The organism is Microcoleus sp. AT8-A3, assembly GCF_036705675.1.
Taxonomy (GTDB): domain Bacteria; phylum Cyanobacteriota; class Cyanobacteriia; order Cyanobacteriales; family Microcoleaceae; genus Microcoleus.
Genome location: NZ_JAUBVD010000010.1, coordinates 121,378 through 169,274 on the forward strand (window position 1 = coordinate 121,378; position 47,897 = coordinate 169,274).

At 44.4% G+C, this 47,897-nt stretch carries 32 protein-coding genes and 2 pseudogenes; 20 read left to right on the plus strand and 14 right to left on the minus strand.

Annotated features, from left to right (window positions below):
- The 4 genes and pseudogenes from QUB51_RS08680 to QUB51_RS08695 form a co-directional block, all read right to left on the minus strand.
- A pseudogene (locus QUB51_RS08680) lies at nt 1-1,232 on the minus strand (glycosyltransferase); the annotation flags it as partial.
- Between the two features lie 53 nt (nt 1,233-1,285).
- Nucleotides 1,286-2,806 carry a methyltransferase gene (locus QUB51_RS08685; protein WP_333260564.1) on the minus strand — a complete coding sequence of 507 codons (1,521 nt, stop codon included), beginning with the start codon at nt 2,804-2,806 and terminating at the stop codon, nt 1,286-1,288.
- A 15-nt stretch (nt 2,807-2,821) separates the two neighbouring features.
- A complete protein-coding gene (locus tag QUB51_RS08690) occupies nt 2,822-4,234 on the minus strand; it encodes an ABC transporter ATP-binding protein (RefSeq protein WP_333053521.1) in 1,413 nt (470 codons plus the stop codon).
- A gap of 288 nt (nt 4,235-4,522) precedes the next feature.
- Nucleotides 4,523-5,371 carry an ABC transporter permease gene (locus QUB51_RS08695; RefSeq protein WP_445243004.1) on the minus strand — a complete coding sequence of 283 codons (849 nt, stop codon included), beginning with the start codon at nt 5,369-5,371 and terminating at the stop codon, nt 4,523-4,525.
- Between the two features lie 1,620 nt (nt 5,372-6,991).
- On the opposite strand from QUB51_RS08695, the gene QUB51_RS08700 reads away from it, so the two are divergent.
- From QUB51_RS08700 to QUB51_RS08735, 8 genes are all read left to right on the plus strand, one after another.
- A complete protein-coding gene (locus QUB51_RS08700; RefSeq protein ID WP_333260561.1) occupies nt 6,992-8,656 on the plus strand; it encodes an ABC transporter ATP-binding protein in 1,665 nt (554 codons plus the stop codon).
- A 31-nt stretch (nt 8,657-8,687) separates the two neighbouring features.
- Nucleotides 8,688-9,875 (plus strand): hypothetical protein, encoded by a 1,188-nt coding sequence (locus QUB51_RS08705; protein ID WP_333260558.1) that lies wholly within the window; start codon nt 8,688-8,690, stop codon nt 9,873-9,875.
- Nucleotides 9,876-10,211: 336 nt separating this feature from the next.
- Entirely contained in the window at nt 10,212-11,375 is a 1,164-nt protein-coding gene (locus QUB51_RS08710) for a NarL family transcriptional regulator (RefSeq protein ID WP_333053518.1), read from the plus strand.
- Between the two features lie 202 nt (nt 11,376-11,577).
- Nucleotides 11,578-12,642: a sigma-70 family RNA polymerase sigma factor gene (locus QUB51_RS08715; protein WP_333053516.1), complete on the plus strand. Its 1,065-nt coding sequence runs from the start codon at nt 11,578-11,580 to the stop codon at nt 12,640-12,642.
- A 1,460-nt stretch (nt 12,643-14,102) separates the two neighbouring features.
- Nucleotides 14,103-15,875 (plus strand): hypothetical protein, encoded by a 1,773-nt coding sequence (locus tag QUB51_RS08720; RefSeq protein ID WP_333053515.1) that lies wholly within the window; start codon nt 14,103-14,105, stop codon nt 15,873-15,875.
- A gap of 298 nt (nt 15,876-16,173) precedes the next feature.
- Nucleotides 16,174-17,379 carry a hypothetical protein gene (locus QUB51_RS08725; RefSeq protein WP_333053513.1) on the plus strand — a complete coding sequence of 402 codons (1,206 nt, stop codon included), beginning with the start codon at nt 16,174-16,176 and terminating at the stop codon, nt 17,377-17,379.
- A 234-nt stretch (nt 17,380-17,613) separates the two neighbouring features.
- Nucleotides 17,614-18,114 carry an aspartate 1-decarboxylase gene (gene panD, locus QUB51_RS08730; protein ID WP_333053512.1) on the plus strand — a complete coding sequence of 167 codons (501 nt, stop codon included), beginning with the start codon at nt 17,614-17,616 and terminating at the stop codon, nt 18,112-18,114.
- Nucleotides 18,115-18,229: 115 nt separating this feature from the next.
- Nucleotides 18,230-20,803, plus strand: coding sequence for an ATP-grasp domain-containing protein (locus tag QUB51_RS08735; RefSeq protein ID WP_333260552.1), 2,574 nt, complete (start codon nt 18,230-18,232; stop codon nt 20,801-20,803).
- A 727-nt stretch (nt 20,804-21,530) separates the two neighbouring features.
- On the opposite strand, the gene QUB51_RS08740 is transcribed toward QUB51_RS08735, so the two are convergent.
- Nucleotides 21,531-22,070 carry a hypothetical protein gene (locus QUB51_RS08740; RefSeq protein ID WP_333053509.1) on the minus strand — a complete coding sequence of 180 codons (540 nt, stop codon included), beginning with the start codon at nt 22,068-22,070 and terminating at the stop codon, nt 21,531-21,533.
- Nucleotides 22,071-22,141: 71 nt separating this feature from the next.
- Here QUB51_RS08740 and ruvB point away from each other — a divergent pair, with 71 nt between their 5' ends.
- The 3 genes from ruvB (at nt 22,142) to recN (ending at nt 25,867) form a co-directional block, all read left to right on the plus strand.
- Nucleotides 22,142-23,230, plus strand: a complete 1,089-nt coding sequence (gene ruvB, locus QUB51_RS08745; protein ID WP_333154818.1) for a Holliday junction branch migration DNA helicase RuvB — start codon at nt 22,142-22,144, stop codon at nt 23,228-23,230.
- A gap of 12 nt (nt 23,231-23,242) precedes the next feature.
- Complete coding sequence (locus tag QUB51_RS08750) at nt 23,243-23,806, plus strand: Uma2 family endonuclease (RefSeq protein ID WP_333053507.1); 564 nt, start codon at nt 23,243-23,245, stop codon at nt 23,804-23,806.
- Nucleotides 23,807-24,112: 306 nt separating this feature from the next.
- Entirely contained in the window at nt 24,113-25,867 is a 1,755-nt protein-coding gene (gene recN / locus QUB51_RS08755; protein ID WP_333053506.1) for a DNA repair protein RecN, read from the plus strand.
- 382 nt (nt 25,868-26,249) lie between these two features.
- On the opposite strand, the gene QUB51_RS08760 is transcribed toward recN, so the two are convergent.
- Nucleotides 26,250-26,441 (minus strand): hypothetical protein, encoded by a 192-nt coding sequence (locus QUB51_RS08760; protein WP_333053505.1) that lies wholly within the window; start codon nt 26,439-26,441, stop codon nt 26,250-26,252.
- Between the two features lie 176 nt (nt 26,442-26,617).
- On the opposite strand from QUB51_RS08760, the gene QUB51_RS08765 reads away from it, so the two are divergent.
- From QUB51_RS08765 to QUB51_RS08805, 9 genes are all read left to right on the plus strand, one after another.
- Nucleotides 26,618-27,868 (plus strand): transposase, encoded by a 1,251-nt coding sequence (locus QUB51_RS08765; protein WP_333053503.1) that lies wholly within the window; start codon nt 26,618-26,620, stop codon nt 27,866-27,868.
- A gap of 135 nt (nt 27,869-28,003) precedes the next feature.
- Nucleotides 28,004-31,186: a GAF domain-containing protein gene (locus tag QUB51_RS08770; protein WP_333053501.1), complete on the plus strand. Its 3,183-nt coding sequence runs from the start codon at nt 28,004-28,006 to the stop codon at nt 31,184-31,186.
- A gap of 453 nt (nt 31,187-31,639) precedes the next feature.
- Entirely contained in the window at nt 31,640-32,188 is a 549-nt protein-coding gene (locus QUB51_RS08775; RefSeq protein WP_333053499.1) for an inorganic pyrophosphatase, read from the plus strand.
- A gap of 160 nt (nt 32,189-32,348) precedes the next feature.
- Entirely contained in the window at nt 32,349-33,668 is a 1,320-nt protein-coding gene (locus QUB51_RS08780; protein ID WP_333208974.1) for a serine/threonine-protein kinase, read from the plus strand.
- Nucleotides 33,669-33,771: 103 nt separating this feature from the next.
- Nucleotides 33,772-35,169 (plus strand): serine/threonine-protein kinase, encoded by a 1,398-nt coding sequence (locus QUB51_RS08785; protein ID WP_333260549.1) that lies wholly within the window; start codon nt 33,772-33,774, stop codon nt 35,167-35,169.
- Nucleotides 35,160-35,384, plus strand: coding sequence for a hypothetical protein (locus tag QUB51_RS08790; protein ID WP_333260547.1), 225 nt, complete (start codon nt 35,160-35,162; stop codon nt 35,382-35,384). Before QUB51_RS08785 ends, QUB51_RS08790 begins: the two co-directional genes overlap by 10 nt.
- Nucleotides 35,385-35,450: 66 nt before the next feature.
- Complete coding sequence (locus QUB51_RS08795; RefSeq protein ID WP_006634582.1) at nt 35,451-35,963, plus strand: inorganic diphosphatase; 513 nt, start codon at nt 35,451-35,453, stop codon at nt 35,961-35,963.
- A gap of 517 nt (nt 35,964-36,480) precedes the next feature.
- Complete coding sequence (locus QUB51_RS08800) at nt 36,481-37,389, plus strand: MBL fold metallo-hydrolase (protein ID WP_333233906.1); 909 nt, start codon at nt 36,481-36,483, stop codon at nt 37,387-37,389.
- A gap of 20 nt (nt 37,390-37,409) precedes the next feature.
- Nucleotides 37,410-37,976: a diheme cytochrome C gene (locus QUB51_RS08805; RefSeq protein WP_333260544.1), complete on the plus strand. Its 567-nt coding sequence runs from the start codon at nt 37,410-37,412 to the stop codon at nt 37,974-37,976.
- A 112-nt stretch (nt 37,977-38,088) separates the two neighbouring features.
- Here QUB51_RS08805 and QUB51_RS08810 read toward each other — a convergent pair whose 3' ends face one another.
- The 8 genes and pseudogenes from QUB51_RS08810 to QUB51_RS08845 form a co-directional block, all read right to left on the minus strand.
- Nucleotides 38,089-39,402, minus strand: a complete 1,314-nt coding sequence (locus QUB51_RS08810) for a hypothetical protein (protein WP_333246185.1) — start codon at nt 39,400-39,402, stop codon at nt 38,089-38,091.
- Nucleotides 39,403-39,478: 76 nt separating this feature from the next.
- Nucleotides 39,479-40,162, minus strand: coding sequence for a phosphodiester glycosidase family protein (locus QUB51_RS08815; protein ID WP_333298265.1), 684 nt, complete (start codon nt 40,160-40,162; stop codon nt 39,479-39,481).
- Between the two features lie 38 nt (nt 40,163-40,200).
- Nucleotides 40,201-41,055, minus strand: coding sequence for a hypothetical protein (locus QUB51_RS08820; RefSeq protein WP_333260542.1), 855 nt, complete (start codon nt 41,053-41,055; stop codon nt 40,201-40,203).
- Between the two features lie 440 nt (nt 41,056-41,495).
- Complete coding sequence (ppc, locus tag QUB51_RS08825; RefSeq protein WP_333053486.1) at nt 41,496-44,621, minus strand: phosphoenolpyruvate carboxylase; 3,126 nt, start codon at nt 44,619-44,621, stop codon at nt 41,496-41,498.
- A gap of 418 nt (nt 44,622-45,039) precedes the next feature.
- Complete coding sequence (locus tag QUB51_RS08830) at nt 45,040-45,264, minus strand: hypothetical protein (protein WP_333053485.1); 225 nt, start codon at nt 45,262-45,264, stop codon at nt 45,040-45,042.
- A gap of 103 nt (nt 45,265-45,367) precedes the next feature.
- On the minus strand, nt 45,368-45,592 hold the full coding sequence (locus QUB51_RS08835; protein WP_333053484.1) for a hypothetical protein: 225 nt from the start codon (nt 45,590-45,592) through the stop codon (nt 45,368-45,370).
- 221 nt (nt 45,593-45,813) lie between these two features.
- Nucleotides 45,814-46,620, minus strand: a complete 807-nt coding sequence (locus QUB51_RS08840) for a hypothetical protein (RefSeq protein ID WP_333260538.1) — start codon at nt 46,618-46,620, stop codon at nt 45,814-45,816.
- Nucleotides 46,613-47,612, minus strand: a pseudogene (locus QUB51_RS08845) (IS630 family transposase). Before QUB51_RS08845 ends, QUB51_RS08840 begins: the two are co-directional and overlap by 8 nt.
- Between the last annotated feature and the right edge of the window lie 285 nt (nt 47,613-47,897).

Consider the following 47,897-nt stretch of genomic DNA (forward strand, 5'->3'; position numbering starts at 1 on the left):
TCTTTGCCGGCAAGCTGTACCTGAGTTTGTCCTAATTCTGTTTCTAATCCGAGGAGTTTTGCTAAAGCTTCTTGAAATTGCGATTCTTTGCCGGCAAGCTGTACCTGAGTTTCCCCTAAGTCTGCTTCTAATTTTAAGACTTTTGCTAAAGCTTCTTGAAATTGCGATTCTTTGCCGGCAAGCTGTACCTGAGTTTGTCCTAATTCTGTTTCTAATCCGAGGAGTTTTGCTAAAGCTTCTTGAAAATTTGATTCTTTGCCTGCAAGCTGTACTTGAGTTGCTCCTAATTCTGTCTCTAATCCCAACACTTTCGCCTGGGCCTGGTGAAATTGTTCTTGCCACTGTTTGAGTTCGGAATAGCTGGTTTTTTGCTGTTTTTCCAGCAAGCGGATTTTTAGCCAATCTTCAAATGGCCAGAATGGAGAGGCTGGGAAATGAATAACTCGATCGATCGCACCTTTCGATTCGCTACTGAGATTGCCAGCTTGGGTTTCCAAAAGTTGATATAGTTCTAAGGCTTCGGGAAAATATTTTTCTATTAAACTCGGTCTGTGACTTTTGACAATATCGTTGACTAATAAAGATTCTTCAAAATTGTCGGCTGGTATCGCACCTAAGTTAACATTAAATTTTTCGTTAACTCGATCGAGGAAAAGTTCAGGAGTGTTGCCGATGGGGTAAACGTTGGCTAGGAGACAGCGATGGGGGAAACGTTCGTAAAGTTCTAAAACTTTTTGATTGTAGTGAATCCACATTTTTACTGCCATTTCGGGATTTTGCAGCAAGCTGACATCGGTTCCCCGGCGGTAAAGGGAATCGACTACTTCCCAGGGCGATCGATAAACACAGATAAAATTAGCTTCGGGGAGCAAATTCAGCCAAAAATCCCAAAAAAGGGCTGTTCGCGGGTCTTTCCAACCCCAATGTTTGTGAGGAAGTTGATTTTGCTCGATCGCGCGTTTGGCGATTTCCACGTATTCTGGTGCTACCGGAATCGTTTTTTCAAACGTACATCCGAGTTCATCAATACCGTGCGATCGCAAAACACTTTTGTGGAACTCCACAAAATCAACATTCTCGAAATGACCTTTCACATTTCCGTCGGCCGGGCCCACTAACTTTTTGCCAATATCAACCCCAACTTTCTGAAACAAAGAAGCTGTTAAAGACGTACCGGAACGGTGCATTCCGGTAACAATAAAAACCGACGGTTTGCTGTCATTTGTACTCACAATTTATCTCCCTTCTCCCTCGCCCTAATTCCCACACCAACCAAATTTACTCACTAATCTCCCGCTAAGCCCAGCTTTCGCCTGACTTGAAACCACGCGCTTCTGAGCTTCCAGAACTTGCTGCTTTCCATTGCCAAAACCCTACACTTCGCTTGCTCTAGTTCTTGCTTAAGATTAATTAGCTGATTTTCGGTTTTTTCCAACTGCGTTTGCACAGATACTAACTGATGTTGAGTTTGCTCCAATTGCATTTGAGCTGCAACTAATTGACTTTGAGTTTCTTGCAAATTTGTTTGAGATTCTTCCAACTTTGTTTCAGTAATCATTAACTTACTTTGATTTTGATCCCATTCAATCCTAGCCGACTCTAACTGAGTCTCAAGTAATTTGAGTTTTGTCTGAGTAGAACCCAATAAAGACTGCGATTGTCTTTGGTTAATCAGCGATTTTACAGTGCAAGTTTCCAGAATCCATTCCCAACCATAGTTGTTGATTGCTTTGACTATTAACACATCCTGCAACCCTACAGTGTTTTTGGGTAAATAACAGCTCCACCCCGACTGCAGAGCCCCATCAGTTTCAAAATATCCAGCCACATCCGGGCGATCGTAAAAAGGCTCGCACCTCTGTACAACCTCCCCGTTTACCAGCACTTGCAGATCCTCAACTCGACCGTTGAGATTCACATCAGCTACCCATCCTTCCAGATACAAATTATCCTTATTCGTAAAAGCAGCAACATCAATATATCCTTCTGGGTGGTGATTGAAATTCAACTCCGAAAAATCTCTAACTAGCTCATTTGTGACAACATACAAATCCTGAAATCTGCATATGCCTTTTTTGATGCGGTGAACAAAAGCTTTGCCTCCGCTAACTCTCTCGACACATTCTCTCACAAACTTTTCAGTTACATAAGTTGTGCCGTATTCCTCCTTATCTAAAGACTGGCTTTCGCTTTGAGCACTAAACAAAATACCATTAGCCGGCATTTCTATATTGGCTAAGCGCAAACACTCATCGTGAACGCTGAACATCAAAATGCCGTTAGGAGTCAACAAATCGTACAAATTTTGCAACCAACTTGTAAAAGTTCTTTCCGGCATATGGCTGAAAAAAGAATTAGCCAGAATGCAGTCAAACTTGCGGTCAATTAAATAATTTTCGGGTTTTCCAGTTGAGACAATACCGTTGACGCCCAAGTATTCAGTTTGAAACTTAACCGCGTTAGCATAAATATCAGAAACCCAAATTCGTTCCGGCGGTATTTCCTGAATCAAAAACCTGGTAAATCGACCGTAACCGCAGGCAAAATCTAGAAAAGAAGGTACATTTTCAAAACTGCCAAAATGCCATTCCACAACTTGTTTAACCGTATCCAAGATGCGACGCCCGATCGAATAATAGCGCACCAAAGCCCGATCGCGATCGTCTTTGACGTTGTTCAAGCTGAACAAATACATTTCATCGTCTTCGCAGATATTCAGTTTAAAATTTTCGGGAAACTTAGTTTGATCTTGAATAAATGCTTTGATTACGGGATTTTCGACTAAATCTAAATTGATATCGCTCATTTTTTTTACAGAATTTTAGATAACCTCTGTTGACTGCTCTTTCACTAGAGTATCAGCATTAACAACAGTTAAACACGGTTCGATCAGCAAGTCAACGATGCCGTTACCGCAGGACTCAGTACAAGACTGAACTCTAAACATCGCCACATCAACACAGCGATCCAGATAAGTTAAATCTCCATCTACCGTTCCCACAACCCCAGCATTCAGAAAATAAACACCGGGATTCAGCAAACATTTAAAATGAAACTTTACTACAATTGTCGTTCCCGCTTCCACATACCTCACTGACTGAGTAGAAGCCTTCAAAGAAGCACCCGCCAACTCAAAACCACTAATTGTTTTAATCAACATTCCAAACCTAACTTTGGAAGTTGACCGCGAAAAAGTGACAGAGTAAGTATAAATATAATCTTGACGACCGAGCAAGTGATTTACCACATTTCCCTTCAGCGTCTCGATGTGGGGGTTGATAATTTCCGCTCCACGAGACGGATACCTTACCGTATTCGACGGTATCATCCCCGGATCGTAAAATTCATCGTAATATTCCTGCGGTTTTGAGAGATGTTGCTCCGGTTTAACTTCCCTCTTTGTGCTTTCTAAATTAGCATCCTGAAGCTGGTTTTGACTTTCCTGTTTTGTCAGTTGGTTCAGAGCTCGAATATCTGACTTCAACCCCAGAACCTGATCCGGATCGGCATAAATCAGCTTTTGATACTTAGAAATTACCACCTTCGGCGTGTGAGCGAGCAGCAATTCACCGCTATCCATTAAAATCGCCGAGGTACAAAGTTGCACCACAGAAGTAGCAGCATGAGAAACAAATAAAATTGTTCCGCCACCTTCCTGAATGCTTTGCAAGCGGGCAAAACACTTGCGTTGAAAAGCTTCGTCCCCCACCGAAAGCGCCTCGTCAACCACCAAAATATCTGGCTCGACGCTAGTCGCAACCGCAAAAGCTAGCCTGACAAACATACCGCTAGAATAAGTTTTGACTGGCTGTTCGATGAAATCGCCAATATCAGCAAAAGCAGCTATATCGTCAAACTTTTCTTCAGTTTCTTTTTGATTGAATCCCAGTAACTGAGCGTTAAAAAACACATTTTGTCGCCCGGTAAATTCCGGGTTAAACCCGCTTCCGAGTTCCAACAAAGCGGAGACTCGGCCTTTAACATCGACGCTTCCTGTAGTAGGTGTGAGCGTCCCCACAATTATTTGCAGGAGAGTGCTTTTCCCCGAACCGTTGCGGCCGACGATTCCCAGAGTTTGTCCTTGAGGAATTTCCAGATTGATGTCGTGTAGGGCCCAAAATTCGTCAGCAAGTTTTTTGGTGGGGTAAATAATTTCCTTTAAGCGGTCTCCTGGACGATCGTACCGCTTAAAGCATTTGGAAACATTTTTTAGTGAAATTACATTTTCTGTCATCCGATTTTAGATTTTAGATTTTAGATTTTAGATTTTAGATTTTAGATTTTAGATTTTAGATTTTAGATTTTAGATTGACTTTACAGCATATTCGGTGGTTCATAAAGTACATTAGCAGCTCTATTGTGTGGTGTTAATCTGTAGGGTGCGGATCTGCGAGATATTGGATAAAACTTGCAGATTGACGGGTGGCGACGCACCTTACACGGGCTAGAAAATTGTGTTTACTACATATACATAGAATATGCTGTATATCTCAAACAAATTTACAGCATATCTCAAACAAATTTACAGCACGTCAGCAAAAGCGGGACGCAAACGCCGGTAAACCGCCAAACCTCCACAAAATATAGCAGCCGAAATTAGCGTGGCGACACCCCATTCGCCCCAATGCTTAACTTCTCCAAGCAGTATGAGGTCTCGATAAACCTCCGAGATGGCGGCCATTGGATTCAGCCAAAATACCCACCCTCGCCACTCTTGCGGGATGATGGATGCTGGGTAGACGATCGGCGTCAAATAAAACCAAAAATTTAGAATAACACCTAATGTCTGAGGAATGTCTCGCAAAAATACAGTCAAGCCGGCTGTCAAATATCCCAAACCAGCAGTTATCAGCAACTGAGGCACCCACACCAACGGCAGTAAGCATAAAGTAGCGTTGAGCTTTTGCGACGACACTGCAACTATCACAATCAAAGCTGCTAAACCCAGAGAACTTTCAATAAAAGCTGTAAAAATCGGCACTAGGGGCAGTAAACCGAGAGGAAATACCACTTTTTTGACTAAATTCGGCTGCCCCACCACGGAGACTCCCGACTTGATCAAACCGCTGGTGAAGGCAGTCCAAGGCAGCAAACCGGCAAACAACCAGACTCCAAATGTAATGTCGCTGTTTTCTGGGAAGCCTGCAAGGCTGAGCTTTACCTTGAGGACGATCGAGAATACATAAGTGTAAATCACCAATTGCGATAGCTGATTCAGCAGCGGCCAAAAATTGCCCAGAATCGAGCCTTTGTATTGAGCTTCCAAGTCCCGGCGCACCAATGTTGCCAGCAGATTCAGCTTCGCCCACCGCTGCCTACTTGCGGGCGGCCTGCCGCCCACCCTTCGGGCTTTTTGGGCAACTTCTTTCACAGTTCTCTGCAATTTTTTCGCCCTCGTTCACTACCTTCACACCTAAATCAACTCAAGCTACAACTGTGCAGCTTTTGCTAAACCGCAATTATTCCACAGCCCCGTCGTTTTGATCAAGGATCTGCCACCCTGGCTTGGGCTTCTTGTTTCGGTGTTGCTGATTTACGGTATGAAAGACTAAATATGCAAATCCTAGAAACCATTATCTACAAAGCTTCTGGATTTTCAACTTATTTTTTTCATGCCCTGATTAAGCAACGCCCTTCGTGTTCATCGGGAAGTGCCACCAGCTTTGGATGCCGTGCAGGATGGCTTCTTTACGGAGCTCGTCCTGGGGCGTGCGTTCGGAGTGGACAATGCCTCGCCCTGCCCTCATCTAGTTCACCGCACCCCTGACGGATTTCTTGAACACTGCCGACACTAACGACTAGCAACAAAGCGAAAAGTTAGGAAATTAAAAAAATCAGGCTACTAAGAGACAAGTTGTGATATAGCGTGCAACTATTTTTTTGCCGATATTCACCTAAGCTGAGCTCGATAGATTATGTAATATCCGACTTTTCCGACTTTAAGATCCGACTTTTCCGACTTTCAAAGGCAGGGGAGGGGAAATATTATAGAGATAAGATGCGTCTCAAAAGCTGTGGAAGCAATTAATAGCCTTTCATAACTTTTGAACGATACAGTTATAGGCAGGGTTTAATGCTACAAAAGGGGGTTCTACTTAATTACTGACCTATTGTTCTGAGTGTGGGCGACGATCGCACATCGAGCGTAAAATTACGGCTATTTTTTAGCTCGTAATTTACAGAATAGTGCGTCCATCTTTTTTATATTAGTAAATCCCTATGGATGGAGGGATATAAGGATGTACTAATTATCTCAAGAACTATTTGCTCTCGAAGTGAATGTAAATTGGGGCCTTTCTTCTCAAGCTTTTTCTACGTTACTTACGTCCAAACCAGGAAATGTTGAATTTTTACCTTCCATTACCTTTTGTTTACACAAACTTTATTGATTTCCCTTGACAAGCATCTATCCAAAGAATTAAGGTAAGTATGTCTAAAGATAGATGACAAATAAACAAGTTGAGGAGTAAAGCGGGCAAAAAGATTAAATTGAATCTACAGAGGGTAAGCTGTGGAGCATTTAAACCAGTAACGAGGCTAGTAGGGTGCGTCAGCTAGAACCCTTACGCTGAAACGGAAAACCTTAGATGCTGACGCACCTTACGCAAGTCCTTTAAATGCCAAACAGCTTAGTAGCTCGAAAAATCCGAGTATTACTGCTGCCAAGGCATTCAAGAGCGGACGTATGGTTGCAATAGCAGCGTCCGGCAAGAAATTTCGTACTGAGCCAACTTTTTGAAAGGTGCCGAAAGATTTGGGAGGACAATGGGTGCAGTTAGCTGTCTTCCAAGTGAAAGTGAGGGTTCGACCCACACAAAAGCAATATAGCGCGTCTAAATAATTGTGTGATTTTTTCTAGGAACAATCCCCCGTTTGGTTGTCCCAATCGCTCCGAGATAGGTACTCTTGGCACTACCCCTATCCTATCTATTTAGATAAATGATTTAGGCTCGCTATACGGACAAATATTACCCATTTATCTCAAAGCCCAATGCGTTTTTTGAATTTTGTGAGGGTAATTTATAAATATATTGCTCCTTATAGATGGCTAGCTATCTTCCTTTGTAGCAGTCAGATTTTTGAGGCCGCATTTGAATCAGCAATGAGGATCAGCTTCAAGTTTATTATTGATGCAGCCATTGTTCCTCAAAATTATAGTCTTCTGGTTTGGATTCTGTTGCTCTTGGGAGGCGGAGCGATTGTATTTATCGTTGTTGGCTTGCTGGGCGACTTTTTATCAGCTAAATTGGGGATTCTGTTACTCAACAACATCCGCTGTTCTCTATTTGAGCGCATCCAAAGCCTTTCAATGGAGTTTTTTGGGCGACGTTCAGCCGGGGATATAATTAACTGTTTCCAGGCGGATGCAGAGAAGGTAGAAAATAGTCTCATACTTGGTCTGCCAGTTGTTATTTTTTGCCTGAGTAACATCCTTTTTTCGGTAGTTTTCCTATTTTCCCTTAACTGGCAGTTGGCTGTTCTAAGTTGCATCGGTTTGACTTTCTGTGCAATTGCACCAGCAAATGTTGCCCGTCGTGCCACCAAAGAAGGCTATCATCTGCGGCAAAAGGAAGGACACATCGCCAGCGTAATCGAAGAGAATCTGCTCTCCCAACCAGTTGTCAAGATATTCGGTCTAGAAAAACGAGTCTCAAAAGATTTTTCTGCCCAGTTGAATGACTTGAAGCGGGTTTATGTCCGGGCGAAATTTCTGTCTAGCTTAGTGCAAAGAATTCCCAGTCTCGCTTTTGTCTTAGTGCAGTTGGTTATTTTGAGTCTTAGCGCGGTGATGACCTACGGAAATTGGATTTCAGTAGGGACACTCGTCTCCTATCAGGTTCTATTGCTCGGTTTACATTCAACTATCCTCAACTTTACCTGGGGGCTGCCTTATTTAATTGATGGAGTAACAGGACTGCAACGTATCAATGATATTTTGGCGGAAATCCCTGAAGTTCAGGAAGCACCGGGTGCGATTGATTTGCCACATTTTCAGAGTGATATTTATTTTGATAATGTTAGCTTTAGCTACTCCAAAGATAGAGGCGGGGTGAAAAATCTATCGCTGAAGATTCGCCAAGGAGACTTTGCGGTATTTGTCGGTCAGAGTGGCGCGGGTAAAAGTACGATTGTCAATTTGCTGACACGATTTTATGACCCGGATAAGGGACGCATTCGATTGGATGGAGTTGATTTGCGCGACTGCACTATACGCTCACTGCGTTCTCAAATCGGACTGGTTTCTCAAGAGGTGATTTTGTTTAATGGCTCAGTGCGGGAAAACATCCGCATGGGCTATCTGGAAGCGAGTGATGAAGAGGTAGAAGCCGCAGCGAAAGCCGCAGAAATTCATAATTTTATTTTGACTTTACCTCAAGGTTATGACACTCCTGTTGGCGACAGGGGGGGACAGCTATCAGGGGGACAAAGGCAAAGAATTGCTCTCGCTAGGGCGTTGGTGAGAAATCCAGCCATTCTGATTCTGGATGAAGCTACATCAGCGCTAGACCCCGCAACAGAAGTGGAAATTATGACAACTTTAGAGCGCATTGCCAAGAAATGCACAGTGATTGTCATTACCCACAAAATGGCTCATGCGTTGCGTGCAGATGTCATGTTCGTGATGGATAAAGGGTGCCTCGTTGTTACTGGTTAACCTACAGATTTGATTCAACAAGGAGGAATTCATGTCACAGTTCGGCAACCAATTAATGGAGAAAATATCGATGTTTCAGAAATTGCCTGTGCCTAGCAGTAAGCTGTTTGTTTGGGCGTTTATTCCTTACCGCATTACAGAAAAAGGATGGGAGAGTAAAGACTATGACACCCCTGCGACTCGTCAAGAACTGGCAGATGTCTTTGCCGAACTCGGCATCAAGTGGAAGTGGCAGCCAATCACTTTTGAAAATATGCACGAAGTTGTTGAGGAGGTGGCTGCTTCCAGCAAAGAGTACATTCCAATGGTACTGAACTTTTGTGCTGGGGATGAAGATCCTAACTATCCTGGCACTTGCGTCATCAAACTACTGGAAGCAAAAGGCATTCTCTTTACGGGTGCAGATTCTACCTTTGATTATCTCTGCTCATCTAAACTCAGAATGAAGCGTGCTTTTGTTGAGGAGGATGTAGCTACGGCTCCCTACGAAGTCATTGCAGACCCTAGCCACGTTCAGGGAGTTTGCGAACGTCTTGGTACTCCTTTGATTGTGAAACCAGCGATTTCTTTTGCAAGCCGAGGGATTTCTTTGCAGTCAGTTGTCGAAAGCGATGAACAGGTGAGTTTACAACTCCAGCGATTGCTCCAAGGACAGCATGATATGCAATTCCCGCCGGACAGTATTTTTGTGGAACGCTTCATCAATGGTCGTGAGTTTACAGTCTTTCTTTTGGGTTCCAGCCAGCAGCCAGAGAGTATCAAAATCTATCCACCTGCGGAACGGGTGTTTCACTCCAATCTCCCTAAAACTCAACGTTTTTTGGCTTACGATTGGTACTGGACAAAATATGAAGAGGGTTCTCTCTTTTCACCAGAAGAACCGTTTTGCCGTTACGGACTGGTTGGTTCTGACTTGCATGACAAGCTTTGTGAGTTAAGTAAGCTGGCTTATTGTGCAGTTGGTGGTAATGGATATGCACGGGTAGATATACGCATGGACACAGCCTCCCAAGAACTGTTTGTTTTGGAGGTGAATCCTAACTGTGGTATTTCTTCTTATCCTCTCTCTACGTTCGATGATAACGATCTTGGCGCTACTTCTGTTGGCACGATCTTGCACCTTGCTGGCATCCCGTTTCCACAACTGATGTCAGAAATGATCGCTGAGGCTTTTGCTAGACAGTCTACCCAGTTACAACTGGCGAACAAATCAGCGTGAAAGTACACCGACATTTATTGTCCTAGTCAAAAACTGAAGCTGGTGACAATTTCCTAGAGATTGGCTGTTTTAAAACAGTAAAACAGCCTTCCTTGATTTTCGATAAGTATTTTTGATTGAAGGCGATATCAACAAAAATGGCTCATTTTATCTTCTAGGGTAATTGATGAGCCAAATATTCGTTATTGACATTTTTAAATCAAAAATAGAAGATAACTTTCTTGATATTATTTGGAAAATAATTGGCAAAAAAATCAGAAAATGTTCTCTGAAATCGTCTTTAGAATGTAGCAAATCAAAAAAACAACCTTTAACTTTATTACAGGAGTAAAAAAAGTGTTGCAGTTGAAACAAATCCCTAACATAGTATCTGAACGGCAACTTCCAGTCGTTAACAGCTACAACGAATGGGACCCTCTCAAAGAAGTCATTGTGGGTTGCGTAGAGGGCGCGGTAGTTCCGAAGTTAGAGCCTGCCCTCCTGACAAATACATCCCCCCAAAACTTGTGGTTTTTCCAAAAGTATGGCGGTCAACCCTTCCCCCAAGAACTTGTGGAAGCTGCCTCTAAAGAACTGAACGAGTTTTGTCAGGTTTTAGAAGCTGAAGGGGTCACTGTTCGACGACCCGATCGCATCGACTTTTCCCAGACCTACAAAACCCCAGATTTTGAAGCTTCCGGTTTCTATGCCACGATGCCCCGCGATGTGCTGATCGTCGTTGGCAATGAAATTATTGAAGCACCGATGGCTTGGCGATCGCGCTTTTTTGAATACCGTGCTTACCGTTCCTTAATGGTCGAGTACCTGCGACGGGGGGCAAAGTGGACACCGGCACCTAAACCTTCCATGTCAGACAAATTTTACGATCTTGAGTACGCCACAAAACCCATCGACCAACGGTATGCTCTCACCGAAAAAGGGCAATTTGTGACGGGAGAACTTGAACCCAGTTTTGATGCTGCTGACATTGTACGCTTTGGGCGAGATTTATTTGTGCAGCGCAGTCACGTCACTAACGAAATAGGAATTACCTGGCTCAAACGGCATCTAGGCGACCAATTCCGGGTTCATGTGGTCAAATTCCCAGACCTCAATCCCATGCACATTGATGCCTCACTCGTACCACTTCGACCGGGATTAGCATTAGTGAACCCCGCAAGACGTTGCATTCAAACCGAGCTTTTTAAGAAAGCTGGCTGGGAATTAGTGGATGCGGCTCCCTCCACCCTTCCCGACAACTGGCCGATGTATATGTGTAGCAGTTGGGTGTGCATGAATATTTTGAGCTTAGATCCCGAAACAATTTTTGTGGAAAAGCAGGAAGAACCTATGCAGAAACTCCTCAAAGATTTGGGATTTAAAGTAATTCCGGTTGATTTCCGTCACGTTTATACCTTCGGCGGGTCATTTCACTGCGTAACTTGCGATGTGCGGCGGGACGGTCAACTGGAAGAATACGGCTTTACTGAACCTTTGGAAGAAGATGAGCTTGAGGGATAAGAAAGCTTCCTAACCATGAGTACGCACTAGAATCTCGATACTAAAGCACGGTAATGGCGTGACACGCTTTAAATGTTGCAGTAGAAAAACCTTGATTAAGTCAGAAGTAAACTGATAATTTATTGCACTATTTTAGCTGTGCCACGCCAGTCGTTTATTGTCTTATTTCGCCTTAATTGTGTTCGCTACCAGTTATTGATTTATGTCAGATTCTCAAACAGTTAGTGCATCATACCTGCAGGGTTGCTCTGAAGATTTAGGGAAAGGGTTTTGGCAGCAATGGCAGCAGTATCAAGATTATCTTCACCGTTGCTGTATTAAGTGGATGGGGGGGAATCCGACTGATGCTGAAGATGCCTTGAGTCGGGCGATGCTCAAGGCTTGGGAAAAGGTGCAAAAGTACGCGCCGGGGGAAATTACTAATTTTAAGGCATGGCTGACGACACTGACTCGCAATCTGTGCGTGGACATTTATCGTGAACGCAGTCGGGGGGCGAATCGAGTTGAGGATATAGAAGGTTACGCTTCGAGTGAGGAGCAAGGACTGCTACGGAGTGAGGATACGCCAGAAATTGCTTTGGAGACTGGCGAGAAAAGGATTGTGATTCGTCGTGCGATTGGCAATTTATCTCCTCGGTTGCGCGAGACGTTTATCCTACATTTTTATGAGGACTTGTCTTATCCAGAAATTGCCCAACGGCAAGAGATTTCCTACCAGAATGTCTGCAAGCGTATTTCGCAGGCGCGGAAGATTTTGCAAGAGGAGTTGAGGGGATATTTTATTGGGGAGGAGGCGAGGGATAGGGATAAATTTGTTCCACCGACTGCAACGGAGTCGGCAATAGGGGAAATGTCCCAGGGGAATGCGCCAGTTGAAGCGACTGTGGGCGAGACAGTGACGTTATCCGTTGCGGTGGAGGAAGTGGAGAGTGTTGTGGATGAGGAATCGCCGGAGGTAGTGCGTGATGTGCAGCAGTCTAAGTCAGTGATGGTTGCGGCGATTTCTGAGCGGAAGATAAAGGTGAAGAGTGCAGTAACGCGGAGTAAAGAGGTTGAGCTAAGTGAGATGCAGATAGCCTGGAAAATGGCGGTGAACCGATATGGAGAAGAAAGAGGAAGTAGGGGGCATTTAAGAGGCGCGGAGTGTGGGAGACAAAATGTGAATCTGGTGTGGAAATTGGTCGAAGAAAGAGAGAGGAAGACACGAGCACCGCCGCCGACAAGTTGTTCGATAGGAGAACAGAAAGCACAGAAGAAACAGTTCTAAACCGAACAGAGAGCTACACAGACATGGAGCGGAACTGAATCACCAGAAACAAAGTAAAAGATGCTGAAAGAAAAGACAAAGGAGAAAAATTATGGAAAGGCTACATATGTCGAACGAAATAGGAAGGATAGGAAAGAACGTGGTGCAAAGAATATTGGTATGTATCATGGCGGTAATAATCAGCGTGATGGTACAGCAGAAAGAAACACTAGCAAGTGTCTCGACTCCTAGCCCTCTGCATTCAGACAGATATGGGCAGTATTTAGGTATGGTGTCGAAATCAAGCAGTAAATTAGTAAGTGACTGCGTGATACAACTAAGCCACGAGTGTCACTTGGAGATCGACTACGGGACAGGAATCCACACAAGTTTGTCGGATTCGATGCAACATCTTCTGGTAAGAATATACAGAAATGCAGAGGAAACAAGGTATGCAAGTTGCCACATATATAACGAAATGGAGAACGGACAATATAAGACACAGTGTTGGCGAACATGAGAGAGAGGAGAGAAGTGTAAAAAGAGGAGGACAAGATGACACAAAGACAGAGGCGAAGCTAGAGGTAGAGGGAAAGCACCTCTGACAAAAATCTGGAATGCGCTCGCTAGTCGCTAGTAATTTGAGAGTCTAGATAGACCGCAAAAAGTAAGCAGGGAGAGTTCCGATAGTGTTCCAACAGCTACCACACCCCTTCCAATTACCCCAAACATCAGCCTCTTAACCCCACTCCTAACCATCTTCGCCAAGGGCGATATAAAGTCGGGAAACCTGCTCCACCATCGGTTACACCGTCACCCGCGCCACCCTCAACCCCTGTGGCGCACTTTTCTGATTTGTGGAAGGCGATCACCTACGGTGGGCGTTTCGCCATCGCTTTTTGTTGAGATGGAGATGGAGGGGTGCGATCACAGTTTATAGAGTTTGAGGGTGAAGAGGCAATCGCTTTTCTTTTCTGGGGAGGTGATCGCTTTTCCTTATTGATTCATTCCTTATTGATTCAAGAGGATCGCGCTTAGTAGAGTCCAAATGTGGGAGGAGGCGATAAGCTTCTTATCCTTGAAGCTTATTTCATAGGATGCATCACTTAGCCAAACAAGCCTTTTAATCGAACAATTCACAAATTGACTTCTGAAATCGTCATTTAGTTGAAAGGTATCTGTACAGTGACAAATTAAATGGTGTTGAGACAAATTCCTGTCATCAAGCTAAGGCTTACCCACTTTAGGTTCGCAACAATTTGTATTGGTACAGCCTGTAAGTTCTCTGTGGAGTTTCTAAGTTGAATGCTAGAAAATTCAGGCTTTAGACCCTTGATGACATTAATTTGGCACAGCGACAAATAAAAAGTCACTGTACATCTGGATTTCCTCATTGAGTGGATTCCAAATTCCTACAGGAAGCCTTAGCTATCGTTCATCGCTTACATTCAATTAACAGTCAAACAAAGGAGAACACAAAAATGCCTGGAGATAGTCAGCAGACTGCTTTGACAGTATATAAAGAAGAAGTCGTAATGAAGATATCTTCTGACCCATCAGGTAACAGCCTCATTAAGGCAATTGATACTGATGGTGAACTGAAGATAATGTTGCAGAAGCAGGAAATGGGATTTGTTTCCGTCAACGTCAATGAAACCATGACAAGTTTAATCCAGGTTAGCGACTTGTTGCGGCTCGCATTCGCAGGCTCAAAAGGACTGCCCTGCTCAACCCCTATATTGGGGATGCAATCTGATTACCAAGATCTGGTCAAGATGAGTATGGTCACAACAGGAGCATTCCTCAGATCTGCCTTGGGTGCTGTTGAATTTCATGCTAATGCTGTCATGATGTTTGAAGAGGCAATGAAGCCCGAAAATGAAGCTAGTCAAGAGAATTTGATTGACAGTGCTATGGAAATGCTAAAGCAGTGTAGCACCGTGGCTAAGGATATGGCAGCTCAATGCGATCGTTTGATCAAGAAATGTGATAGCTTGATCGACCAAGCAAAGAAATCTTTATTAGCAGCGAATGAGGACTCAAGCGCTACTGCTGCTGAAAAAAAAGAAATCGAGAAAAAAATTGCCGAGATGGAGGCATTACAGGCTGAACTCAAAGCAAAGAAAGACGAGTACGTTTCGGCGATAGAGAAGTACGATGAGGATCAGAAGAGACTCGATGACAAAGCTGAGACAGCGATGTGGGTAGATATGGGAGCAACGGTGATGTCGGGTCTTATTCAGGCAAGTGGTTCTGTTGCCTCTGCTGCTGTCGCAGTTTATGGTGGTCCACAGGCTCAAATAGCAAAAGCTGCGAGTACACTTGCGAAGTCATCCGCAGGTAATTCATCCGAGGAAGCGGCTCCGGTTTCTGAAGCATCAGCTTCCTCTGATGAGCAAGCCCAGAGTATTCTTGTGCAGTCAGAAGACAAAGCTAAAAATGCAGCAGCTATTAAAGAGAACGAAAAACAACTAGAGGAAGCTGAAAAGAAATTAGCAGAAGAAAAAGCAAAAGTAAATGCTCTAGAGAGTTCAAGAGACAATACTGAGAAAGACAGTGCTGAGAAACTCGATATTGCGAAAAAAAAGGCAGCGCTTCTCGAAGAACAAATCAAGGAGTTGAAGGAAGAATCAAATAATCTTGCAGACGCTCGGAAAAAGATCGAAGAAGCTGGTAAAGCATTGTCAAAGTCTCTTGAGAAGGTGAGTGAAAAGGCTGCAAAACAGGCAGATAGTTTTTCAGCGCGTGCAGAGGCAGCAGGTGAAAAGGCTTACGAGTTTAGAAAGCTTAAAGCTCAGGTAGCTGGAGAATTAGAAAAAACAGTTATCACGTTGGCAGCAACACAGGTTAGCAAGAATACAGTCGAAAAAACTCTTGCTTCTCTCGAAGTTGTTCTAGCAGTGCTTGGTAGGATTAAGACGGCATTCTCAAATACAAAAGTGTTTTGGGAAGGTGTTCAGGCTCATTGTGAGTCTCTTTCTGGTGGTGCATCTGCGGCTGAGAAGTTTAAGAAAACCATTAAAGTGCCGGCTATGCGCGAAAGATTAATGCTGACGGTGAAAGGCACTGCTCTCAGTTGGATGGCTCTTTCCTATATCAATTACCGCGCCCACGATGCTATGAAGTTAGCAGGTGCTAAGGTTGATGAAGCGATGAATAATATCCCTGGAGCGGATGAGTGCAACGCAATAGTCAGTAAGCTCGGCCCCGAAATATTAAGCCAGATTAAAGCCGAGAGGACAGCTTCGGAATGAGGATTAAATAAAATAATGTACTAACTTGTTTAGGCATTAAAGTTTTGTGACTTAATTTAGTGGCGTTGCTCAATCTGGGGATGATTGCATTTCCGCCATTTTTGAAAGCCTTGTCGATCGGTGGAGTTCATAACTTGATGATTTTAAATTCATCCCATCACCGAGCAACGCCTATTTAGTTTCCCTTACTGACTATGCAAATGCATAAGGTCAATTACTGTTTTCCTAGACAAAGTGGGTTAGGGGTTTAGCTCCTCGCTTCATTTTTGTTGAACTTTATTGAGCATAGGAGTATTTTATGTTGAGTGGAGCGAGTGAACCAATTTCTTCAGATATTGTGCAATATAGTGAGTTGACTGATACGGTACTTGCCAATATCGGAAAGGACAAGACAGGATCTACCTTGGAGAAGACTTTGGATGAAAATCCGTTATTAAAAGAGCGGGTAGTCCAGGTAGCAGATACGATGTTCACTATCGATTTTACTAAATACATCTCGTCGCTTAAGGTTTCAATCAGCCTGTTTGACCTAATAAGCGCCATTCGCGAAGAGAGTGTGACAATGAACTCGACCATTGAGGATGTTAGTACAAAGCTTGTCAGGTTGGCGGAGGTAATTGTGAGTGATCTTCCCTATTTTGCTACAGCTTCTCTTGATTGTGTTTCCTACCATTCAAATGCTTTGACGTTGTTTCAAGAGGCCCTAAAGAAGAGCACATTTGAAGAACAAAAGAGACAAATTCAGGTTACTCTTGACGAGATTGCAAAATGCGAAGAGGTTGCAAAGCAATTTTCGGTAAAGTCCAGTAATTGTTTGTCACAAATAGAGACCGTAATAAATGCAATTAGAGGAGCTTTGCTCACAACTTCTAGTGAACTCACAAAAACATCGTCGGAGAAAGAGAAACTTGACAAACAGATTGCTGCTCAGATAGCAAAGATTCAGGGTATGCAAGAACGTTTTGATGAACTCAGGAAGGCGGAAAAGGAAGAAGAAGCAAAGCAGCCTGCTGATCATAGAAATTTTTTCACTTCTATGATTCCGTGGGAAGTTGAAGCAGATAAGGATTACAAAAAGGCAGTGGAAGCTCGTGAAAGACATCTTAGGGAAATCAGAGAAAACCAAAATAAACTAAACCAGGAAATGGAGAGCTTTCAAAGAGAAAAAAGCGTTGCTAGTTCTGAACTAAGCATAGCTGAAAGTGTAGTGAGAGTGCTTACTGACATTCTTAAGGTAACGGGAGTGTTAAAAACATTTTCATCTGATGCAAATTTGTTCTGGAGTAATTTAGCGATTCGTTGTAATGGATTACAAAAGATGAACTTGGAGAGAATCGCCATCAATGCAAGGTTTGAGACAGGTGTAAACAATAGCCTTCGCAAGGGTGCCCTTTACTGGATGGCTGTTGGACATATCTACTATGCTCCTTATAACTCTGTTTCTCGAAGTCTTACAATCGAACATGCGGTCGAACAATTGACAGATTGGCTATCCCGGATTTGAGGGAAGAAGTAGCGGGTGATACATTCTATCTGGGCAATGAAGGCTAAAAACCTTGATGCAGCTAGATTATAAGCTTGCGTTATCACCACAAGTACGGGAGAGCCTAAAGCAAGTCTACTGTGAGTCTTGCTTCTCTCCAATTTTCGCATTTGATAGCAACCCAGTATCCACCCAAACGTTCAATCAGTGCGATCACATTTCAGATAAGAGAAGATAACCACTAAAAGGATTAATATGGCTACAATCAGACTGATGCACGCTAAACTTCATCGGGTACGTGTGACCGATGCCAAGCGCGATTATGTGGGCAGTATCACCATTGACCAAGAATTATTGGAAAAAGTCGGAATACTGCCCCTCGAAGAAGTGGAGATAGTCAACATCAGCAACGGCAACCGTTGGTCAACTTATGCTCTGCCAGGAGAGGCAGGAACAGGCTGCGTCTGTCCCAATGGTGGGGGAGCGCTTTTGTGCCAGCCTGGAGACATCCTAATTATATTCTCCTATGAGTGGTGCGATCGCACTGATGTTTTACGCACAGGGCATACAGCGCGAGTTATTGTTGCAGATGAGCAAAATAGCTGTAAAGAATTTTTCCACCAAACCTTAACCCCTAGCGATAACAAACTCCTATTCGACCCTTCGCAAGCCCTTACAGTTAAGAGTGATAGTGAAAGCGCCAGCTTTGATTTGAAGAACTGCTTTGAGAATAGCATCGGCAGTCCGAAACAATAGAATTAGCAACTCTGGAATCTGGAATAATCTAGGGAGTTTTAACAAGCTTTTTAAAATTCCCAATAATTCCTCGGTTTGATTAGCTAACAGCCACTTCATAAAAGTATAGTTAAATATGTTTGAGACACTCAACTCAGTTCTCCAAGCTTATAAGCTTAAGCCAATTAAGGAAGCTCTGGCAGAACTAGAATCAGACGAAAGCAAACCCTGTATTGTTTTCTTTACTTTAGCGGACGAAAGACTTACATTACTGCTGGCTGCAAGTAGAATTTTACCTGAAAGTGCTTTTATCGTAACTGAACCGACTTGGGTAAAAGTTGTTCAAGAAGGTGATAAATCTGTATTGTACCTCTTTGAAGGGATTACAATGAACGAATTTGGTCAATGTTTTCACACCAAATTCAAAAGTCCTCAGAGGATAACTTTTTTATGTAACTTTTGTACCGAAGCAGCTTTCAGTTTTTATGAACCAGTTCACCAAGAGAAGGCTAATAAATTTCAGTTCTATGAAGGACTGACGGACTGCCCGATGTCAAGTGGTATAGAACTGGAACAATATACCAATGACAAACTGCATACCCGCTTACTTGCTGCTGCAAGAAATGTAAATGTACCCCAAACGATGGTTTTTGGCTTTTCTTTAGAAAAATATAGCCATCATCCCGTCACTCCAAAAGTTCAATTGATTTCCCTATCTAGAAATCTTTCTAATGATGAAATCCAAGAATATCTGACGGTATTTCCGGCGTCTCAATTTGTGATTAAGCCTTCTGGAGTAAGGTGGATGGGAAGCAGACTCTGCACTATTGAGTCAAAAGATAATCTGGATAGGGCTGTTGAAAACTTTAAGAAATGTTTGGATTCACTTCAGGACAATGATTGTCTGCTTGTGGAGAAATTTATCGATTCAAGCATTACTGATAATTGTAAGCTGGGTGCGAGGCTGAGGGTGTTTGTAACTCGCCGCCCCAATAATGTTGTTGAAACATCTGGAATTATCTGTAATCTAGGTTATATTGACCAACCCATTAATGGAGATACTTCCGAGAGTTTTTCAATCGACTATGTGTGTAACTTGCTCCAGTTGACTAACGAGGAAAAGAATCAGCTTGTTGATAAAATTAACCGATTAGGTGAAGCGGTACTAGAGTCTATTATTGTTTACGAAACGCAATATTTAACCCATGTACCCCAAAACAAACAAACAGATTTTATTGGTTTAGATGTTGTTTTGAAAAATCACAAAGGTCAATTAGAACCGTTTCTAATTGAAGTCAACGATCACGATTGTATTAGCACCTTGCAGCAATACGAAGTGCAACATTTTCCCAACAGGACTGACATCCTTGATAAATGGGTGGAAACGATGTTGTACCGCTCCTATCAATATCTGCTGAAAGGCAAAAATATATTAATGATTGGAGGTGGAGGCTACTCAAAGCTGAATATTTTTGAATTTGCCAATCAAGTAGGTATCAATATTATTTTAATTGATAGCGATTCTCAACATTTCGCTGCCAGTTACAGCAGCCAGTTTTTCAATATTGACATTGACGACCATACCAAAGATATTGAAAATGCCCTAGCAATTGTGGAAGTTGTCCGCAATCATTGCATCAGCGTGGACGGCGTAGTTACGTTTTGGGAAGATAATGTACCTTTGTCCTCTTTAGTCGCTAGCTTTTTAGGTAAACCAACCAACGATTATCAAAGTGCAAGCATTGCTAAAAGCAAATTATTGACTCATAAAAAAATCCTAGCTGATGAGTCCAATAAATTATTTTTTGAATGCAGGGGATTTTCCAATGGCGTAGATTTTTGGGTCTTAAATAATGTAGCCGATGTCCAGAATATTCCGCCACATTACTATCCTTTAGTAATTAAGTTAGATACTGGAAGTGCTTCCTTTGGTGTAGAGATAATTCAAACAGAAGAAGAATTATTAGCTAAGTTTGAAAACTATAAAAGCTATATTCAAACCGCCACACAGTATGGTGCTGGGTTAAGTTTTAAGTATCAAATATTTGTCACGCCTTACCTGCAAGGCTCTGAACATGATGTTGACATAATCATGTTTGATGGTGAGTTGATAGCTGGTTATGTAACTGACAATGGCCCTACTTTGCCTACTCTCTGTAAGGAAATGACAGCTATTATGCCTAGTTTACTGGACAAAGAAAAGCAAGAGAATTTGATTCATGCTGCCTGGAAAGCCTGCCACAACGTTGGTTTAAAACAGGGTGTTTTTAACGTAGAGGCAATCTACACACCGCTGGGAGTCAAAATTTTAGAAATCAATGCGAGGATGGCTGGTTTTTATTTTCCTAAATGGGTATTTAATGTATGGGATATTAACCTTATCCTGTATTCCTACCTGATTGCTTGCGGTATCAAACCGTTTGTTAATAAAAACAGCTTACCCCGTATATACCACAATGGCTTTCTCTGTTACGCCTCATTGCATAAGCATACGATAGATGCAGCAAAACTGAAAGAGTTGTCATCCGAGTCAGATTTCTATGTAATTGTTCTAGAGAACGAAATACTCGCTGAAGAAAAATATGAAGTTCCCTATGCTTCTGTAGCGATTTGTTCCCAAAATATTGCAGAGGGAAAGCAGAAAATGAAGAGGTTCTTAGAGGAGCATTCTCTAACAAGGGAAGAATATAGATTCATTTGTGAAAACTAAATTATTGGCTCTACAACTATGAGCTAGGAATCTATTTACTTGCCAGTTTCGAGAAGCAAGGAAATCGGACAAATGAGACAGCCAACGATGATGGCAGGTACATTACACTCTGTCAATGGTGTTTCTGATAAAGACCATAGCTACGCTCGCCAGAGCAAGAGCTACAGGATTTTCGACTGCTTAGCGCTCACATTGAAACCCATTGGTAACAAGTTAACCTAAGAAAGCATTTGTCAATCAGCAATTATGCTCAACATTTACTCGGATTTTGGGCCCAAAACTGAGATTTGGGCGATCGTGCGATCGTGCCGAGGGTAATATTTATACCTACTCCCTCTCAAATCGTAAATTTTCCACTCCTAAAAAAGCAGTTTTTTTGAGTAATATTACTGATTGACAAATGCAATTAAGTCTTAACTTGTCACCAATGTGAAAATAGAGGGACACGGACAAGCCAAAATCCTTACGCAACAGGAAATCGAACTGTTGTTAAATGAAGGTTTGCTCTTCGACCGCGACCGCGTTCTCTTCGGAGTTTGTCTGTACACCGCCTGTCGCATTGCCGAAGCGTGCAGCTTGAAAGTCATCGGGCGTTGCTGATTTACGGTATGATATGAAACGTTAAATATGCCCCTCATAGAAACCAGTATCCACAAAGCTTTTGGATTTTAAAGTGATTTTTTTCATACCCTGATGAAGCAACGCCCGCCTTCCTTTGGATGTTATTTTAGCCGATCGCACCCCGCACTGCCGAACCGATCGCCCGTTTTTGCTCGTCGTCGTAGCCCCACCGCTGGAAAAATTTTTCATACTCGCCGTTGGCACTGTGCAAACTTTCTAGCATTTGCGACGCTATAGTTTGACAGGCGGGCATTTGCAGGATTTGAATTAAATTGCGCGATCGCTCCTGCACTCTAGCAGAATCGGCCGCCATTTCCTCCTTTTGCTGGCGCGAATGATGTACAACCATTGCCGCCGACATCGCCAAATTTTTCACCAGCAGTTCTGCTACGATCTCAGGAGCCGATCGCAGCGCCTCGACTACTCCGGGTGACGGGTGATCTGCCTCCTGTCCATCATCCGTTAGATAGGTGACAAAAAACCCCCTAGCACCGTTCTGTGTTTTCACCAGAGATGTAACAGCTTGCTGGATGTCGGCTTGTAAAAGTCGATCGGCCTCCATGAACGACAGTAAAGATTGAGTCAGCTCGATCGCCCCCTCAAAAGTTATGCTTTCCGATGCTAATAAAGAAGATGGAATACTCATAACGAACTCAATAATTTTAAAGATTCTGCTAACAATTGTAAACACTTCCCGCTGCTCGATCGCAAATAAATATGGCTATTATCTCCTCCAAACAACAGCCCCCCGACCCAAATCTACCCGAAGACATAGCCCCAGCCCGTCGCAAAAAAGCCGCCAAACCCCAGGCGGAATCATTGCTAGAATCGCAAGAACTACCAGACGAAATTAACAGCAAACAAGACGACAAAATCCGACCCCAACGGCTAGCTGAATACATCGGGCAAAAAGACTTAAGAGAAGTTTTGGCGATCGCAATTGCAGCAGCCAAATCTCGCGGCGAACCTATGGATCACCTGTTACTCTACGGGCCTCCAGGGTTGGGAAAAACCACAATGTCGCTAATTTTAGCAGCAGAAATGGAAGTGGAATGCAAAATCACCACCGCCCCAGCGCTAGAAAAACCGCGAGATATTGTCGGATTGCTGATCAACCTCAAAGCAGGCGACGTGCTGTTTATCGACGAAATTCACCGCTTATCTAAAGTTACAGAAGAAATCCTCTATCCGGCGATGGAAGACTGTCGGTTAGATATTACGATCGGGCAAGGAAAAACCGCAAAAATCCGCAGCATTCCCCTCAAACCATTTACCTTAGTAGGAGCAACCACAAAAGTCGGCTCGCTGACATCTCCATTGCGCGATCGCTTCGGCTTGATCCAAAGATTACGCTACTACGAAATAGACGAACTTAGTCTAATTGTCCAAAGAACCGCCCAAGTTCTCGACACTCAAATCACCCCAGAAGGAGCCACAGAAATTGCCCGCCGAGCGCGCGGAACCCCCCGGATCGCTAACCGCTTGCTGCGGCGAGTTAGAGACTACAGCGAAGTCAAAAATTTAAAGCCAATTGATGCCGAAGTTGCCTCACTCGCCCTCGAATTATTCAACGTCGATCCGCTAGGTTTGGATTGGACAGATCGGCGCATTTTGACAGCAATGATTGAGAACTTTAACGGCGGCCCAGTGGGCTTAGAAACCCTCGCAGCTTCTACAGGAGAAGATACTCAAACCATTGAGGATGTATACGAACCGTACTTAATGCAAATCGGATTTTTGCAGCGGACAAATCGGGGCAGAATGGTAACGGTTGCTGCTAGAAAACACTTGGGTTTTATCGAATAGAAGGAGTAGAAAATGGTACAAACACAAACAAAAAAACTAACTTTGTCCGAGTTTCTAAAACTGCCAGAAACCGAACCAGCTAGCGAATATATCAACGGTCAAATCATCCAAAAACCTATGCCACAAGGAAAACACAGCCGGCTTCAAGGTGAATTAGTCGCAGCCATTAATGTCGCCGTTAAAAATCAGAAAATTGCCTTAGCTTTTCCTGAATTGCGGTGTACTTTTGGCGGCAGATCAATTGTGCCAGATGTCACAGTATTTACTTGGAACAGAATACCAGTTGATGAAAATGGGGATGTTGCTAATGTATTTGAAACTTACCCAGATTGGACAATTGAAATTCTGTCTCCCGGCCAGAGTCAAACTAAAGTAACTGGGAATATTTTACACTGTTTGAAAAACGGCACTAAAATGGGTTGGTTGATCGATCCGATGGTGCGCTCGATCTTAATTTATCCCCCTGGAAAGCAACCGGAACTTTTAGCAAAACCAGAAGAATTGTTGCCGGTTCCAGATTGGGCAGCAGAATTGCGGCTGACGGTAGGAGATTTGTTTGGGTGGTTGAAACTATAGAAGTCAGTTGTTATTTGTTATTTGTTATTTGTTATTTGTTATTTGTTATTTGTTATTTGTTATTTGTTATTGGGCACCAATAATTTTCCAGGCTCTGCCTCCAATTACCAATTACCAATTACCAATTACCAATTACCAATTACGCATTCCCACTTACCAATTACCAATTACCAATTACCAATTACGCATTCCCACTTACCAATTACCAATTACGCATTCCCACTTACCAATTCCCACTTACCAATTCCCAATTACAAATTCCCAATTAACAATTCCCCATTCCCCATTCCCCATTCCCCATTCCTCATGTTGCTATACCTCAGAATAGAAAACTTTGCCTTAATTGACTGCCTGGATCTAGAATTTGGCCCGAGTTTGAACGTATTTACAGGGGAAACCGGCGCTGGTAAATCGATTATCTTAGATGCGATCGATGCAGTGTTGGGCGGGAAAGTCGATCGCCGATCGATTCGTACCGGAGCAACGCGGGCAATATTGGAAGCTACCTTTGAATTGGACAAAGCTTCCGCAATGTGGCTGGGCGAGCAAGAAATCGAACCCATAGACGGAAATTTAGCCGTTTGCAGCCGGGAAATTAACGCCTCTAGCGGTGCTCTACGCACGAGATCGCGCTTGAACGGAATTCTCGTCAACCGCCAGTTAATGGATCAACTGCGCGATCGGCTGGTCGAAATTACCGCCCAAGGCCAAACCGTCCACCTCGGACAAGAAACCCTCCAGCGAGAATGGCTCGATTTATACGGCGGCAAAAAGCTTACGGAAGCTCGATCGAGCATCACCTCCGCGTGGCTGGCAGCCAACAGCGCCAAAACCGCCCTCAAACGCAGGCGTCAGTCGGAACAGCAGCGACTGCAAAGACTTGATTTGTTAGAATACCAAGTCCGAGAACTCGGCGAAGCCCACATCGAAGACGCCGACGAACTCGAACAGCTAGAACACGAATCAATCCGGCTGAGCCACGTCGTAGAATTGCAGCAGCAGAGTTACCAAGTCCACCAAGCCCTGTACCAAAACGAGGGCGACAGCGCATCCGCCGCCGACTTGTTGAGCAAAGCCGAAGGAATTTTAAGCGACATGGCGGTTTACGATGTGCAGTTGCAACCAATCCTCGAAATGGTCAGCGATGCTTTAGCTCAAGCCACAGAAGCCAGCCGGCAAATTAGCAGCTACGGCGAACAATTAGAAGCAGATCCCGAAAGACTCGAAGAAGTAGAAGATCGGATTCGCGAACTCAAACAAATTTGTCGCAAATACGGGCCGCTCAAAGAAGCGATCGCCTACTATCAAAGCATCCAAAACGAACTAAATGAACTTTTAGAAGGAGGCGAGTCAATGGAAGCCTTAGAACTCGCATATGAGGCCGCTTTAGAGCAATTAAAAGACGCTTGCAGCCACCTCACCACCCTGCGGCGCGAAGCAGCCCTCAAACTAGAAACGCACCTCGTAGGAGAACTTAAGCCCTTAGCAATGGAAAAAGTGCAGTTTCAAGTCGAAATCTCGCCTTGTACCCCAACCGCTACCGGTGCCGACCAAATCGCCTTTTGTTTCAGCCCGAATCCGGGCGAACCATTGCAACCTCTGGGCGCGATCGCCTCCGGGGGAGAAATGAGCCGCTTTCTGCTGGCCATCAAAGCCTGTTTTTCCCAAATTGAAAGCGCCGGTACGCTGATTTTTGACGAAATCGACGCTGGAGTCTCCGGGAGAGTCGCTGGGGCGATCGCCAAAAAACTCTACCAACTCTCCGACAAACACCAAGTTCTCTGCGTCACCCACCAGCCGCTGATCGCCGCCATGGCTGATTGTCATTTTCGCGTCAACAAACAGACGATCGAAGCAGAACCAAGTATCGAGGAACCCGCAGCCAACTCCGAACCAGTCGAACGTACAGTAGTCAGAGTTGCCGCCCTCAACAGTGAGCAGCGGCGGGAAGAACTCGCCCAACTCGCCAGTGGCCGGTCAGCAACAGAAGCTATCGCCTTCGCTGAATCCCTGCTTGTCGAAGCCGCCGGATTGCGCCAAACTCAGTCCGCCAAACCCTGATGACACACTTGAGCCGATCGGGGGGTTAAAAGGCGGAGTTTTTTCCGAGTCGGAGGTTACACTAAAAATGTCAACCGCAAATTTTACAAAAAAAAGCTGAAAACCCCGTGAATTTAGTGGGATGAAAGCTAAGAGCAGCAAAATAGAGAGAAATTCTAGTTAAAAACCACAATTGTGTAGAGAAGGGCACACATCACTAGCAACTGGTAGTGTCACAATTGCGGCTAGTCCCACAAGGCCACCCCTCTTTCAGCAGTCCTCCCGCCAGTACGCATTCATGTTACTGGGGGCGATCGGCTCAAAGCTCGGCAGAACATAGTTAAACCAGGTACGCACAATGTCAAAATCAGTTAATAAACCCTTTAAACAAGATTCGCGATCTCTAAAAAGATTGCAGCACTCCCACCGCCTCGTTACTCTCCCACCCTCCCTTGGGCAGCAAGGCCAACTGAATTGCCATTGCCTTGTGGCCGGAGTTCTGTAAACTGGGAAATACTTTCACCAAAAAACGAGCGAGAAGCCCCGGGCTACCGACATGGGGAGGAAAGCGGCAGCGACGACCGTCGCCTAACATCTTTATCCTCAATTAATTCCTTCATAGCAGAAGATAGGCTACGACAGATTTGACCCCTGCTGTAGATCGATCTACAGCAGGGGTCAAATCATGAACATAAACAGAATTATAGTGTTTATTTTTGACAGGATGAAATCCTACTATGATAGTATAATTTAACAAGGAGGAAAGAGAATATGTTTGGATGCCAACAAAATCTAATAAGTCCCAATACAGACTTAAAAGCAATTCTAGAATTCCTTTGTAGCGAGTCGTCAAAGTTGACGAACTGCGGAATATATTATGCTCGCCAAATGTACTTCAAGACAGGCAAGATACCGAGTAGGGCCCAGTTGCACAAAGTGCTTGGTACAGAAAACCAGAACTTGCATTACAAAGCATTTTATTCGGATACCGCGCAACAGATTTTAACTACCGTCGCTGAGTCTTTTAAATCCTACATTGGACTACTGAGAGGAATTGGCAAAGGCACTGTAACCCAAAGACCTAGATTACCGAATTATCGACAAGGCGGTCTAGCTTTAGTGACTTATACAGGTCGCTCTGTCCGGCTTAAGGATGGACTACTGAGATTCCCATTGGGCAGCAAGGTTAAAACTTGGTTCGGCTTGGATGCTTTCTATCTTCCTCGGCCTACCAATCTCGACTACAAAGCAATCAGAGAATATAGGATTCTACCTCGAAACGGTGCCTTCTATTTAGAGTTGATTTACAAACTGAAAGATGTCCAAGTAGAGGTAGACCAATCCAAGGTCTTGATGATCGACCACGGGATGAACAATTGGTTGACTTGTATCAGCAATGTGGGGACTAGCTTAATAATTGACGGACGACATCTGAAGTCCATCAATCAAGGATATAACAAGCGTGTTGCGTTTTTGATGTCAGGGAAAGCGAATGGTTACTGGTCAAAACGATTGGAGGGTTTAACTGAGAATCGCAATCGCACCATGCGGGATGCTGTCAACAAAGCAGCTCGAAAAGTAATAAATCATTGCTTGCTCAATAAAATTGGTACTGTAGTATTCGGCTGGAATGCTGTCATGAAAAATGGTATTAGTTTAGGAAATAAAACTAATCAAAATTTTGTTCAGATTCCAACGGGCAGGCTAAAATCCCGTATTGCTCAGTTATGCGAGCAGTACGGGATTCGGTTTGTGGAAACCGAAGAGTCGTATACGTCGAAGGCTTCCTTTATCGATCTTGATTTGCTACCTAAATTCTGCGAAAAACCAGAAGGGTGGCAACCTTGCGGTCAAAGAATTAAGCGCGGATTGTACCGTACTCTTGAAGGTTTGTTGATTAATGCTGATTGCAATGGGGCAGGCAATATCGGTAGAAAAGTAGCGGCAACTTTGGGGCTTTGTCTCAAAGAAGTCAGTAGAGGCGCATTGATAACGCCTTTGAAAGTCCCTTTATGGTCTTAGTCAAGAATCCCCCTGATTCATCAGTGGGGAGTATCAAACATACTTGAGTCTTGTGCGACAGGTGACTCACTAATCAACTTCCCGGCTCTCTTCGCTTAGAGACTAACCCTTACACTTAAGCTTCTGTAAAGGTCTATGAAATCTGCATCTTCCACCAATTACTCTTCTCTGGACAACGTGATTGATGTCGCTGTTGTCGGCGGTGAAAATCATCATCAGGAACATTATTCTCCCCCGGAAATTAGGAGCAGTGCAATTATCCCGCGCCAAGGAAACCTCTCTGGCATTCTTGACCTTCTAAATAAGCAAAGTTTCACAGTAGTAGTTAAGGAAGTAGAAGACAAACTTAAGGTTGTCAATCAAACCCTGGGAATGCTCGACAATATCCTGGAGAGCGAGGGATTTGATGCCATCCTCAACGAGATGTTGCAGTCGATTACCCTCAAAACAGGGGAATTGCTGAATGCCGATCGCAGCACGATATTTTTATTAGACGACGAAAAAAATGAACTCTGGGCGATCGTCGCTAAAGACGAAAATGGCAAAAACCTAGAAATCCGAGTTCCGGCCCACGTGGGCATTGCAGGAGAAGTAGCCACGTTCCAAAAAGTGGTTAATATCCCTTACGATTTTTACAACGACGAACGATCGGCTAACGCCAAAAAAACTGATGAAAAAACGGGCTACCGCACTTATACAATGCTGGCAATGCCCCTGATTAATGAAGATACAAAAGAGTTAGTAGCAGTTGTTCAACTGATTAATAAACTAAGACCAAATCACGAAAAATACCCGACTTTAGACGAACAAATCGATAGGCACGGATTTACTAAAGAAGACGAACAAGTTTTTAAAGAATTTGCTCCCTCGATTCGCCTAATTCTAGAATCTTCCAAATCTTTCTACGCAGCAACTCAGAGACAACGAGCAGCAACGGCGCTGATGAATGCCGTCAACGCTCTTTCTCAGAGCAGTTTAGACTTAGAAGATACCCTAAAAAGGGTGATGGATCAAGCCCAAGAACTCATGAACGCCGATCGCAGCACCCTGTGGCTGATCGACGAAGAGAAAGACGAACTGTGGACTAAAATCCCGATGGGGGGCAACCTTAAAGAAATTCGCATACCCAGAACCGCTGGTTTTGCAGGCATCGTCGCCCAATCTAGCGAACCGCTGCTGATTCCCTTTGACGTGTACGACGACCCCCGCGCCGCCACTTCCAAAGAAGTAGATCAAAAGTCGGGCTACCGCACTTGCAGTATGCTTTGTATGCCAGTCTTTAACTCGGACAAAAAATTGATTGGCGTCACCCAATTAGTTAATAAAAAACGACAAGGAGAATTCCCCCCCTACAACCCGGAAGATTGGCCTCATGCCCCGGAACAGTGGAAAGCGAGTTTCAATCGCAACGACATGGAATTTATGAAGGCGTTTAACATCCAAGCAGGAGTCGCGCTGCAAAACGCCAAACTGTTTGCCGAAGTCAAACAGCAAGAACAAAGACAAAAAGATATGCTGCACGCCTTGACTAACGGCGTGATTTCTACAGATAAAAAAGGCAATATAGTAGCGACAAATCCCAGTGCCAAAAACTTACTGGGTGTCAGCGATGCAGAATTAGGCGAAGGTCAATCTTTGCGCGAGTTAATTAAGTTAGAAAAAGGCGATTTTGCCAAATGGTTTGATGCGTCTTTGTCTCCCGAAGACGATAAGGATCGCCAGCAGTATTACCCCGATCAAGTTTTGCTTACTTTGGAAGGAGAGGGGCAGAGTATCAATCTCTCGATTAATTCAATGACTGACGCTACCGACCCCAACAAGGTAAACGGCGCGTTAGTCGTCATGGAAGATATTAGCAGCGCCAAGCAAATCAAAAACTTGATGTACCGTTACATGACGCCAGAAGTAGCCGAAGCTTTGTTAGCTTCAGGCGATACAGGATTGGGCGGTAAGCGCAAAAACGTTTCGGTGCTGTTCTCAGATATTCGCAGCTATACCACACTTACGGAAAAATTGCAAGCCGAAGAAGTGGTAGTGATGCTGAATAAATATTTTGAAGTGATGGTAGATGTCGTATTCGAGTACGGTGGGACTCTCGACAAATACATCGGTGACGCTCTGATGGCAGTTTTTGGCTCTCCAGCGCCCCTAGAGGATCATGCTTGGTGCGCGATGCAAACGGCGGTGAAAATGCGGGAAAAATTGGCCCAGTTTAATCAAGATCGTATGGCACATGGCGAATTGCCGATCGGCATTGGTATGGGCGTACATTCCGATGAAGTTGTCAGCGGCAACATCGGTAGTAGCAAACGCATGGAATTGACTTCGATCGGAGACGGCGTTAACCTCGCCTCTCGCTTAGAAGGCGCTAGCAAGCAGTACGGCACCGACTTGATCATCAGCGACAATACTTACAGAGATTATGCCGATCGGCTGTACGTGCGAGAACTCGACTTTATTACTGTCAAAGGCAAAAGCGAACCCGTAATCGTTTACGAACTCGTCGGCATCCGCGAGGGATACTCGCCAGTGGGCAAGTCACTAACCGAAACACAGCAACAAATTATAGAACATTACACGAAGGGGCGCGAACATTACAAATCTCCAGTCAGCCAAAGACTCTCAGAAAGTGAGGTGAAAAACATCTTAAAGGATGTCGCCGAAATGCCGGAGGCAGAGATTAAGAAACTTTCCTACAATTTAGAGCAACAGTTGGAACACGAACTCAAAAACCTGTTATATCAACTGAAAAAGCTGTCAGAGTACGACCCGAAAAACCTGTCCGAAGCAGACAAACTCATCGTACTGTTGCAGCCAGAAATCCAACTGCTGAAATTGGAAGGCATCAAAAACCTCTCGGAAGACGAAGCCAAAATGCTGCTGCAAGCAAAAATCAAGCCCCTATCAGCAGACGATATTAAATACTTGCAAGAAGGCGAAGTCAAAAAGCTGTTGGAAGCAGACATCTTAGAACCATCAAATCCCCAAATCAAGCGGTTGAAACCCGCAGAGATCAGGCAGCTATTGCAGGCGAAAATTAAAAGTCGAGCCTGCGAGACAGTTGCAGAAATGTTAGATGAGGAATTTGAAAACCTGGGACTCGATCGGGTGAAAAAACTGCTGAGCGAGTTTAAGAAAGCCTTAGAACCAAAAGCCAAGCAAGCCTTTAAAGACGCTGAACGCGAATTTAACGCCGTTCTGGAAGTTGACCCGAAAAACAAGGCAGCTAAATTGCACGTCGATCGCTGTATGTTATTTCAACATGGGTTTTCAGACGTACTCAACTGGGATGGTGTGTGGAATCTCACAGAAAAATAGCAGTAGCCCACAGCAAATGCGGGCGGTAGCGTCAAGGTTCGGGGCGGGGGCGATCGCGATCGGGGGTGCGCCTCCCATCCCACCACCAATTAACCTTAATATCCTATTGAGGTAATTGTAAATAAGCTCCAACAGGTATTATGGTTATATAACGGGATTTGAATTTGCAAGCGAGATGCGGGGGTTTCGCCCTACGTGTTTCCTTCGCACTACCTACCGCAACAAACTTAGCACTTCTATTATTTGAAGCGCTTAAAAATAGTTATGACTGGCGGCAGCGTTACCCGGTTTCTGAGAAAAATCTTGGAGAAAGGCGACGAAACATCCGCTCAAAAACCGGGTTTATCACCCCGTCCGCCTAAGTCTTAATAGCGTTAGTGGCTCCTAAAAAGAGCTTCCTTCGCAGATAGTCAATGTTCTAGTCTTAGATATAGAAAACCACTAGCGTCAGTTATGAATAATTGGAATTCGCAATCGGGAGATGTTGAGTGGGTAGATCAGGTTTACCAACTATTGCTGGAGATTGCTCGGAGCTCCCTGTCAGATATCCCCAGAATCCCGGAAAATATCACTGTTAAGGCTATTCCTCTGATCCAGAAGGTACAAACCATTCAACAAAGACCTGACGGGCAAGTGTTCAAATCAGGTTCCTTTTCAGTAAACGATCACGAATGGGTCGATCGAGTCTGTCAACTATTGGTAGAACTAACCAGCGCGTCTTTGTCCGAACAGCCCAAAATGCCGGAAAACCTGGCAGGCCGATCTTTAGCCCTCGCCGATCGAGCACAAAAGATTAAAGAAGACATCGAAGAAAATGCAGCCCAAACCCCAGCAGATGAAGAGGACAATTCCTTACAGTCTCCAGACGCGCTGCTTTCCCTCTTGCACCACAGTTTGAAAACTCAGCGCGCCAAAAGCTACAACCCCGATGCCCCCGAATGGCAGCAAGTCTTGAGCCTGCTCGACGTAGTGCAGTCAATTTATAAGCAAATCCAAAATTAAATTCCAGCTTAACTCAGGCGCTTCTTGATTGTGCGAGAAAGCTGGCTTTTAAAGGCGGTTGCTATTTGACATAAAATTTTTTTTGCCCTAGCCCAAACATTTCCGATTATTGCACTTTTGTCAACTACACTAGGTTTAATCGGTTCTAGGGCAAGAGAAGATGAGCGGAGAAAACATCGGCGATTTGTCAAAAGAAATATTAGCCGATCGCTATCAGTGCGATCGGCGGCTCGGCAAGCAAGCAGGAAGACAAACCTTACTCGCCCGCGACTTAAAAACCCAACAGCAAGTAGTAGTCAAACTCCTGTCATTCAGCAGCGACTTTAACTGGGAAGACTTAAAACTGTTCCAGCGAGAAGTCGAAACCTTAAAATCCCTATCCCATCCCGCAATTCCCCGATATCTCGACTCCTTTGAAATCGACACGCCCAAGCGCAAAGGATTCGCCCTAGTTCAGACTTACATCGCAGCCAAATCCCTACAAGAATATCTCTCAGACGGCCGCACCTTCAGCGAAAGAGAAGTCAAACAATTAGCCACAGCATTATTAGACATCCTCGCCTATCTGCACCAGCGACAGCCCCCCGTCATTCACCGCGACATTAAACCCAGCAATATTTTACTCAAGAATCGATCGGGCAACAGCGTCGGCAAAGTCTACCTAGTCGATTTTGGTGCAGTTCAAACCCTAGCAACCCAACAAGGAAAAACAGTCACCGTTGTCGGAACTTATGGCTATATGCCGCCCGAACAATTTGGCGGGAGAGCAGTTCCAGCTTCCGACTTGTACAGCTTGGGAGCCACCTTAATCGCCTTAATTACCAAGCAGCATCCAGCCGACTTGCCGCAGAAAGATTTGCAGATCGAGTTCGAGCAATTCACCCAACTGAGTTCCGGTTTTACCAATTGGCTGAAGTGGATGACGCATCCGAGTTTAGAATGCCGTCCCGCCTCAGTCCAAATAGCTAAAGAAGTTCTAGAAAAACCACAGGAAATAAATAAATATTCCCAGACATTGAGACTGGGAAAAACGCTAGATACCTCTAGGTTGTTCAAGAATGCGATCGGGCGTAGCACTGCGGCAGGAACTATAGCGGTAGGAATTTGTACAGCAATTTACAAAATCTTTATGTATCCAGATTTGCAGACAATTATCGAAGGATTTTGTCTCGGTTTTAGTCTAGGCTTGGGGAATGGAATAATGATAGGAGTTGTGACGCGCCTGTGGTTTTTCCCGTTAACTAATCCCAAACTTTACCGACAGGTTTTAACTGCAATTAGTATTGTACTATGTACTTCAACAAGCATCTTTTTCTTTTTCTTTAAGATTATAGCGAATATGAGGCTATATGAGGGTAAATATTATTTTTATCCATTAGATATTATATCTGTGCTGGGGCCGTCACTAATTACAGGATTGTCAATGGGGGCAATTACTGATTCTATTACCCGATGGTATCAAAAAGCAAGCAGACAGTAATCTCACATAGGTAATAAGATATCTCTCCCCGATATTCTGCTGCTTGGTAAAGTTAGGAATTAAAAAAAATGTTTAAGGTCACGCTAAAAATAAGGTAAAAAATATGACTGGTCAAATATTAGCAGAACGCTACGAAGTGCAGCGACAACTGGGAAAACAAACAGGTCGCCAAACGCTGCTAGCTCGTGACTTGCAAACTCAAGAATTAGTTGTCATCAAACAGCTATTCCTCGGTGGCGATTTTGAATGGCAAGACCTCAAACTATTTGAACGGGAAGCGGAAACTTTAAAATCACTTTCTTACCCAGCAATTCCGCGCTACCTCGATTACCTGGAAATTGACGAACCAGACAGTAAAAGCTTTGCCCTGGTACAGACTTATGTAAAGGGGAAAACTTTGGAAGAGCATTTGCGATCGGGACGTACTTTTAGCGAGAGTGAGGTTAAAGAATTAGCTAAATCGCTGTTAGAAATTTTGATTTATTTGCACGAGCAAGAGCCACCTGTGATTCACCGGGACATTAAACCCAGCAATATTTTACTGCACGGCAGATCCGCCCACACTGTCGGACAAGTTTATTTAGTTGATTTCGGTTCGGTGCAGAACCAAGCTGCAAAATTTGGCGGTACAATTACAGTAGTAGGAACCTACGGATATATGGCACCGGAACAATTTGGCGGGCGCTCGGTTCCGGCTTCTGACCTCTATGGTTTAGGTGCAACTTTAATTTATTTGGTAACCGGTTTGCATCCTACTGAACTGTCGCATCAGGATTTGAAAATTCAATTTGCCGATCGAGTCGCGCACCTCAATCCTAGTTTAATTGATTGGCTGGAATGGATGACAGAACCGAGTTTGAACAAACGGTTATCTTCGGCTGGGGAAGCATGGCGAGAGCTCAAAAATCCCCGCACAAGCGACAAAATGCCTGTGGCATTGCAGCGGCAAGGCAGCGCTATTAAACTGACAAAAAATTCCGAGTTGGTAGAAATTATAATTCCGCCATCAGGAGTCGGTTTGGGTTTAACTGCTCTGCTTTCGGTTGTGATTGCTCTGAATATTCCATTGTTGGTAAACTTTGTGAGCCAAGAAGAATATTCAGGAATTAGTTTAATAATAGGAATTTTATTGGCGGGTTTAGGAGTAGCAAAGTTTCTCGATATGCTATTTGTGGAAAGGCGTCTCAGAATCGATCGACAGCAAATTTCCTATATCAGCCATCTGCTAGGGTGGGAATGGTATTATTCCCCGCCCGCTCCCAGACAAGATATTGGCCAGTTGGAAATTGAACAAATTGAATATACTAGGCACGGCACAAAACAGAAATTATCTAGAGTTTCTCAGATGATTATTCAAGCCGGCAACCAAAAATATCAACTAGGAGTGAAGCAGAAACTCAGTGAATCAGAAATCGAATGGTTAGCTACAGAACTGAGCCAGTGGTTGGGATTAAAAATTCAAAGAACTTTGACAGACGGTAAAAAGAATAAATGGTTCTGAAAATATCTCCATCGCCCAAACAAAGCATTCCCCTCTCAAACTGTGGGATGGGCGTCCCGCCCGTACCTCTCAAATTGTGGGATGGGCGTCCCGCCCGTCCCCTCTCTCTTGTGTGGGATGGGCGTCCCGCCCGAAAGCGTGTATTCCCCCAGCCGGCGACACACTCGTCCGCTTTCGGTCAATCTCATGCAGCCGAAAGGCCCGATCGCCCGTAAAATGCTATCAAAGGGATTTGGCAAGTAGCACTCATCCCAATCATCTGTTAACTTGGAGATATTGTTGTGGACTTATCGCTAATTCCGGCACAGCCGAAACCAGGACTGCTCAACGTCCTCATCGAAATTACCGCCGGTAGCAAAAACAAGTACGAATTTGATAAAGACTTACAAGCCTTTGCTCTCGATCGGGTGCTTTCTTCCTCAGTCCAATATCCGTGCGACTACGGCTTCATACCCAATACCTTAGCCGATGATGGCGACCCCCTCGACGGCATGGTGATGATGGATGAGCCCACATTTCCAGGGTGCATAATCGCAGCCCGTCCGATCGGAATGCTGGAAATGATCGACGGAGGCGACAGGGACGAAAAACTTTTGTGCGTTCCCGACAAAGACCCCCGCTACGCTCACTATAAGTCCCTCAAAGACGTAGCCCCCCACCGCTTGGACGAAATAGCCGAATTTTTTAGAACCTACAAAAATTTGGAGAAAAAAGTCACGGAAATTCTGGGTTGGCAAGATGTCGATCAAGTCATGCCCTTAGTGGAAAAGTGCATCGCAGCCGATCGCAAATAAGCCCCTAGCCCGCACTCCTCGACTGCAACCCGACTAAAAACTCAGGGGGCCGAACATAAGGCGATCGCTGCACGTCTAGGGATGCAGTCGAGGAACGGGTAGCTAGAATGTCAAATCAGTCGTGAATGCCGACTCACCGGAACAGCATTCCTCAAAACCGCGCCCCGCCCCCAATCTTGAAAAAAATACTACTCCTAGAGTAAGATGAAGCGCAAATTCTACCCCAGAGGAATGCGTTCTACGTTTGAGGAAGTTTTACCCTAACACTTAGAGCGATCGGCGCTATCTTAATCTCAGAACACAGAACACGGCGGGCTGCCCGGATGATGCAACAAATCATCTCTCAAGTGTGACATCTCCTACACGAATCGGTAAGGTTGAGAATTCTAACAGCCCAAGTATTAGGCACTCGAATAGTTTCCCGATCGAGGGCTTTATTATAGTACAGATTGCTAAAAACTAAAAAGTAAAAACTAAGATTTCAACTCCCAAGTTCCAGCCCCCAAAACTAAAAAAAATGCCAGATTCCGCACCCTCTCTACCCAATCCACAGCCTTCCGATCGCCAAGCCACTATGGAAAATAGTCCTTTGACCGAGTTTGTCGTTCAGTTTTGGGGCGTGCGGGGCAGCATCGCCACCCCCGGCAGCAAAACACTTCGCTACGGAGGGAACACCTCCTGTGTAGAAATGCGCTTGGGCAAAAAACGCCTGATTTTTGACGGCGGTACGGGCCTGCGAGTTCTGGGCCTCAATCTGCTGCGGCAAATGCCGGTGGAAGCCCATATGTTTTTCAGCCACACTCACTGGGATCACATTCAAGGCTTTCCGTTCTTTACTCCCGCCTTTATCCCAGGGAACTGTTTTCACATTTACGGTGCGATCGCCCCCAACGGCACTACAATCAAACACCGTCTTGCCGACCAAATGGTGCACCCCAATTTTCCCGTCCCCATCCAGGTGATGCAGTCAGACCTCAAATTCAACGATTTGACGCCTGGGGATATTATCGAACTCGACGATGTGAAAATAGAAACGGCACTGCTGAACCATCCCAACACCGCGATCGGATATCGAGTCACTTGGGAGGGACACACAGCCGTCTACTGCACCGATACAGAACATTTTCCCGATCGGCTGGACGACAACGTGTTACACCTAGCTCGCAACGCCGACGTGCTGATTTACGACGCCAACTACACCAACGAAGAGTATTATGACTTCAAAACCCCAAAAGTCGGCTGGGGACACTCGACTTGGCAAGCAGGAGTAGAAATAGCCAAAGCTGCTGGAGTCAAAAAAATCGTGATGTTTCACCACGATCCGGGTCACGATGACAATTTTCTCGATCGTACAGAAGCAGAGGTGCAGGCAGCGTTCGCCAATGCCTGCTTAGCCCGCGAAGGCATGAGCATACCAGTGATTTAACCAAAAATAAATTCAGAATTATGAAACAGGAAAAACCCCGCAAACGTCGCAGAGTAGGGTTGCGGGGGCTTTACTCAACGTTGCTAGTGTTGATAATTATCTGCTGTACCTGCGGCGGATGGGTTGCAGCTCAGACTGCCTATTCTCGCACTCCCGCGCGACTTGCTCAGGTTTCTTCGATCGAGGATACTGGTACGGTCGATCGTATTCCCGATCGTTACCAACTCGGACAGCAACTGTACCTAGAAAACTGCGCCACCTGTCACATCGCTTTACCACCGCAAGTATTACCTACAGAAACCTGGCGCCGGTTGCTGCAAGATCCCCAACACTACGGACAAACCATCAAACTGCTAGTAGACCCGCCCCGCCTGCTAGTCTGGAACTACCTGCAAACTTTTTCCCGTCCCCAAGCCAAAGACGAAGAAATCGCCTACCGAGTCGCCAGTTCTCGCTATTTCAAAGCTTTGCACCCCAAAGTCAAAATGTCACAACCTGCAAATATCAGCAGTTGCGTTACTTGTCACCCCGGCGCGTCTAAATACAATTTCCGCAAGCTTACCGCCGAGTGGGAAAACTCTCCGTAGGGAATGCAGGAATTATCCACAAACTCTTGAGTAGGGGCGTTATGCGGGCTCATTGAGTCGTGGGTGTATCCCGCGAAAGCGGATGAGGAGATTTTTTGATTAGTTAGCTGACTTAGCATTCATCTTCCATCACAGTTTTCTTGAAATTTGGGTAACGGTTCAAGTCGAATTCCTGTCCGTGTAATTGAAAAAGCTTTTTCTTGATTTCTTTGTGTTCTTCTTTTGCTTTTCGACGCCCATACACCTGATCATTTTGTTCAATTCGCTCAATCAAAAACACTATTGCCTCTTTATCAAAGAATTCAAGGTAAGGAGATATGGCTTCCTGAAATCGATAGTCTGCCTCATCAAATCTTCTGCTAGCACAGTAATAACTAGATAGTATGCGACAAAATAAATGTTGCCACTCTTCTGTATCAGGTGTCTCAAGCAAAAATTTTAATTGTCCCTTCCTAAAATAGAAGTCAATATCGTTTTCTATTAAAGATAAGATGTCTTCATAGTGTACCTGTAAATTCTCCTTTACAAACCATCCACAGATTTTGCTTGTCTGAGTAGTTTCAACATTATGCTGTATTTTAAGTTTCGCATCTACATTAAGAAGAGCATAAATTTTAGGATTTTTTGACAGATAAAATACTAAATAATCCAAAATGAGCGGAATCAATGAAACATTACTATAATAGTCTTGATCTCCTCTTATTAGGTTGAGAATAGTTTCGGCATTCCGATTTCCGATTACCTCAAGTGTTTGCAAATTGATATCTCTGTTTTTTGTGCAATCTTCGTTGTCCAGCTTAAATACAAACTTCCACAAACTTCTATAAATAGAAAGTTGAACTTCAGGTTTAAGTCTACTTAAATATCGACTTTCTACATATTTTTTTACTTTTTCTCTAGTATTAAGTGCTGGCGCTGCTTCCGCAATATTCTCTAAAAGTTCCTCAATTATTTTTTTCGTGTAGAAAGGTGGCTTTATAAGCAAATCCTCCAGAGTATTTCTAATCAGCGCCCTCACCGTTTCTTTGTTAGGTGTATGTAATTGTCTATCTGAGTCTAATATAGGGTGAGCGGATAGATGGCGTTGCTGTTGAAGATATACCAGATTTGCATATTCTGAGTGATCCAACAGATTTGTATTTTCATGGGTATGCTGAATCAGTTCAAATTCCCAAGAGGGTGATTTTGGATTATCCTTTTGTGATTTTGTAATGCCATCAAGAATTGATTTCGCGCCTGAATCTTCATATAAATCAACAAGATATTCAAGTTTATAAACTATGTCACAAACAGCGACAGACCAAAGCATTACCACTGCGGAACGATAGTTGCCATTGTGGTACGAAGATAGAACTTCTTGAAAATAATCTTTTGTCTTTCCGTAATGTATTTTTTCGGAAAGATTTTCTAAAGAGAATTCTAACATTACAAATAATTTCCTCAATTATAGCTTTCTGGTGAAACAGCTAATAGCATTTCACATTTTCTTTGGCTTCTTCTTGTTATAAACTAATTGGCAACTGCACGCGAATTGCTGCTAAATCTCTTAGCAAATGTTGTAGATATCGATCGCTGCGTTGGGTTGTAGCAGCATGGATTGGTGTTTGGGGACTCATTTCAACAATTCTCCCATCTAGCAATTCAATCTTATCATCTTCATTGAGAATCCCAGCTTCAATCATGCGGTGATATTCTTCGACTGTCCAGATTTTTTCTCTTGTTGCTGTCATAATCTGTGCCTGCAAAAGCTTACTTAATATTATATCAATTGTGAATTCACTCAAAAAAAACGGACGGATGGGGGAAGGTCGAGATCCCTTTTGAAAGAGTTCCCAAGACTGCTTTAAATAAGCCGGCGCCGGATATTCTTTATCGTAAACCACCAGCACATTCGTCAAATTCCGTCCCGGCGGTAATAAAATCTGCCCTTGATGAGCCAAACCCACCGAAGCGCCCCCGTCCAAATTCATCGCTTCAAAACAGCCGTAGCTTGCGGGGCGGGACGCCATCGCCCGCATAACATTAGCTTCTGCTTCCAAAGACAAACTATCAAGAAAAGTCACCAAAAATAACTTATCTCTCGAAGCCGGAAAGCCGATCGCCGTTCTCGAACCCACGCCCAAAACACCAGCATCTTTAAAACCTTCCGACAAAGGAGACAGCCAAACTTTCCCCGCTTTAACCAATCTCGGCCCGCAAGTCAATCGATTTTAGATTTTAGATTTTAGATTTTAGATTGACTTGCGCGAGATAAATGCTCTTTCTTGAGGATTTTCGATTTTCGATTAAAGAATTGATTCCACGGATAAATCACGTGGCGGGTACCACCTTTGAAATTCTTGGTCAGAGAAAACCAATGTTGACTCCAATCCGGCTTACCTTCAGTTCTAGCCGTCACCATTTCCAATTGATTTCCGGCTTTAATTCCCAAAGTCGTGCCGTAATTTTCCCATCGGCTATATTTCAGAAACTTACCCGCCGCCACCATATTTCCCAGCACAGATTTCTGCTCATCTTTACCAAAAAAAGTCCCGTTAGCAACAACAGCAGCCCGGTAACGCGCCACCATATTTTCAAAAGGTTCGTCGCCCCGCGTTACTTTAGAAGTATTAGCAAAATCGGCATTATTAGCTAACCCTATTGTGATATAATTTTCTGGGTCGGCGAGGTCAATAGTTGTGAGATAAAAACTTGCGCCAGCTACATTTTTGCTGCTGACTTCTACAGGTTTTGCTTGCTTAGCAGAACGTTTTTTGATAATTTTAGGTTGAGACGGCTGCACAGCAGGAGGATTTTCGGGCGATTTTACAATAGGATTACTCGGCAGAGGTTGATTTGTTTTTGCCGATTTTACAATGGGATTGCTAGGGAGAGGTTTAGGAGTTTGATTTGATTGTATACTTGATAAAAAAGCGAGTGACTTTTGCCACAGTTGACCCATGAGAGTCAAGAAACTATCTCGGTTTTGGGCGATCGCAAAATAGTCAGCCGCCACCCGCGCCAAAGCTATGCCCGTTAAAAATAAAAAAGTGCGCCGCAGCATCGGGCGACAACCTTGAGACTGTTTCCGTTTAGACATAAAAAAATCTCAGCTAGCATAGCGAACAGTTTCCTATGGCTGTGACTATACAGCCTCTTCGGTGGTTCATGAAGTACACTATAAAGCTATATTGTGTGGTGTTAATCTGTAGGGTGCGTCGCGGCGAAATATTGGTCGATAAAACTTACAGATTGACGGGTGTATCCGCACCTTACACGGGCTAGAAGATTGTGTGTACCACATCTACATGGAATATGCTGTAGCAATCCTTGCAGGAGTCGTAAAAAGATGTAGGGGTAGTGTTAAGAGTGCCTACCCCGGTCTCATGGGGGCAACCACGGGGGGTTTGCCCCTACAAGAATTACACAAATGATGCGAGGATTGCTATACAATGGGCGATCGCCCGAATTCTGAAACTAACAGTAGCAAGGTGCTCTATCGCGCACCTTACCACTAATTCACAACTCAAAACTATTTGCCTAGCCGGTATTCCGCATCCCCGCAGCAATTCCATTAATCGTCAGCAGAGCTCCCCGCAACAATTCACCCTTGCTGTAACGCGAGTGAATCACCCCCGGAACCCCGCCACTACCATGCTGCCGCAAGCGTTTCAGCAGCGAAACCTGCAACAAACCCAAAGGCACAATCGTCGCATTTCGCAACTGCACCGATCGCTGCAGCGATGGATCTTCGTCCAACAAACGTTGGTGTCCGGTAATCGTTAAAACCAAATCGCGAATCAAGTGAAATTCGGCAGCAATTTGATCGAATAAAGCCTTAAAACGCTCCCTGTCCGCTGGCAAAGCTAACTCCTGCACGTAGTGTTCTGCAATCTGCAAATCCACCTTAGATAAAGTCATTTCCACCTTAGAAATTACCATTCTAAAAAACGGCCATTTCAAGTAGAAATACTGCAAAAGTTTCATGTGTTCTTCCGGTTCCTCCAGCAAAAACTCTTGCAAAGCTGTGCCGACACCGTACCAAGAAGGCAGCAAAAAGCGGCTTTGAGTCCAGCTAAACACCCACGGAATTGCTCGCAAACCGCTGATGTCTTTTTTACCACCGCGACGGGCCGGGCGAGAACTAATTTGCAACTGGCTGATTTCTTGAATCGGGGTAACTTGGTGGAAGAAATCAACTAAATCCGGCTGTTCGTAGATTAAATTGCGGTAGTGCGATCGCGATTTTACCGACAACTCCTCCATAATCTCATTCCAAGGGTCGATGCCATCAAAACCAGTGTGCAGCAAACTCGCTTGAATTACCGCCGCCGCCACAGTTTCCAAATTGTAAAGCGCCAACTCCGGCAAAGAATATTTAGAAGCCAAAACCTCGCCTTGTTCAGTAATCTTAATTCGCCCGTTAATACTCTTTCCAGGCTGAGCCAAAATTGCCTTGTAAGCAGGCCCACCACCGCGCCCTACAGAACCGCCTCTGCCGTGAAAAATTCGCAACTCCACACCGTGTTTTTCCGCAACCATTTGCAAAGCCTTTTGAGCTTTGTGGATTTCCCAATTGCTGCTGAGGAAACCAGAATCTTTATTGCTGTCCGAATAGCCCAGCATTACCTCTTGCAATTTGAGATTTTCGATGGGGCATTTGAGATTTTCGGCGTTTTTTACCGCTAGTTCCTGCGCGTATCCTCCTGCTAGCAAAGCTCGATAAAGCGGCAGATCAAATATTTTTTGCATTACTTCCGGCGCTTTTTTCAAATCTTCCACCGTTTCAAACAGGGGAACTACTTGAATGTTGCTAATTCCTGTTGCGGGATCGTAAAGTCCCGCTTCTTTTGCTAACAGCAAAACCGCCAGCAAATCGCTGACATCGTGGCTCATGCTGATGACGTAAGTTTGGCAAATTTCCGAGCCAAACTCCTGCTGCATTTGCCGCAATATTCGGAAGGTATTGATCGTCTCGCAAGTTTTGGGAGAAAAGGGCAATTCTGCTGGAATTAAAGGGCGGCGAGTTTGCAGTTCCGTTGCCAGCCAAATAATGCGATCGCATTCCGACATTTGATTGTAAGGCTTGGGCAAAATTTGCAAGTATTCAGCAATTTCCCTTAAAGCGTCCGAGTGTACTGTTGACTCTTGGCGAATATCTAGGTAAGCCAAATTAAACCCGTAAATTTCTACTTGGCAGAGCAGATTTTCCAAGTCCCGACAGCTCAAACCTGTTTCCACTAAATTGTGTTCGATGAGCTTGAGTTCGGCTAAAAACTCAGCCCCCGATCGATAAAGGCCGGTCATTCCGGGATGTTCCGACAAAGCTTCGCGTTCCCGCTGCAATTCGTCTCCTTTGTAGAGCCGCCAATTACGATCGCGCGTATTTTCCAGCCGCTGCAGCACGTAGGCCAGCTTCAACCGATAAGGTTCTTGGCGGTAGCGGATTGCCCACTGCTCGTAAACCTCCGGGAATTCCGATTTGTCGCGATCGAGAGATTCCAGCAATTCCGGCAGCACATCGCTCCAGTGCAGCGACAAACTCAAAAGTTCGTTTAGCCGTTTCACCGCGCTGATGTACTTCTCTAGCACCAAGTGGCGCTGATAGCAAGCAGTTTGCCAAGTAACTTTCGGAGTCACCGAAGGATTGCCGTCCCTGTCCGATCCCACCCAAGAACCGAACTTGCAAAAATTGTAACTAGGCGGTTTCAGATAAGGGTAAGAAGCGTGCAAAGCTTGCTTTAAGCGGTGGTAGAGTTCGGGAATAGCATCAAACAGAACTTCCTCGAAGTAGTGGAGAGTGTACTCCACCTCGTCAAGTACAGTCGGCTTGAACTGGTGCAGTTCGTCAGTGCGCCACCAGAGGCGAATTTCTTCCATCAGTTGCTCTTGGAGAGCCGCTGCTTCCCAGCAAGACACCGGGTAGGGGCTTTGAGAGTCGGTTCCGATCACCTGAAATTTCTCGTCAACTTGGTCTAGCTGTTGGAGAATCTTCGCCATTCGTCGCTGTTTGGTGCGGATCGTGTGGCGAACAATTTCCGTCGGGTGAGCTGTAAATACCAAGCGGATGTCTAACTGATCGATCAAGCGCTGGATTTGCTGGCTGGGCACGTTCAAGCGCAGCAGCATCGGGAACAGTTGGTGAAAAGTTCCCGCATCTCGGGCGATCGTCTCGCCGCTGTCTGCACCGCGAGGAGCCATTTGGGCGGGGACTGGGCCTTCCCGGTGGCGGGGGCGATCGGGGGCATCCGTTGCTTGTCCTGGCAGCTTAGAAAACATCCGCCCACCAGCGTCGTTGCTGCTAGCGTAAGCTAGCTGTTGGTCTCGCTGTTCGTAGTGCTGTTCGACAATGTTGATCAACTGGAAATACAGTGCAAAAGCCCTAGCGGCGCGGATGGCGGCGTTGAGGTCGAGCTTTTCGATTAGCTGTACGACATTCGACTCGCGAAAGTGAGTGGCTTGTCCCTCGGCGGAATTGACCGATCGCATTTGTTGGAGCAAATCCACCAATTCCTGCCCGCACTCCTGTCGCAGCACCGATTCCCACAAGTCCTCTACAACTTTGAGGCGATTTCGTAGAAACAGGTCTGATTTTGAGTAAGCGGGAAAAGGGGAAATAGATGTTGCATCAATAGCCTGTTCTGAAGACTGGAGGACTGAACTCATCGGGCTGTTCCTCAATAGCTGCGGGTGTCAAGAAAATTGTATGGTTTAGTTTCGCCTAAAACACTTTTGTTTGCAGTCAAATTTGAGACTTATTGCAACGTTAAAAGTAGAAGGCACTTATGTACAAAGTATAAGGAAAGATTAATTCTTACAGCACGGATTGTACCTATTGTCAAGCTTTCAGGTCAGTTAACTTGCGATTTTAGATTTTAGACGATCGGCGTGAGACGTTCGGCCAGAAGTCAGTTGAGTCGCGCTAAGTCGAACACTTTTAGATTTACTTCAAAGATGAACCTGGGATGTTGAACTAGGGTCGAAAATTTTTATCTGTCCCCGACAGGAGTACGTGGCACCGTATCCGTTTTTGGGCGGGGTCACAAAATTTAACTTCTAGCAGCAGCATCCTTCCTTGGGCTTTCTAATCCTGTGATTGAGGAAAGTTGAGTACGGGAAGGCGCGAACCCCGAAAGACTTCTTCGCTTTCAACGCCGATCGACGCAACAAACTCAGCAGCAGCTTTAGCCACCACCAGCCCGCCCAGCATGGGTAAAGCGACCAAGCTCAATAAAATGTCTGAGGGAACTGGCAACTTTGGACTGTTAGGTGTTTGAGTTTTGAGCAAGTCTTGGTTTTCCGACGGCATAAATCTTTCCTGCGTATTCTGTTATCCCTAGTTTACAAGCTAGGGCGGGTTTTCTTGCCTCGTTGTATCCTAGATTGGGGCGAGATCCGTGTTCATCCAAGAATTAGTGCCGTGTCATCGCAGGCCAGACAGGGCTGCGTGCTGATATCCCCTGAAGATGTGACACAAAAATGAGAGGATACGATCGCTCGCCCCCAGGATCGAGAGCCCGATCGAAGGCGCGTACAAAAGTTCGATCGCCCCCAGAATCGATCGCACAGTTCGATCGGCGGCGGCAAAGTCGATCGCCCTTCCTTGTGAAACTATCGATAATAATTTGATTGCACAAAATAGCTCTCCTGCAAAGTCGATCGACTGAAAGGAAATTGTATCCTGTGTACGATCGTTAATCTACGGTCTTATCAGGAGTGGTGGCTTCCGTCAATTGCACTCTCATCTAAAGTAGAAAAGTCAAGTAACTGTAGTTTAGACTAAAAAATCAGTGCAGCTAAAAGTAGCAGCCTTTTAGCAGAAGGCAAGCTGTTGCTCAAAAACTCAAGAGGTAGAAGATTAAACAGCTAATCTTGAAGACTTTTTCCGTCGAGAAACCCGTTTTTTAACAGTGGGATAGCACGATGCCTTAGTACGTACCTTTCCTTTTTCCCAGCCGGGGGCTTTTCCCCTATGTTTAGGGATTTTTGTAGGAGTACCAATGTCAACTAAAACCGAAAACATTGATTGGGCAACACGTCCAGGAGTTAAATTAATCGTAGCAGATTGCCAAGGAAGTCGATTTTCCAGAACTAAATCCCTAGCCAGCCAGAGTTGCCAACTCCGGGGCGGCATTAAATCACTCCAACGCTTGGATTGTTCGGGAGTTCTCAGGTTAGGCAATGTCCAGTGTAGTCGTTGCTTGGCAAACCTATACCAATGATCCACTCCAAAACGTCGTAAATATTTGAACCAGACTGTTTCTAAGGGTAGAGTTCGTTCTCCCACCCAAGCCAACCACAAGGGTGGAAACGGCTGACCGTTTGACATGGGCTTCATTCTTTCCACGAGGATTAAATTTACTCTCTGTTCAGGCGCACGATAAAAATGTAAGTCAAGCCATTGCTTGACTCGGACTTGCCCCAACTCTGGATGTTCGTCAATTTCAATCACAGCATCCGCTTCGAGCCATGTGGTTTGGTCACCCGGCCTCATTTTTTGCCCGTGCTTGCGTGGTCTGCCGCGACCACTATATGCTGGTGGTGCTGACCAAAAACAGGCATTCTTTCGGAGTCGCATTAAGCAATCAGCTTGAATGGAAGCTTGCGCTAGTACCCAACCAGCATTGCCATATTCTCGATCTAAAACTGCTAAGTAGCTAGACAAAATTAATTACATAGTTTTCTCCAAATTCTTTCAGGATTTTTTCCACAGATGTAACAAAAGTTCCCCAACTCTTGTAAGCAGATATTTCAATCCATTCATACTTAATAAACCGCCATAAAATTTCAATTAAATTTAATTCAGGTGAGTAAGAAGGCAACTCAAAAAGAGTAATATTACGTTGTTTCTACTCTTCAAGTTTGTCAACAATAGCATCACTGGTATGAATAGAAGCTTGATCTGTGACAATCACCGTTGGCTTATCTACTGTGGGGAAAAAAGCATCAATACAGGCAATAACCACATCTGAATTAATACTTTGAGAGGAAATATAAGTTTCAAGATGGTTATTTCGATTCATGATTCCTAGTACATTCATTCGCTGACTACGACGACTAGGAATTGTTAAATATTCTCCGATTTCCTGCCAGCCATAGGGGACACAAGGAATCAAACAAAATCCCGTTTCATCCAAGTAATATAAATCAATTTTACCTTGAGCGTCCAATTGCTTTAATTCTTCTAATTGTGCCTTTTTCTCTTGATATTCCTGGGCGGGAGGCGTTCCTCCCACTCCTTTACGCATACGATGCCAACTCATATTTAGAGTTTTTAGTATTCTTTTAATTGTTTTTGTACTGGGAGTTATGCCCCAGGTCTCTTGAACTTTTTGGCTAACATTTTTTAATTGCCTTGGTTCTTGTTTAGCCCACTCTTTTATTTGGGCTTTCTGCGAAGACTTAAATAGTGGCTTAGAACATCTTCCTGGTTTATTATAAAGTCCTATCATTCCCTCTAATTCCCACCGATTGAACCAGTTATAGAGGGTCTTATAACTTATTTTGAAAATATTCATTAACTCTCCTTTTTTTACTCCTTGCGAAGCTAATATGAGGCAATGTGCTCTCTGACGTACCTGATGATGTCGGCTTTGGCGATAAATTCGAGTCGAGCAATTTAGACGAAAGAGGATTTATTTCCCTGATAAACATCATATGAAATTCTAATTAACTCATAATTTTGCCTGAAATATCATTCTACTATGTATTTGTGTAATTAATTCTGTCTAATTACTTAAGACTGGATTGATGCTCTGTTCACAAACAAGTTTGAGTTGGGAAGCTGCTTTTTCTATTGGCGAAGACCAACTACTAATTCGTTCATGTAGTAGGGGTAATGCCCAACTTCCTTCTGCTTCGGGTAGTTAGAGTCGATAGGGGCATTTCTACCCCTACCTCTCCTTCAGAACGGAACGTGAAACTTTCGCTTCATTCCGCTCC

Coding starts and splice junctions, on each gene's coding strand:
- QUB51_RS08765 (WP_333053503.1), top strand. CDS start 26,618: ATGTTTGGATGCCAACAAAATCTAATAAGTCCCAATACAGACTTAAAA.
- QUB51_RS08790 (WP_333260547.1), top strand. CDS start 35,160: ATGGTTCTGAAAATATCTCCATCGCCCAAACAAAGCATTCCCCTCTCA.
- QUB51_RS08800 (WP_333233906.1), top strand. CDS start 36,481: ATGCCAGATTCCGCACCCTCTCTACCCAATCCACAGCCTTCCGATCGC.
- QUB51_RS08820 (WP_333260542.1), bottom strand. CDS start 41,055: ATGTCTAAACGGAAACAGTCTCAAGGTTGTCGCCCGATGCTGCGGCGC.
- QUB51_RS08805 (WP_333260544.1), top strand. CDS start 37,410: ATGAAACAGGAAAAACCCCGCAAACGTCGCAGAGTAGGGTTGCGGGGG.
- panD (WP_333053512.1), top strand. CDS start 17,614: ATGGCTACAATCAGACTGATGCACGCTAAACTTCATCGGGTACGTGTG.
- QUB51_RS08720 (WP_333053515.1), top strand. CDS start 14,103: ATGCCTGGAGATAGTCAGCAGACTGCTTTGACAGTATATAAAGAAGAA.
- QUB51_RS08690 (WP_333053521.1), bottom strand. CDS start 4,234: ATGACAGAAAATGTAATTTCACTAAAAAATGTTTCCAAATGCTTTAAG.
- QUB51_RS08760 (WP_333053505.1), bottom strand. CDS start 26,441: ATGTTAGGCGACGGTCGTCGCTGCCGCTTTCCTCCCCATGTCGGTAGC.
- QUB51_RS08725 (WP_333053513.1), top strand. CDS start 16,174: ATGTTGAGTGGAGCGAGTGAACCAATTTCTTCAGATATTGTGCAATAT.
- QUB51_RS08700 (WP_333260561.1), top strand. CDS start 6,992: ATGCGTTTTTTGAATTTTGTGAGGGTAATTTATAAATATATTGCTCCT.
- QUB51_RS08705 (WP_333260558.1), top strand. CDS start 8,688: ATGTCACAGTTCGGCAACCAATTAATGGAGAAAATATCGATGTTTCAG.
- ppc (WP_333053486.1), bottom strand. CDS start 44,621: ATGAGTTCAGTCCTCCAGTCTTCAGAACAGGCTATTGATGCAACATCT.
- QUB51_RS08775 (WP_333053499.1), top strand. CDS start 31,640: ATGAATAATTGGAATTCGCAATCGGGAGATGTTGAGTGGGTAGATCAG.
- recN (WP_333053506.1), top strand. CDS start 24,113: ATGTTGCTATACCTCAGAATAGAAAACTTTGCCTTAATTGACTGCCTG.
- ruvB (WP_333154818.1), top strand. CDS start 22,142: ATGGCTATTATCTCCTCCAAACAACAGCCCCCCGACCCAAATCTACCC.
- QUB51_RS08810 (WP_333246185.1), bottom strand. CDS start 39,402: ATGTTAGAATTCTCTTTAGAAAATCTTTCCGAAAAAATACATTACGGA.
- QUB51_RS08830 (WP_333053485.1), bottom strand. CDS start 45,264: ATGCCGTCGGAAAACCAAGACTTGCTCAAAACTCAAACACCTAACAGT.
- QUB51_RS08715 (WP_333053516.1), top strand. CDS start 11,578: ATGTCAGATTCTCAAACAGTTAGTGCATCATACCTGCAGGGTTGCTCT.
- QUB51_RS08785 (WP_333260549.1), top strand. CDS start 33,772: ATGACTGGTCAAATATTAGCAGAACGCTACGAAGTGCAGCGACAACTG.
- QUB51_RS08780 (WP_333208974.1), top strand. CDS start 32,349: ATGAGCGGAGAAAACATCGGCGATTTGTCAAAAGAAATATTAGCCGAT.
- QUB51_RS08750 (WP_333053507.1), top strand. CDS start 23,243: ATGGTACAAACACAAACAAAAAAACTAACTTTGTCCGAGTTTCTAAAA.
- QUB51_RS08770 (WP_333053501.1), top strand. CDS start 28,004: ATGAAATCTGCATCTTCCACCAATTACTCTTCTCTGGACAACGTGATT.
- QUB51_RS08740 (WP_333053509.1), bottom strand. CDS start 22,070: ATGAGTATTCCATCTTCTTTATTAGCATCGGAAAGCATAACTTTTGAG.
- QUB51_RS08685 (WP_333260564.1), bottom strand. CDS start 2,806: ATGAGCGATATCAATTTAGATTTAGTCGAAAATCCCGTAATCAAAGCA.
- QUB51_RS08735 (WP_333260552.1), top strand. CDS start 18,230: ATGTTTGAGACACTCAACTCAGTTCTCCAAGCTTATAAGCTTAAGCCA.